Source organism: Bradyrhizobium campsiandrae, from assembly GCF_014529705.1.
GTDB classification, from domain to species: Bacteria; Pseudomonadota; Alphaproteobacteria; order Rhizobiales; family Xanthobacteraceae; genus Bradyrhizobium; species Bradyrhizobium campsiandrae.
The window spans coordinates 1-48,252 of the sequence record NZ_JAANIH010000067.1 but is presented as its reverse complement, the minus strand read 5'-3'; the positions used below and the strand labels follow the sequence as shown (position 1 = coordinate 48,252).

Here is a 48,252-nt window from a genome sequence, read left to right as displayed (position 1 = left end):
TCGCTGATGGCAAGGCCAAGCCCGGTGCCGCCATAGGTGCGGGCAACGCGGTCATCGGCCTGCTCGAATTCGCGGAAGATGCGCGACTGCGCCTCTGGCGCGATGCCAATGCCGGTGTCGCGGACCAGGAAGCTGATCTCGTTCGGCCAGATGCCGGGCTCGACGATCAGCGCGACGCCGCCGGATGCGGTGAACTTGATGGCGTTGCCGGCGAGATTGAGCAGCACCTGGCGCAGCCGCGCGGCATCGCCGGTGACCTCCAGCGGCAATCGCTCGTCGACATAAGCCGCGATCTCGAGCTTCTTGGCCTGCGCACGCGGCGCCAGCAGCTCGGTGACCTCCTCGATCAGGGTCGAGAGTGCAAAGGGACGCTGGTCGAGATCGAGCTTGCCGGCTTCGATCTTGGAATAGTCAAGCAGCTCCTCGATCAGCGCCATCAGCGCTTCGCCCGAGGTTTTCACGGCGCGTGCGTAGGTGGTCTGTTCCGGCGTCAGCGTGGTGTCCAGCAGGAGGCCGCCCATGCCGATGATGCCGTTCAGGGGGGTGCGGATCTCGTGCGAGGCCATCGCGAGAAAACGCGATTTGGCGCGGTTGGCGGCATCGGCCTGATCACGGGCCTCCGACAGCGCGCGTTCGGTTTCGGTGCGGTCGGTGACGTCGCGCCCGACGCTCTGCAATTCGGCGGGCTGGCCGGCATCGTGCCGCACCAGGCCCTCGCGCCAGGCGATCCAGCGCGCCCCGACGGGCGTTGCGATCTTCTGGTCGTGGATGCGCGTGCCGTTGCTCTCGCGCGCGCTGTCTCCCTGTTCCAGCACATCAAAGTCGAACCGCGTGCCGATCAGCGCGCGGCGCGCCTGACCGGCCAGGGCACAATAGGCGTCATTGGCGAAGGTGATGCGGCCCTGATGGTCGCGCAGCACGATGAGGTCGCCCTGCGATTCGAACAGGCTGCGGGCACGCTCCTCGGCTTCCTTCAGCTCCCAATTGCGATCGATCAGCGCCTCGTTGTGGGCGGCGAGCTTGCGCATCCGCTTGGCAACGAAGCGCAGCCGCATGCTGAGCGTCGCAAGGCCAAGACAGGCCAGCGCGAACAGGAAGCTCGCACCGATCGCAAAAGTGTTGGGATCATAGCCGGAATTTTCCGAGCGGCTGCCGGTGACGAAACCATAGGCCCCGCCGAACGTGGCCGAGAAGATCATGAATGAGCGGATCGCAAACGCTATCCTGGGGTGGCGGCGCCTGAAACGGCGCATGCGCGCCTTGATCCGGAACGTCCGATCCATTGCCACCGACCTCGATCCTCGTCCGAAACCTGCTCCCGCCGTGCGCGACGATGTCTTGCCGACCTTGCAAACAGCTTGAGGCCGTGGAGCGGCCTCGAAACAGGGTTGACGAGGTGTTAATGCTTCAGAGCATGATCCGGAAAAGTGTGCAGCGGTTTTCCCTCGCGACAAACGCGGAACGCGTTTGCGCGGAGATCATGCTCAAACAACAGTCTGAAGCGCGATCGCGCTTCAGAGCGAGGCGGCCTGAAGCGGACGCGGATGGTCGCCTCGGGCACCGACGATCAGCGCGGCGGCCTCGCGCTGCGAGAACGTCTTCGAGCGGACATAGACGCGGTAATCGGCCGGGCCATCGGCAGAGAGATAGATGACCGGCCCGCCATCGACCGGTTGCGTGGCGATCGTAACGAGGCGGGTCGCCGGATTGGCCTGGCAGGACTCGGTGTCGGAGCCGAGACCATCGTCCACGACAGCGAAGTCCGCAGCATCCGCATCGTCGGTGATCTGGACCCGCACGGTGGCCCGCGACGGATCGTCGGTGAAGGCAACGTGGACGCCGGCGGTCCAGAACAGGGAGGTGAGCTCGACGGAGGTATCGCCGAGGGCGATGCAGGGGTGCGAGACCGGTCCGATCTCGCTGCGGGCGAATACCGCAGCGGCCAACAGGGGAATCACCGAGGCCAGGATCTTGAAACGCAACATGACACGCTACTCGCCAAGGCCGCGCGGGAACTTGTGGGCCTTATGGTTTGCAGAGCGTAAAGGAAAGTCGTTACCGCCGGGTTGATACGCGGGCGATTGACCGGTCTGTCGCAATAGTTTCGTCTTGGACCGCTACCCCTAGCCGGTCGGCAGGGATCCCTCATTCTTGCTTCGCTTGCTGGGATTCGGGGCGCCGCAACTAGCATTTTGAACCGAGTATCCGATGGCGAGTACAGTAGGCGCAGCGGGCTTGCAGTCCGACGCGATGAAGGTTGGCGGCACGGTGATGCGTAGTTCGCAAGCTCACGCACAACGGAGCGCCGGTCCGTTGATCATCAATCTCGGTTGCGGTCCCAAGACGTCGGAGCTCTGCGTCAACGTCGATTGGTCGATCTACATCATCCTGCACCGCCATCGCTGGCTGCTTCCGCTGGTGACGCCGCTGATCCGGCGCGACCGGGCTGAGCGAGTCCGGGCCATGCGCGGAACCGCAATCTGCCACGATCTCCGGAAGGGAATTCCCTTCCCCGATAATTCGGGCGACGCCGTATATCACTCACATATCATGGAGCATATCGACCGCGACGGCGTGCTCGGCTTCCAGAAGGAAATCTTTCGCGTCCTCAAGCCTGGGGGGATACAGCGCCTCGCCGTTCCGGATCTCGAGCGATACGTCGCCGCATACAATGCAAGTCTGACAACGGATGACGGAACGCGTGAAGCGTCATTGCGCCACGATCGCGCGGTGTCCAGCATTTTCGAGCAAAGCGTTCGTCGTGCCTCCCAAGGCGTCAGGGGCAATAGGGGATTGCGGACCAGGTTGGAGAACTTCGTTCTCGGTGACGCGCGAGCCCGCGGAGAAACCCATCAATGGATGTGGGACCGACTCAATCTCCGCGCCGTGCTGATGGATGCCGGCTTCGTCGATATCAAGGTTTGCTCCTGGAACAGCAGCGATATCGAAGGCTGGGAGCGATCCGGACTCGAAGTGGCGTCCGATGGGAGTGAATACAAGGCAGAATCGCTCTACCTGGAATGCAGGAAACCGGCGCAAGTGTGAGCTTCCAAGGCCGGTAGCTCGTGTGCACGAATTCGAGGTGGAGCTTGCTCGCTCTCGAGCTTAGGCGAGAGAGGCCGATGGGCAGCCTGCTCACGCCATTTGCCGCATATCCTCCGCGAGGGCGCGGTAGGACAGCGCCTCGGCCAGATGCAGCCGGCCAATCTTGTCGGCATTGTCGAGATCGGCGAGGGTGCGTGCCACGCGCAGCACGCGGTGATAGCCGCGCGCCGACAGGCGCATGGTCTCGGCGGCGTCGCGCAGCAGCTTTTGTCCCTGGGCGTCGGGCCTTGCGATATCTTCGAGCACTGCGGCCGGCGCCTCGGCATTGGTGCGCACATGTGGCAGGCCCGCTTCCCTGTAGCGCGCAATCTGGATGTCGCGCGCAGCCGCCACGCGCGCGGCGACCTCAGTGGAGCCTTCCGCCGCCGGCGGCAGGATCAGATCGGCCGCGGTCACGGCCGGGACCTCGATGCGCAGATCGATGCGGTCCATCAAGGGCCCTGAGATGCGGGCCTGGTAATCGCCGGTGCAGCGATCGACGCGGCCGCGCTTGCAGGCATAGCCGGGCTCGAACGCATTGCCGCAGCGGCAGGGATTCATCGCCGCGACCAGCATGAAGCGCGCCGGATAGGTGACGCGATGATTGGCGCGCGACACCGAGACCTCACCGTTCTCCAAGGGCTGGCGCAGCGAATCCAGCACGCGCGGATCGAACTCGGGCAGTTCGTCGAGGAACAGCACGCCCTGATGCGCCAGCGAGATCTCGCCCGGCTTTGCCCGCGCGCCGCCGCCGGTGAGCGCGGCCATGCTGGCGGAATGATGCGGCGAGCGGAACGGCCGCCGCGAGGTCAACGCACCGCCCTCGATCTCGCCGGCGACGGAGGCGATCATCGAGACTTCGAGCAACTCGCCCGGTGACAGCGGCGGCAGGATCGAGGGCAGGCGCGCCGCCAGCATCGATTTGCCGGCGCCGGGCGCGCCGATCATCAACAGATGATGTCCGCCCGCGGCCGCGATCTCCAGCGCGCGCTTGGCGCTTTCCTGGCCCTTGATATCGCGCAGATCGAGCGGCGAGCTTGCGGCTTCGTGCACCTTCGGCACCGGCCGCGACAGCACCTGCGTGCCCTTGAAATGATTGGCGATCTGAATCAGCGAGCTCGCGGCAACGATCTGGATGTCCGGGCTCGCCCAGGCCGCCTCCGAGCCGCAGGCCGCCGGGCAGATCAATCCTTCCTCGCGCACATTGGCGCCGATCGCGGCGGGCAGAACGCCGGCCACCGGCGCGATCGAGCCGTCGAGGCCGAGCTCGCCGAGCACGGTGAAGCCGGTCAGCGCATCCGGCGGAATCGCGCCGATCGCGGCCATCAGCCCGAGCGCCATCGGCAAATCGTAATGGCTGCCTTCCTTCGGGACGTCGGCGGGCGCCAGATTGACGATGATCCGCCGCGCCGGCAGCGCCAGCCCCGAGGCGATCAGCGCCGAACGAACGCGCTCGCGCGCCTCCGAGACCGCCTTGTCCGGAAGACCGACGATGGCAAAGGCCGGCAAGCCCGGCGCAACCTGCACCTGCACGTCGACCGCACGGGCCTCGATCCCCTCAAAGGCGACTGTCGAAACCCGCTGAACCATGCTCGAACCAGATTTGCCCCTCTTACAATCGAGGGTAGCAGACGGGGATGGCCGTGACAAGAACAATACAGGAACGAAAATGACGGCGCCGCGGTGCCCTAACCAATCGTAAACAGGGTGCCGACACTACGCCTCGAATGCGACCGGTTGCGCTCAGCACATCCCAACACATGTCCGCTACTCCTAAGGCTGCGGGATGGGCCGTGATCTAACGGGTAAAGAATTCAAATGCTTGCAAATCGCCGCAGAAGCGAACGACGGGTGTGCAGCCGGCTGGCCAAGATTCATTTCGGCGCGGGCTCGCTGCCGCGGGACTGCACCATCACGGATATCTCGGACGGCGGCGTGAAGGTGGTGGCGGAGTTTCTGGAAGTGCCGCCGCAATTCACCATCATCTTCGCGCCGGACTATTCACGTCAGTGCCGCCTGCGCTGGCGCATCGGCTGCGAGTTCGGTGCGGAATTCACCGACTGAGCCGAACCCGGGCCGTTTCTTAACGGGACTTTAGCGTTAATCGGCAAAGCATCTCTGATCAGTCCGCCGGCGGTGATCAGAGTATGTCCAAGCGTTCGTCCCTTGCCTCCTCCCCGGCGAGATTCCTGCTACCCGCGCTCGCGGTGCTCGCCCTCGGCGGCTGCCAGACCACGAGCCTGGACGACGTGACCGGCGCGCTCGGCGGCAAGTCCGAACCTGTCGCCGCGGCCGACGGCAAGCCGGACATGGGCGCTCTTCGCGAGCGCTATCGCGCCAAGCCGAACGATCCCAATATCGTCCTCGAATATGGCAAGGCGCTGCGCGAGAGCGGCCAACGCGCCCAGGCGGTCGCCGTGTTCGAGCAGGCGGTGCTCGCCCATCCCAGCAACAAGGCGCTGCTCGCCGGCTACGGCCGCGCGCTCGCCGACAATGGAAATTTCCAGCAGGCTTTCGACGTGCTGGGCCGCGCGCACTCCCCCGAGGACCCCGACTGGCGCATCCTGTCGGCGCAGGGCGCGGCGCTCGACCAGCTCGGCCGCAACGAGGAAGCGCAGCAATATTACGCCGCGGCACTGAAGATCGTGCCCGACGAGCCGACCGTGCTGTCCAATCTCGGCCTGTCCTATGTGCTGCAAAACAATCTGTCGAAGGCCGAACAGGTGCTCGGCCGCGCCTATCAGCGCAATCAGAACAACGCGCGGGTCCGTGCCAATCTCGCCCTCGTGCTGGGATTGCAGGGCCGCGAAGCCGAGGCTGAAATCCTCGTCAAGGCCGATCTGCCGCCGGACCAGGCCGCGGCCAAGATCGCGGCGCTGCGGCAGCTGCTGGCAAAGAAGCAGCAGCAGAGGGCGGAGAAATAATTCTCCGCCGCTCCTGTGTTGTTCGCGAGCAAAGCGCGCTCGCGCTTACGACGCCTTGCGATGCGGCGCCGATCCGCGGCCCGACCTGCCCTTCAGCTTCTTCAACAGCGGCGCCAGCAGCGAGCGCTTCGGCTTTCGCACCTCGCCGCGGCCGGCGAGGCGGTTGGCCATGGTCTGGAACAGCTCGGTGGTGCGGTGGCTCTTGGAGACCTCTGCGATCATCTGGCCGTTATTGGCCGCGGTCGAGAACAGCTTCGAATCGAACGGAATCACCGCGAGCGGCTGACTTTCCATCGTCTTGGCGAATGACTTGACGTCGATCTCGGCTCGCTTGTGCATGCCGACCTGATTGATGCAGTAGAGCGGTGGCCGGTCGTTCGGCCGCGCCGCCTTGAGCACCGACAGCATGTTCTTGGTGTTGCGCAAGTTAGCGAGGTCGGGCTCGGCCACGATGACGATGTCGTCGGCATTGACCAGCGCGCGCTTGGTCCAGGCCGACCATTGATGCGGCACGTCGAGCACGATGCAGGGCGTCGTCATGCGCAGCGTGTCGAAGATCGCGTCGAAGGCTTCGGCGCCGAAATCATAGACGCGATCAAGCGTCGCCGGCGCAGCAAGCAGGCTGAGGTGCTCGGTGCACTTGGCGAGCAGGCGCTCCATCAGCGCGGTGTCCGGCCGGTCCTGCGACAGCACCGCGTTGGCGATGCCCTGCGCCGGATCCTGGTTGTAGTCGAGGCCGGCGGTGCCGAAGGCGAGGTCGAGGTCGATCACGACCGAATCGAGCGCGAGGTCGCGCGCGATCGTCCAGGCCACGTTGTGTGCGACGGTGGAGGCGCCGACGCCGCCCTTGGCGCCGACCACGGCGATGACGCGGCCGGTGATGATGGCTTCCGATGCCGAGAACAGGCTGCAGATCGAGCGCACCACGTCGATGGTCTCGACCGGGCCGACCACGTAGTCATTGACGCCGCGGCGCACCAGCTCGCGATAGGGCGCGGTGTCGTTGGGATTGCCGATCACCACCACGCGCGTGCCGGGATCGCAGACGCCGGCGAGATCGTCGAGCCCCTCGAGGATGTCGCGGGTGCCGTCGGATTCGATCACGATGACGTTCGGCGTCGGCATCGTGTCGTAGACTTCGATCGCGGCGGCGAGACCGCCCTCCTTCGCGGTGAGATGGGCCTTGGCGAGACGACGGTCCTGGCCTGCGGCGGTCACCGCGGCCAGCGTCTGCTCGGTCTCGCAAAAAGCCTGCACCGAGATGCGGGGAACCGGCGCAATGTGTTCGTCGGGGTGGCGCGGATCGTCCGCCGCTTCGTCGTCGATGCCGGTCATTTGCCTGTATCGCTGAGTTTGGCCTTGTCGGCCTCGGGATAGGTGGTCGTGGTCGCGGTGCCCTTGCGGTAGCGATCAAAGGCGATGTCGCGCCGCGCCGTGTAGGCCGGTGTCTCCGCGCGCGGCTGCTCGAGGTCCGCGGGGTTGTCGATCATCGCGGCAAGGTTGCGCTGGGTGGCGCAGCCGAGATTGAAATAGGGCTGATTCTCGTTGTAGCCGGGATCGAGGATCGACGGGCCCATGTCCTCGGGCCACAGCCCGCAGGGGCCGGCGACCGCAGTGATCTTGGAATAGCTGAGGCGGATGGTCGGCAGCAGGCCGGGATCTTCGGGGCGATAGCGATGCTGGACGATGGCGCGCGACGGCACGCCGCCGCTGCCGAGCACGGCCCGGATCTCGTGATAGGTCGCCGCAGCCGCGCGTGAATTGGTGGCGTCGATGGGAACGTCGACGACGACGGAGCCGGTGCCTTCGCGCGCCCACTCCTGGGCAATGCCCATCACGTCCGCATGCTGCGCGGGCGACAGCCCGCCCCGCGCCTTGCCGACGAAGATCACGATCGAGCGCTTGCCTTCCTGCACCGCGATCGGGTGGCGCAGGCGGTAGTCGGTCGGCACCGTCTGGGTGGTGACGACGTCACCCGTGGTGTTGCAGGCTCCCAGCGCGACGGAGAGCCCCGTCAGCGCGAGCGCGATGCGCAGATTGCGGCGTCGATCGGCGGATGTCTTGGTCATCGCCTGGTCCCCTCTTCCCCGTGTCTTGCCCCGGTCCCCAAACCGCCCGTGTCAGTCGATGATGAAGCCGAAATCCCCGCGATCGCCGTCGATCGGATCGACGCGGCGCGCGATGCCATAGAGGCGGTTCATGCGGCCGAGCAGCGCCGATTGCGCATCCGAAGACGGCGCGAAGCCGTCGTCGGGCCGCGACAATTCCTTCTGGGCGACGGCGCGCACCACATAGGGCGTCACGATCACCATCAGCTCGGTCTCGTTGTTGACGAAGTCCTGGCTGCGGAACAGCGCGCCGAGGATCGGCACCTGGTCGACGCCGGGCAGGCCGTTGATGGCCTGCTTGGTCTGCTGCTGGATCAGGCCGGCCATCGCCATCGAGCCGCCGGAGGGGATTTCCAGCGTGGTCTCGGCGCGGCGGGTCTGCACCGAGGGGATGGTGATCGAATTGGTCGTGCTCGCGGACAGCGCCTGCGAGACCGTGATGGCGTTCTGGCTCGACAGCTCCGACACCTCGGTCATCACGCGCAGGCTGATGCGGCCTTCGCTGAGCACGACCGGGGTGAAGTTCAGGGAGATGCCGAACTTCTTGTAGGTGATCTGGGTGGTACAGACATGCGTGGTCGGATCGCAGGCGTAGCCCCCGGGAATCGGGAATTCGCCACCGGCGACGAAGGTCGCGGACTCGCCCGAGATCGCCGTCAGGCTGGGCTCGGCCAGCGTCCGCATCACGCCGGCGGTTTCCATCGCGCGCATGGTGGCGCTGACGGTGGCAACGCCCTTGGCGAGGCCGGCAACGCCGAGTCCATTGTTGCTGACCAGCGGTCCGCCACTCGCCGTGAACGGGTTGGAATTGTTGAAATTCACCACCGCGGTGCCGGCGTTCAGGCTGGCGCTGAGATCGACGCCGAGCTGCTTGACGATGTCGCGGCGGACTTCGCCAACCACGACCTTCAGCATCACCTGGTCGCGGCCGCGCACGACGATGTTGTTGACGACCTTGTCCGAGCCGCCGACCAGCTTGGCGGCGACGTCGCCGGCTTGCTGGGCCTCGACCGGGCTCGATACCGAGCCCGTCAGCATCACGCTGTCGCCGACGCCTTCGATCTGCACGCCCGGCAGCGACTGGCGCAGTGCCGTGCGCATGCCGTTGAGATCGCGCTTGACTGCGATGTCGTAGGAGGCGACCTGCTGACCGTCGGCGGAGAAGAACACCACGTTGGTCTGGCCGACCTGGGCGCCGATGATATAGGCGCGCTGCGACGAGCGGATCACCGCGTTGGCGATCTTGGGATCGGCCACCAGCACGTCCTTGACCTCGCGCGGCAGGTCGATGACCACAGACTTGCCGATGCCGAGCGACAACGAGCGCGTCCGCGCCGGCGCGATGCTCGCGACCGGCGACACGCCGAGGTCCGGCGCCTGCATCGGCGCCTGGTCTCCGACCGGCGCATCGGCCGCGCGGACGAGATCGGGCGCTGCGACCAGCGCCAGCATCAGCATTGCACCTGCCCAGAACGAGCCGGCGCGCTTCCCCCGAATGCGCGGGCCTGTCCGATAGTCCCCGTCGTTCATGCTGTCCCCATCACTTCTGTGACGTCAGTTGTCTTGCCTGCACGCCGTAGCGGATCACGCTGACGCCGCCGGGGCGCCGCAGCGCCTGGTCCTCCGGCGAGCTGTCGGCCGCGTTGGCATCGGCGATGCTGCGCAAAGCGAGTGTGAGCGTGCCGCCCTGGCGCGCGGCCGAAAGCGCCGCGACCTGGTCGGGCCGCAGCTCGAGCGTGACGGTCTTGCCGAGCACCGCATTCTGACCGTCCTTCTCCTTCGGAGCCTGGTCGATCGCGAGCACGCGGATATTGGTCAGGATGACCTCCGACAGGATCAGGTCGTTGCCACCGGTCGGGCCATTGGTGTTGGCGCCGTCAGGATTCTTCAGGCGGCGCGTCAGCACGATGTCGACGCGGTCGTTGGGCAGGATGAAGCCGCCGGCGGCGGTCTCGGCTGAAATCTCGGTGGACACGGCCCGCATGCCGGTCGGCAGGATCGCGGCCATGAAGCCGGAGCCATCGGCCTTCACCAGCTTCTGCTCGCGAATCGGCTCGCCCTGCATCAACGGCACGCGCGCGATCGAGCCGGCGATCTGGGTTTGGGCATCGGGCCTGTTGTCGCGGCGAATAAAGGCGCTGCTGGCCGTCGCTTGCGGCCAGGTCTGCCATTGCAGGTCTTCGGCCTTCACGGCCTGGCCGAGCTGGATGTCGGATTTGGCGACGAGCACCTCGACCGTCGGCAGCTTCTCGGCCACCGGCAGCGGGGTTGCGGGCTTGTTGTCGTAGCTGCTCGCCAGATACGCCGCGACGCCGCCGGCGCCCAGCGCGATGACGAGAACGACAATGCGTGCGGTGTTCATACACTTCTACTCTTACGCGGGGCACTCGAACCGCACGTGGCGGGTTCCCCCGGCATCGATGAGTAGGGAGTAAAAGTATAAGGGGTGTTGCGAGGCCGAATGTGACGGCCGGTGACATCGCGAGTTTTGGGCGGATGGTGAACGCCGCGTTAGTCGGTCGGCGCCGGCCCCGTAGAAACACGAGGAGCGTCCTCATGCTTTCGGATGAGAACGCGGGGCGTCATGGTGAACGGGTGGTTAGTGAGGGGGAGGGGACAGGTTGATCTCCGTAGCCCGGATGGAGCGAAGCGCAATCCGGGGCTGCGGCGTACGTCGTGAGTGTCCCGGATTGCGCTGCGCTCCATCCGGGCTACGCGCGGCGCCTACTTCCCCCGCTTCTGCTCAATCACGTCCCAGATCTTCGCCGCCACGTCGGGCCCGCCGAGGCGTGCGATGGCGAGGATGCCGGTGGGCGAGGTCACGTTGATCTCTGTGAGATTGCCGTTGATGACGTCGATGCCGACGAACAACAAGCCGCGCCTGCGCAGCCCCAGGGCGGCAACCTTCCTTGACTCGACTAATAGTAGAGCCCCAAAATGGCTCGGTATTTGTGTCTTAATTGCCTACTTTTGAGCACTCGATGAGTAATGCTCCCGACGGCATTGTCGTCCCAAGCAGCGATCTATCCCGTCAGGCGGTTGCCTCTATTGGAGGCTACGCTTACCAGTTACTCGTATCTGTTGACGCTTGGCTCTCGCTGGAAGCGGACGGGGTTCTGATCTTGGAGGTAGCCGAGGACTACGCTGTCCTGGCCGGGAAGGCCCTTACGGCGACTCAAGTGAAACGTACTTCAAGCTCGGTTTCCCTTAGGACGCCAAGTGTAGTCGAGACGATAAATGCCTTTTGGCGGCTCCAGTCTGCGAATTCGGACTTGGCGGTCCAATCAATTTATCTAACGACATCTCGAATCGCAAAGGAGAAAAACGCTGGATTTCCAGAAGGGATACCAGGATTGCGACTTTGGAGCGACGCAATCTATGACAGAACCCGCTTGCGCATTCTCCGCGATTTTCTGCGAACGCTACCCTTGTCCGATGAGTTGGCCGATTGGCTGACAAGCGCATCCGACGACGAACTCTGCATCAATCTCTTGAGCCGAGTGCAATGGCAATGCGGAGCACCGTCTTTTCGCGAATTAGAAACGCGCACGAGGGAAAGGATGCGAAAACGGTGCGAAATATTTGGAATTCTACCGTCTGAAAGTGACCGGGCGACCGATGCAGCTCTGATCGAACTACTAAAGATCGCCGCTTATTCTGGCCGTCGTGAATTGCGGCGCAGCGATCTAGTTCAGATTATCGAGAGCTCGACCGCTTACATTGTTCCCGCAGCGACCATGCGGCGTTTTTTCTCACGACAAGGCGGACCGCTAACAGATAGTTTTCGTCCGCCATTGACGCTTAGAGAGAACGAAGGAGGAGAGCGGTTTTTTTTCTTTGCCGCAGAAAATCGAATTCCGCTAGCGGGGCGCGAAAGCGAATTAGCAACTTTAGAGCAATGGTTGAACGAGAGCGAGAAATTCTCTTGGACGCTGCTAACCGGTCCAGCGGGCTCAGGAAAGAGCCGCCTGGCCCTTGAGCTTTGCTTAAAGGCAAAGACAATTGGATGGCACGCCGGCTTTTTTTATAGTGCGTCGGAAATTGCCAAGCCGGAGCAGTTCAGGCAGTTCCAAGCATTCGAGCCAACTCTGCTAGTTTGGGACTATGTGATGGAGGCGCCTGTCGTCGCTCGCGCAGTCATCGATATTATTATCGAGCAGCACAGCATTAACGCTTTCAAACATCCCGTTAGGATCCTTCTCATAGAGCGCAGCAACTCATCGGGAGGCTGGTGGCAAAGATTTTTCTCGGGTCACGCCGATCATATTAGGAAGTTCACCCGTAAACTCGGTGAAAGCGACAGATACCTAGAGTTAAAGCCGCTTGGAACGGAGGCTCTTCGGCGCATTGTAGGACACGTTCTTAGCGGATCGGAAGGTGACGAGGAGGTTCTCGATGACCTGAAGCAGATCGATCCGCTTGGCCGTCCATTCTTTGCCGCTTTGGCAGCTGATGCCTTGAAAAATGGAAGAGCGGCTCCAGGGATGAGCATACAAGCTCTTCTCAACGATATCCTTGATCGCGAGCAGTTTCGATGGAGGGTATTAGCGCGGGACGATCTCGATATTCAACGTCACGAAAATGCGCTTGCACTTGCTACAATGATGGGTGGTCTTCCCGTTCCTCAGGCAACCAGTGGCCTTCCGCTTGAAGTTTTTCCATTTTCACAGGAAGCTTTTAATTTCGCGCTCATGGAAGAAATGACTCAGGGCAAGCCTCTTGCGAAAGAGATTCACCCCCTCGAGCCAGACCTCGTTGGTGAATGGTTCGTTCTTAAACGACTTGTTCGTGCTCATCCGTTTGACCAACGGCCTGATCAACTGGTGTTGGCGGCAGAGTCGCTAGCGATATTGTCGCCAACTGCCGCCGCTGCATTTGGTGTTTTTAGAACCCGTCTTGCCGAAGACTTTCCCGAAGCTTTTGTTCACACGCAATTGCTGCGCGCTCCCATCGAAGGAGCGCCTGTTCACACATTCGTTGAATGGGCCACCTCTCTAGCTAATAGCCTGGAGCACCTGAGGGGACAGCCGCGAACGGCTTACTATTGTCTCCAATCGATAAAAAACTTAGTGCCAACCCTATTCGCAAGCAGTGACTTTCAAGTAGCCGCGAGCGCTGCCTACTTTAACTATGCAGCTCTGCTGCTAGCTCGCAACCGATATGCCGAGGCCGAAGGAATCTTGCACGACGTCTTCGAATGGGCGTCGCAACGGACTGATCTGCCAGAACTCGCGGCAGTTGCCAGTCGACTTGGTGAGATTCTCGGAGAACATTTCTTAGCTCAAGGCGATATAGATGAGGCAACTCGTATCTTCCATTCCATTCTTACCTTCGCTCAAGAAATCAACCTAGGAAAGAACGAAAAGGATGACGTTATAGACAACGCTGCGTCGCTCGGCCTTTCAATTCGAGAGAGCTTAGCAAGCCGCGATGATCAGCGGAGGCTGCGTGATCTAAATGGACGACTTTGGGCGAAGCCAACTGCGAAGCGAACGATTGACATGGCTTCAAATACTGGGAGCGAACTGATGTTCCGGTCCACCGAGAGTTCAGCGCAAGAGATCTTCAATGAATTGAAGACGAAGTCACTTGCGCGGCCCGACGTCAAAGCGATTGGTTTTTGGGCTGCTAACGTAGCGTATAGCATAGTTAGAGATGCAAAAGACCCGCGGGCGTTCGTGGACGGCATTCGTGAGCTTGCGTATTGGGTTTCGCACCGAGTGGATTGGCCTGATATGTTGGACGTCGTCTACGACGCGATCGATCATGAGTGGATAACCGAGGACTTTAAATTAGGGCGAGCGCCAATCGAGGCTTTATTTCAACTATGGTCCGAAGGGGTCCTGTCCGCGGCGAAGGGGCATGAAATCGGACGTAACAATGAGATCCATTTCATCCGAAAGGAGATAGAAGACTCCTTGCTTGAACACGGACGGCTACCGTGGGCTCAAGACATGCGGCGGCGAATAGCATTGATTGAGCAGAGCTTCGCAAATAATCTATAGCGTAAGAACACTCTCAGGTTGCAAAAGATTGCTTGGCAACCAAATGCTCCACGCCATGCGTTGCTAGCTAGGCGTTGTTGACCTGCAGCCAGACCTAAGTGTTGTCTTGCTCTTTACTTCCCCCGCTTCTGCTCGATCACGTCCCAGATCTTCGCCGCAACGTCAGGCCCGCCGAGGCGCGCGATGGCGCGGATGCCGGTGGGCGAGGTGACGTTGATCTCGGTGAGGTTGCCGTTGATGACGTCGATGCCGACGAACAGCAGGCCACGCTCGCGCAGCGCCGGGCCGACGGTGGCGCAGATCTCGCGCTCGCGCGGCGTCAGCTCGGTCTCCTGCGCCGCGCCGCCGCGCACCATGTTGGAGCGGAGGTCGTCGGCCGCCGGCACGCGGTTCACGGCGCCTGCGAACTCGCCATTGACGAGAATGATGCGCTTGTCGCCGTGTTTCACCTCGGGGATGAACTGCTGGATCACCCAGGCTTCCTTGAAGGTCACCGAGAACATGTCGAACAGCGAGCCGAAATTCATGTCCTGCGGCATCACGCGGAACACCGCGGCGCCGCCATGGCCGTGCAACGGCTTCATGACGACGGCGCCGTATTTGTCGCGGAACGCGTTGATCTCGTCGAGGTCGCGCGAAATCAAGGTCGGCGGCATCAGCTGCGGAAAATTCATCACGAACAGCTTTTCGGGCGCGTTGCGCACCGAGGCCGGATCGTTGACGACCAGCGTCTTCGGATGGATGCGCTCGAGCAGATGCGTCGAGGTGATGTAGGCGAGATCGAACGGCGGGTCCTGCCGCAGCAGCACCACGTCGAAGCCGTTCAACGCCTCGCGCTTGGGCTCGCCGAGCGTGAAATGGTCGCCGGGCTCGTCGCGCACGGTCAGGAGCTGGACCGGCGCGACGATCTCCTCGCCGACCATCGAGAGCTTGTCGGGCGTGTAATAGGACAGGCCATGGCCGCGCTTCTGCGCCTCCAGGAGCAGCGCAAAGGTGGAATCGCCCTTGATGTTGATGCGGGCGATGGGGTCCATCTGGACGGCGACATTGAGTTTCATGGTCTGCCTTTCAGGTCGAGGCGTCGAATGCCGCCAACACATGACGTGGAAGCGAGCGCGGCGCAATCAGCATGGCATCGAATCGCAATTCGAATTCCGCATGCTCGGGATGCGCCACGAGCCAGCCCTGGGCGGCGTCGATGATGCGCTGCTGCTGGCGCGGCGTCACCGCATAGGCGGCGTCATCGAGGCTGGCGCGGGCCTTGACCTCGACAAAGGCGATCAGGTTGCGGCGCCGCGCCACGAGGTCGATCTCGCCATGCGGCGTGCGGTAGCGCTTGGCGAGGATGCGGTAGCCCTTCGCCATCAGATAGGCCGCGGCGCGGCTCTCGGCGGAGATGCCGGTACGGAACGCGGCGACGCGTTCCGGCGAGGCGATTTTCGGTTCGGCCGGGATCTTAGTCTTCGCCATCGCCGCCCCGCAGATCCTTCGCGAGCTCGAGCGCCCGGGCATAGACCTCGCGGCGCGGGCGCCCCGAGAGCGCAACCGCATGCGCGACGGCGTCCTTGACGCTGTGCGCCGACAGCTGCTCGCGCAGGAGATCGTCGAGCGCATCCGCTGTCAGCACGTCGGCATCCGCCGCCGGGGGGCCGATCACCAGCACGAATTCGCCGCGCGTCTCCAGCGTATCGGCCTCGCGTGCAAGCTCGGTCAACGGCGCGCGCGAAATCTCCTCGTGCAGCTTGGTCAGCTCGCGGCAGATCGCGGCCTCACGCGCGCCCATGAGCTCGGCTAGATCGGCAAGCGTGTCCTGCACGCGGTTGCCGGATTCGAACATCACCAGCGTCGCATCGATGCGGGCGAGCTCCGCCAGGCGCGATCGTCGCGCGGCGGACTTCGCCGGCAAGAAGCCCTCGAAGAAGAACCGGTCGGTCGGCAGCGCCGCGACCGACAGCGCCGCCAGCACCGAGGACGGGCCGGGCAGCGCGTAGACCGCATGGCCCGCGGCGCAGACCTCGCGCACCAGCTTGTATCCAGGGTCGGAGATCAGCGGCGTGCCGGCGTCCGACACCAGGGCGACCGAGCCGCCGGCGGCTAGCGCCTCCAATATCTTGGGCCGCGCGGCTTCGGCATTGTGCTCATGATAGGCCCTGAGTTGCGCCGAGATGTCGTAGCGCTCGGTCAGGCGCCGCGTGATGCGGGTGTCCTCGCAGGCGATGACGTCGACGCCCGCGAGCGTCTGCAGCGCGCGCAGGGTGATGTCGCCGAGATTGCCGATGGGGGTGGCGACCAGATAGAGGCCCGCCGCCGGCTTCGGCGCCGCGAGCCGATGGGCGTCGATGGAGAAGCCGCGGGGAGCGGCGTCTGTGCCTTCAGGCGTATTTATCGGGGCCGGCTTTGCGCGCATAATGATTCGAACTTAGGCATGATCTCCGGGGCTGGGAACCGGCCCTTCGAAAAAGATCGTGCCGGTGGAGGATATCGAACTGGGGCGAGGAAGGACTGGAATGTGATCCATACGGCATCACATTCCCTCGGGAATGAAGCATCCGGGCCATATTCGCGGCGGAAACGCTGCCTTGATGCGTGGTGACGGTCGGCGGGGAGCTGGCCAGGGCTTGAGGGTCGGTCGCGTTAAGCGCGTATTATCCTTTTGTTTTGGTTAACTATTTGCCGACAATATGCCTGAATCCGCGGCTTCTGTCGCGGCGAAGTGTTGGTGTGGCCGGTGGGCGATCGCCGGTCAGAAGAGAAGCTGCCATGGGCCCGCGTGATCCAGAGTCTCCCGTTCAGGGGCCCCGTTTGTCCGGGGCGACCCGGCGAAGCGCGCTTGGCCTCTTGCTCGGCACGCCGCTACTGTCGGCCTGCGCCGGCGTCCAGCAGAGCCTCAGCCAGTTCTCCAATCCGTTCTCGAGCTCCCCGCCGCCGGCCCAGCCGGCCGGGCCGCCGCAGCAGGCGACAACCGCGGGCACCGGCGGGGTCAAGGTCGGGATGATCCTGCCGCTCTCGGCCGCCGGCAATGCCGGGCTCGCGGCGCAATCCATGCGCAACGCCGCCGAGATGGCGCTAGCGGAGTTCCAGAACCCGAACATCCAGCTCCTGATCAAGGACGACAATGGCAGCCCGCAAGGCGCGCAGGCCGGCGCGCAGCAGGCGGTCGAGGAGGGCGCCGAGATCATTCTGGGGCCGCTGTTTGCGCAATCGGTGCCGGCAGTGGCGCAGGTCGCACGCGCACGCGGCATCTCGGTGATGGCGTTCTCGACCGATTCGAGTATCGCCGGCCGCGGCGTCTATCTCCTGAGCTTCCTCCCCGAATCCGACGTCAACCGCATCATCGAATATTCCGCCGGGATCGGAAAACGCTCCGTCGCCGTACTGGTGCCCGACAATGCCTATGGCAATGTCGTCGAAGCCACCGTGAAATCGGCGGTGCCGCGGCGCGGCGGCCGCATCGTCGCGTTCGAGAAATACGGCGCCGACCGCGCCACGCCGGCACGCAACGTGGCGCAGGCGCTCGGCGGCGCGGATGCGCTGTTCATTGCCGATGACGGCGACGCCGTCGTCGCGGTCGCGGATGCGATGACGGCGGCCGGCGCAAATCTGCGCAACATCCAGTTGCTCGGCACCGGCCTGTGGGACAATCCGCGCGTCTATGCCAGCCCCGCCTTGCAGGGCGGCCTCTATGCCGCGCCGGATCCGGCAGGTTTTCGCGCCTTCTCCGGCCGCTACCGCACCAAATACGGCGCCGAGCCGATCCGGACCGCGACCCTCGCCTATGATGCGGTCGCGCTCGTCGCCGCGCTGGCGCGCACGCAAGGCACCACGCGCTTCTCTCCCGACGTGCTTACCAACCCCTCGGGCTTCGCCGGCATCGACGGTCTGTTCCGCTTCCGTGCCGACGGCACCAATGAACGCGGGCTTGCGGTGATGAAGGTCACGACCGGCGGCGGTGTCGCGGTGGCCGGCTCGCCGAAGAGCTTTGGCGCGTAACAGGCACGGCTCACAGCCGCCTGAGCGCCACGCTCTCCACCGCATGGTCGGCGCCCTTCTTCAGGATCAGCGTCGCGCGCGGCCGGGTCGGCAGAATGTTGTCCTCGAGATTGGCGAGGTTGGTGCGCTCCCAGATCGCGGTCGCCGTAGCGGTGGCCTCCTCATCGGACAGCAGCGCATAGCGGTGGAAGTAGGACTTTGGATCGGTGAAGGCGGTGTCGCGCAGCGCCAGGAAGCGCTTGATGTACCAGCGCCGCAGCGCCGCCTCGTCCGCATCGATATAGACTGAGAAGTCGAAGAAGTCGGAGACCACGGGCACCGCCTTGCCGTCACGCGGCAGCTTGCCGGTCTGCAAGACATTGACGCCCTCGACGATCAAAATGTCGGGCTGGTCGACCTCGGCCCATTCGTTCGGGACGATGTCGTAGGTCAGATGCGAATAGACCGGCGAGCGCACATGGCGGCGGCCCGACTTGATGTCGGACAGGAAGCTGAGCAGCAGCGGCAGGTCGTAGCTCTCCGGAAAGCCCTTCTTCTGCAGGATGCCCTGCTGCTCGAGCAGGGCCTTCGGGTAGAGAAAACCGTCGGTGGTGATCAGCTCCACTTTCGGACGCGGCGACCAGCGCGCCAGCAAGGCCTGGAGCACGCGGGCTGTGGTGGACTTGCCGACCGCAACGGAGCCCGCGACCCCGATGATGTAGGGCACCTTGCGATCCCGGATGTTGAGGAACTGGCGCTCGGCGTAATACAGGCGCTGCATCGCATCGACATAGATCGACAAAAGACGCGACAGCGGCAGATAGATGTCCTCGACTTCCTTGAGGTCGAGGCGGTCGTGCAGCGAACGCAGTCGGTCGAACTCGCCGGGCTCCAGCGTCATCGGCGTGTCGTCACGCAACCGCGCCCATTCTTCGCGCGTATAAACGCGGTACGGATTATACTGCTGCTCGGGTGCGCGGATATCCATGTCGCCGCCTTCTCCGTTGCGATCTGAACGGCTTGACCTAGCCGCCTTTGCGCGAAGCCTTCTCTTCCAACCCTGACATATTGGTACGCTTGTCCAGCGCCGCTTCCACTTCCTCCAGCTTTACGCCACGCGCCTTGAGCAGCACAAGGAAGTGATAGAGCAGGTCGGCACTTTCGGCGATCAGATGCGCGCGATCGTTTTCGACTGCTGCGATTACGGTTTCGACTGCTTCCTCACCGAACTTCTTGGCGCAATGTTCGGCGCCCTTCTCGAGCAGCTTGCGGGTATAGGAGGCCTCGCCACCGGAGGCCGCGCGGGCATCGATGGTCTCGGCGAGATCGTGGATGGTGAAACGCGGCATCGGAATACTCAGAAACACACCGGACCGGAGGCCAATCGCTTTTGCCTCTCTAGCACTTTTAGCAACGGGAGTCGTCAGGCATCCATGCGCATGGGCAGGCCCCGCCGCGACATGTGCTCCTTGGCTTCACGTATGGTGAATTCGCCGAAATGGAAGATGGATGCGGCCAGCACGGCGGTGGCGTGCCCGTCACGGATACCGTCGACGAGATGGTCGAGATTGCCGACGCCGCCCGATGCGATCACGGGAACGGGAACACTGTCGGCAATCGCCCGCGTCAGCGGAATGTCGAAGCCCTGCCTGGTGCCGTCGCGGTCCATCGAGGTGAGCAGGATTTCACCAGCGCCGAGCGAGACCACTTCCTGGGCATATTCGATGGCGTCGATGCCCGTGGAGTTGCGCCCGCCATGGGTGAAGATCTCCCAGCGGTCGCCGCCCGGGCGCTTGACCCGCTTGGCGTCGATCGCGACCACCACGCATTGCTCGCCGAATTTTTCGGCAGCTTCCTTGACGAACTCGCGCCGCGATACCGCGGCGCTGTTGATCGAGACCTTGTCGGCGCCGGCGCGCAGCAGCGTCTTGATGTCGTTGACCTCGCGCACGCCGCCCCCGACCGTCACAGGCATGAAGCAGGCCTCGGCAGTACGCCTGACGACATCGAGCATGATGCCGCGGTTCTCGTGGGTAGCGGTGATGTCGAGAAAGGTCAGCTCGTCGGCGCCGGCGGCGTCATAGGCAATCGCGGCCTCGACGGGATCGCCGGCATCTCTGAGATCAACAAAGTTGACGCCCTTGACGACGCGGCCGTCCTTGACGTCGAGACAGGGGATCACCCGCACCTTGAACATGAGTCAGCTCCTAAAGCATGATCCGGAAAAGTGCGAAGCGGTTTTCCGAAAGATCATGCGTAAACCATTACGCACGCGCGTCGCGGATCAGGGTGAGGGCGGCGGCTGGATCGAGCCGGCCGTCATAGAGCGCACGCCCGGCGATGGCGCCGGCGAGCTTTTTCGCGCGCGGCGTCAGCATGGCCTTCACATCGTCGATCGAGGCGAGACCGCCGGAGGCGATCACGGGAATCGATATGGCGTCGGCGAGCGCAATGGTCGCATCGAGGTTCAGGCCCTTGAGCAGGCCGTCGCGCGCGATGTCGGTGAAGATGATGGCGGCAACGCCGGCATCCTCGAACCGCTTGGCGATCTCCAGCACCGTGACCTGCGAGGTCTCGGCCCAGCCTTCGACCGCGACCTTGCCGTCGCGGGCATCGAGACCGACCGCGACGCGGCCGGGGAATTTCTTCGCGGCCGCCTTCACCAATTCGGGGTCGCGCACCGCCGCGGTGCCGATGATGACGCGGGTGATGCCTTTTTCCAGCCAGGCTTCGACAGTCGCGAGATCGCGAATGCCGCCGCCGAGCTGCACCGGAATCTTGATCGTCTTCAGCATCGCCTCGACCGCTTGCGCATTGACCGGCTTGCCGGCAAAGGCGCCATCGAGATCGACGACGTGGAGATATTCAAAACCCTGCGCGACAAAGCTTGCGGCTTGCGCGGCCGGATCGAGATTGAACACGGTGGCGCGCGCCATGTCGCCTTGCTCGAGGCGCACGCACTGGCCGTTCTTGAGGTCGATGGCAGGAAAGAGGATCACGGTTTCCATCGCAAGAAGTTCGAGATCAGGGCCAGGCCAAAGCGCTGGCTCTTCTCGGGGTGAAACTGCGTGCCGATGGCGGTGTCCTTGCCGACGATGGCGGTGACGGGACCGCCGTAATCGGCGCGCGCGAGGACATCAGCCTCATTGACCGCGTTGAGGTGATAGGAGTGCACGAAATAGGCGTGCTGGCCCTTGGGCCCGAGCGGCAGCTTGTTCAGCACCGGATGCTCCTGCAGCAGCTCGAGCGTATTCCAGCCCATGTGCGGGACCTTCAGGCTCTCGTCGCGCGGCGTGATCTTCTCGACGTCGCCGCCGATCCAGTTCAGGCCCTCGGTGATGACGTGCTCCTTGCCGCGGCTCGCCATCAGCTGCATGCCGACGCAGATGCCGAAGAACGGCCGCGCCTTGACGCGCACCGCTTCGGTGATCGCCTCGACCATGCCGTTGACGGCATCGAGCCCGCGCCGGCAATCGGCGAAGGCGCCGACGCCAGGCAGCACCAGACGGTCGGCCTCATAGGCCTGATCGGGATCGCTGGTGACGAACACCTTCTGCGGATTTTCCAGGCTGCGCGCGGCGCGCTCGAAGGCCTTGGCGGCGGAATGCAGATTTCCGGAACCGTAATCGATGATGGCGACGCTCATCTTGACCCTCCCGGTTCTGGAAACAATCCAATGATGCCGCCGGCCGGAATCGGCGGCGGGTTCGAAAATGGTTGGCCCGGCGTGTTGCGGGTCGGCGGCGGGCCGCCGCGGTCGACGGCCCGTTGATCGTTGACGATGCCGCGCTGCTTTTCGCTCCAGCGCTCGAAGAAACGGCGCTCGGCGGTGTCGTGATCGTCGGCGACGACGATGTCGAGCTGGCGCCATCTGCCGCGTGACAGCGTCCAGCGGCGCAGGCTCGAGGCTTCGAACCCCATCAGCAAGGCGACGACGATGTTGGCAAGGAAGATCGAGCTGCGCCCGACCCCGAGGCTGGACAGCCCGGCATCGAACGCGGCGAGGACGACGAACCAGCCGATCGTCGCCAGCCAGAGCCTGTTCCAGGCCAGCCAGATCGGGCCGAAGATCATGGCCCAGAAATGGAAGCCGTCGCGCACGAACACGAATCTGTCGGTCGCGCGCAGATCGGCCCCGCCTGGGGTGGGAGCATGAACTGTGTAGACAGGCATTTTCGATGCCCCGTTCTCGAGAGATAAAGTCGACGCCGCCGGCGATGTGTCGCCGCCGAGACGACAAATGTCAGCCGCCGAGCGACCCCTTGGTGGACGGAATTTCGCCCGCAGCCTTCGGATCGATCGCAACCGCCGTCCGCAGCGCCCGTGCCAGACCCTTGAAGCAGGACTCGGCGATATGGTGGCTGTTATCGCCATATAGGGTCTCGACGTGGAGAGTCACGCCGGCGTTGATGGCGAAGGCCTGGAACCACTCGCGCACCAGCTCGGTGTCGAACTCGCCGATCTTGTGGCGCGGAAATTCGGCCTTGAACACCAGGAACGGGCGCCCCGAGATGTCGATGACCACGCGCGTCAGCGTCTCGTCCATCGGCATGTGGACGCCGGCATAGCGGGTGATGCCCGCCATGTTGCCAAGCGCCTGCTTGACCGCCTGGCCGAGTGCGATGCCGGTGTCTTCGGTGGTATGGTGATAATCAATGTGCAGATCGCCCACCGCCTTGACCGTGAGGTCGATGCGGGAATGGCGGGCGAGGAGATCGAGCATATGGTCGAAAAAGCCGATGCCGGTCGCGATATTGGCCACGCCGGAGCCATCGAGGTTCACGGAGACCTCGATGTCGGTTTCCTTGGTCTTGCGCTTGATCGTCGCGGTGCGCATTGAAGGCTTTCGCTTCTTTTTGAGCATGAATCTGACCCGGAAAACCGGGACCCACTTTTCCGGATCATGCTCGGGTCCGAAAACGCCAGTCTCTTAACAGCCAAATGACGCCTTCGCTACTGCGGGAACGGCTGGCGGGGGCTCTACTTCTGCCTATGGTGAGCGAATTCGGCCCGGAACGGCCCGTTGTGCCCTCAGCTCTGACCGCCTAAATCAGCCCGGACAACGAGGGTCATTCATGCAGGATTCCCAGAACAGCTCGCCGGTCTGGCACGGCACCACGATTCTCACGGTCCGCAAGGGCGGCAAGGTGGTGGTCGGCGGCGACGGCCAGGTCTCGATCGGCCAGACCGTGATCAAGTCCAACGCCAAAAAGGTCCGCAGGCTCGGCAAGGGCGACGTGATCGGCGGCTTCGCCGGCGCCACCGCCGACGCCTTCACGCTGTTCGAGCGGCTGGAGAGCAAGCTGGAGCAATATCCGGGGCAGCTGACCCGCGCCGCCGTCGAGCTCGCCAAGGACTGGCGCACCGACCGCTACCTCCGCCGGCTGGAGGCCATGATGATCGTGGCCGACAAGGATGTCTCCCTGGTGCTCACAGGCACCGGCGACGTGCTCGAGCCCGAGGCCGGCGTCATGGCGATCGGCTCCGGCGGCAATTACGCGCTGGCCGCTGCTCGTGCCCTTGTCGACACCGACAAGGACGCCGAGACCATCGTCCGCCGCTCCCTCGACATCGCCGCCGACATCTGCGTCTACACCAACCGCAACATCACCATCGAAGCGCTGACGGCCGGCTGAGGGATGAGTTCTGCCCACGGCGCCCGCCGGCCCCAAACCGCAATGGCGCTGCTTGCCTGGGTCGGCATTGCGCTGCTCTTGCTGGCGCTGCAGGCCTCGATCCTGTTTGCGATGGGACGGGTGCCGATCTGCACCTGCGGCTATGTCAAGCTGTGGCACGGCGTCGTGAACAGCTCGGAGAACTCCCAGCACATCGCCGACTGGTACAGCTTTTCGCACGTGCTGCACGGCTTCCTGTTCTACGGATTGACGTGGCTGTTGCTCTCGCGGCGGCTTATGTGGCCGGCGCGGCTGATCGTCGCGATGCTGATCGAGGGCGCCTGGGAGATCGTCGAGAATTCACCTGTGATCATCGAGCGCTACCGCGCCGGCACGATCTCGCTGGATTATTACGGCGACAGCATCGTCAATTCGGTCTCGGACACACTATTCATGGTGCTGGGGTTCCTCGCCGCGCGCGTGCTGCCAATTTCCGCAACCGTCGCGCTCGGGCTTGCCTTCGAGATCATGCTGGCGCTGCACATCCGGGACAATCTGACGCTCAACATCCTGATGCTCATCCATCCGATCGAGGCCGTGAAGCAGTGGCAATCCGGCCCGCCGATCCTTTGATGCCCCAAAAAGCGGCTTGTCGCCGCCGGCTTCCAATCCTAGCTAAGGTGCCATGACAGACTTCTCCCCCCGCGAAATCGTTTCCGAACTCGACCGTTTCATCGTCGGCCAGGGCGACGCCAAGCGCGCCGTCTCGATCGCACTGCGCAACCGCTGGCGCCGGCAGCAGCTCACCGGCTCCTTGCGCGAAGAGGTGCTGCCGAAGAACATCCTGATGATCGGCCCCACCGGCGTCGGCAAAACCGAGATCGCGCGGCGCCTGGCAAAACTGGCGAACGCGCCGTTCCTGAAGGTCGAGGCGACCAAATTCACCGAGGTCGGCTATGTCGGCCGCGACGTCGAGCAGATCGTGCGCGATCTCGTCGAGGTCGCCATCGCCCAGGTGCGCGAGCGCAAGCGCAAGGACGTGCAGGCGCGGGCCCAGCTCGCCGCCGAGGAGCGCGTGCTCGATGCGCTGGTCGGTGCCAATGCCTCTTCGGCGACGCGCGAATCCTTCCGCAAGAAGCTGCGCGCCGGCGAACTGAACGACAAGGAAATCGAGATCGAGACGCAGTCCTCCAGCGGCGGCATGCCGATGTTCGAGATCCCGGGCATGCCGGGCGCCCAGATGGGCGCGATCTCGATCGGCGACATCTTCGGCAAGCTCGGCGGCCGCAGCAAGACGCGGCGGCTGACGGTGGAAGGCTCGCACGAGATCCTCGTCAACGAGGAATCCGACAAGCTCTTGGACACCGACCAGCTGACGCTGGAGGCGATCAGCGCGGTCGAGAACAACGGCATCGTCTTCCTCGACGAGATCGACAAGATCTGCGCCCGCGAAGGCCGCGCCGGCGCCGACGTCTCGCGCGAGGGCGTGCAGCGCGACCTGTTGCCGCTGATCGAAGGCACCACGGTCTCGACCAAGCACGGCGCTGTGAAGACCGACCACATCCTGTTCATTGCCTCGGGCGCCTTCCACGTCGCAAAGCCGTCCGACCTGTTGCCGGAATTGCAGGGGCGGCTGCCGATCCGGGTCGAATTGCAGGCGCTGACCCGCGACGACATGCGCCGCATCCTGACCGAGCCCGAGGCCTCGCTGATCAAGCAATATGTCGCGCTGATGCAGACCGAGGGCGTCACGCTCGACATCACCGACAGCGCGATCGACGCACTCGCCGACGTCGCGGTCGCGGTCAACTCCACCGTCGAGAACATCGGCGCGCGGCGGCTGCAGACCGTGATGGAGCGGGTGCTGGACGAGATCTCCTTCACCGCCCCCGACCGCAGCGGCGAGACCGTTCAGGTCGACGCCGATTTCGTGCAGAAGCACGTCGGCGATCTTGCCAAGAACGCGGATCTGAGCCGGTTCATTTTGTAATTTTGGCTTGGTCCGCTATCTATGACACCGTCGTCCCGGCGAAGGCCGGGACCCATAGCCACAAATGGCTCTTGTCGGAAAAGATAGCGGCCCCAGCATTGCCTCAGTGCAAACATTCGTGGTTATGGATCCCGGCCTTCGCCGGGATGACGGCGGAGGTTTGTGCGCGCCGAGTGGCACATGCCCGCTAACATTCTGCAAAACCCCTGGCGGCTGCTGCTCGCGATCAACGCCGCGGTTATCGTCGGCGTCTTCATTCATAAGGTGAAGCTGCCGCCTTACGTCCCCTATATCCACCTCGTCGTCGACTACCATTTCGGCTTCATCAAGCGCGCGCTGGTCGGCGCGCTCGTTGCTGTGTTCACCGAGAAGGTGCCGGTCTGGCTGGTGTTCGCGATTGCCGGCGTGACCTGGCTGGTGACTTTGGGGCTTTACGCAAGACTGTTCCAGAAGACGTTCGGCTTCACGGCGCGGACGCTGCCGCTGTTCGTGTTCATCGCGGGCTCGCCGTTCTTTTTCAAAAACTTCATGCACACGCTCGGCCATTTCGACATCTATGGCTGCGCGCTTTCGATCGTCCTCCTGCTGATGCCGGCCGCCTCGTTGCTGTTCGTGGCGACGGCGGCGCTGTTTGCGATCATCCTCGTGCTGATCCACCACATTCATCTCTTGATGTATGTGCCGACGATCATCACCATCGTCGTCACCAGGCACTATCTCGTCTACGGCTGCAATCGCAGCAACGTCGCCTTCGGCGTCATCGCTTTGGTTGTGGTCTCCGCGCTGTTCTTCGCCGCGCAATTCCTGGGAACGATGCCGATTCCGGAAGCGGATTTCGTCGCCTATTTGAAGACACGGATGGCCGATCCCGCGCGCACCGATCTCTTGCAATTCGCCTACATCTGGTACCAGCCGCTTTCGAAGGAGATTGCGGACACCTGGGGCCGCCTGCCGCATAACAGCCTCGGCATTCCCGTCTTTGCCCTGCTGATCTGGCTGCACACGCCGCTGTGGCGTTTCTTCGCCAACCTGATCGATGCGCTCGCCAACGCGACGCATCGACGCCTCATGATCGCGGCATTGATCGGCGTCAGCCTGTTCTATCTCGTGATGTTCGCGATGGTGTTCGACTATTCGCGCTGGGTCTCGAACTGGGCGGTCTGCATGGTCCTGATCCTGCATGCGGTGAAAATGTTGCCGGCGAAGCGGGAGACCACGCTGATTCCGGAACAGGATCGGAAGACCAACATCTTCGGCCTCATCATCACCTTGATCCCGCGAGTCGGAATCGTCCGGCCGTTTTAGGAATTCTGAGTAGCCGCACAGGCAGTGCGCCCCCTCTCCCGCTTGCGGGAGAGGGTTGGGGAGAGGGCTTTTTCCGCAAAGGGATTCCCCAAGAGGAGAGAACCCTCACCCGCGCCTTCGGCGCGACCTCTCCCGCAAGCGGGAGAGGTGTAGAGCCACTAATACCTCGCCCGCCGGATCCGCACGTACAGCGCGCCCTCGCCGCCATGGCCGATAGCAGCTTCCTCGAAGCCGACGACGAAGGCGCGGAATTCCGGCAGGCTCAGCCATTCCGGCACCTGGCGGCGGAGCACGCCGCTTTCGCCGCCGCTGCGGCCCTTGCCGGTGATGACGAGAACGAAGGTCAGGCCGTCGTGGTGGGCACGCTGGAGGAAGCCGGTGAGGGCGCGGTGCGCGCGCATCTGGGTCATGCCGTGCAGGTCAAGCCGTGCGTCGATCTCGCTGCGGCCGCGCGACAGCTTTGTGCGCTCGCGCTTGCCAAGCGGGGCCAGCGGCGGCATCGCCGGCTTGGAGGGACGCGAGGCCGGGGCCGCAGCCAGGGGCCGCGGCGATAGCGTCGGCTTCGCAACTGTGGCCGCGACCGAAGGCTCGGCACGCGGCGCCGCATGCAGCTTCGGCGCGCGATGCTTCCGCAGCGGCTTGACCTGTTTCGCTACGAGGTCCCACAGCTCGCGGTCTTCTTCGCTCAAGCCACGACGGCGCGGCGAAGGACGCGGCGGATCCAGCACGGGCGGACGGGACGATCGCTTCATTGCTGGTGGGAACGGGTTTTCATGTGCCGGCGCGGTTCGCGAACAGGCTCTATCACAGGACGCGGCGCCGGCAACGGCACCGGGCCTGCGATGGCAACGGTCTCGTTCCTTGCATCCTTGGCAGGATCGGTCTGCGGAAACAGCTTTGCGATCTTCTCCGACGGCCGCGGATCCGGCACCGGCAGCCGCGCGGCGCGCGGTGCGGGATCAAGGCTCTTCGGCACCAGCATCACGAAATGCATGGGATGGCGCAGCCGGCCCGAGACGCGGCCGGCTTCAAGCCCCGCACCGAAATAGAGATCAGCGCGGGCAGGCCCGATGATGGCGGAGCCGGTGTCCTGCGCGATCATCAGGCGATGGAACGGCGTCTTGGCGCGATCGGACTCGATCGGCAGCTCGCCCTCGATGAAGAACGGCGTGCCGTAGACGTGAAGCGATTTGTCGACCGCGATCGAACGGCCGGCGGTGAGCGGGATGCCCTGGGCGCCGACCGCCTCGTCCTTGTCGGACAGATTGACCTCGTGGAAGAAGATGTAGGAGCGGTTCTGCCGCCGCAGCTCCTTGGCGCCGTCGGGGTTTTGCGCCATCCATTCCCTGATCTTCTGCATCGACATCTCTTCCTTCGGAATGATGCCGCGTTCGATCAGGACGCGCCCGACCGCCGTATAGGGATAGCCGTTGTAGGAATCGTAATTGAGCCTGACGGTCGAGCCGTCGTCGAACTTGATGCGCGCCGAGCCCTGGATCTGCGCGAACAGCAAATCGGTCGGGTCCTTCAGCCACGCGATCTCCAGCCCACGGCCGGCGATCTTGCCATCCTCGATCTCGCCACGGTCGTAATATGGCACCAGCTTGCGGCGGCCGATCTTGCGATAGACCGGCCCCTTGTTGGGCAGGCTGACGGAGGCCTGATTGAAGCCGCGCACGAACAGGTTCGACGGGCGGCGATAGACCGGAACGTTATAGACATCGGTCTGCGTCCGCGATCCCTCGAGCACAGGCTCGTAATAGCCGGTGACAAAACCGTCGGGCTCGCCGAGGCGCGAGATCCGCAGCGGCGAAAAATTCGCCTCGAAGAAGGCCCTTGCGCCGGCGTCGTCGGTCGGCTCCAGCGACTTGGCGGCGCGGCAGGGCTCGCTCAACGCGCCGCCCAGCGCTTTGGGCTCAGGCGCGCCGGTCTGCGCGTTGATCGAGCGGCAGCTGGCGCGGAAGGTCTTGTACGCGGCGAGATGATCGTCCTCGCTCCAGCCCTTCACGTCGGCCCATGCCAGCGGCAGATATTGCGCGCCGGGAATCTCGAACGGCAGCGGCAGCTGCGGATAGGGCAGCGCGCGCCGCGGCATCGCCGCGGTGTCGGGAAGGTGATGGTGGTGGCTGCGGTAGTGGCGCCGGGCGGCCTCGGCGCCAAGCGAAAACGAAGCCAGCACGACGAGGCCCGCGCAAAGTGCCGTCGCGCCGTGCTTCAGGAAACTCTTAATTCGCGCTTCCGGTGCCAACCAGCTTCCAGTTCGGATCGCGAGAGGTGGTGTCGCGGGCGAAAGTCCAGATGTCGGTGATGTCGGCGACCTTGTCGGCGTTGCCGTCGACGATGTTGCCGGCCTTGTCGCGGGTGACCGAGATCATCTGCGAGACGAAGCGCACGGTGAGCTGCGCCGTACGGTCGCGCAGCTCGGCGCCAACAAGCTCGGCCTTGTCGATCGAGACGAAGCGGGTCTCGGTCTTCTGCTCGTTCTTCTCGCGCTCCCTGATGGCGGCGTCGAAGCTCTCATAGACATCGGAGGACAAGAGGTCGCGCAGCGAGCGGCGATCGCCGTTGGCAAAGGCCAGCACGATCATTTCATAGGCGCCGCGGGCGCCTGACAGGAAGTGGCGCGGATCGAAGGTGGAATCCTTGTCGACGATGGCATCGAGACCCTGGGCCAACGCGGTGCCGGGCTCGGTCAGACCCTTCCAGCGGTCGGACGGCGGGGCCGGCTCGGCGGTCGGAGCCAGCGGCGGCTGGTCGATCACCTTGCCCGGCATGGTCACGACGTTCTTGTCCGGGGCACCCCCGAGCGCATTGCGAGCGGTGCGGTCGAACGGCGGCCGCTCGTTGCCGGTCCGCTGCCCCAGCACGCTACGCAGGCGCAGGAAGATAAAGACCGCCAGCGCAAGGAAGATGATGGTGTAGATGTCCACGTCGTGTCGCTTTCTGGTCTTCACCCAAATCTTGGGGCCAAGCCTCTTTGGGGTCGCTGCCGGGAAAATCAATCCGGCCAGTAGACCGTTCCATACCGGAACGGCAAGATGACATCACCATTTTTGGCCCGCGTGTCTCGTCTGCGGGATGTAGGCACGAAAATGAGCCCGGCCAATGGCGCCTTTTGGCACAGTGTCAAGTGTAGCGCGTTTTATGCTTAAGGGGAAACCCGATCCTGGGCGGAAATCGCGCATCTTCAAGCGTTTAACGTGCGATTTCGCCTCCGGGGCCGGTCAAACGTCACAGTTGCGGGGGAGGCCCGGACCGACCCTCCGGAGCCGTTCGTCCTTGTGGACCGAGGCGGCCCTATGTTAGCCAACCGCCGCGAAATTCAGCCCCAATCGGGTAAGGAGACACTTTTCATGACCAACGGTAACGGCACCCCTCCCGACGCGGCCCAGGCTCCCCAGCTCAACGTGCTGGCGCAATACACCAAGGATCTGTCGTTCGAAAATCCGAACGCGCCGAGCTCGCTGCAGCAGCAGAGCCAGCCGCCCCAGATCAACATCCAGATCAATGTCGGCGCCAACAATCTCAGCGAAACCGAGTTCGAGGTGACGCTGTCGGTCGAGGGCAAGGCCGAGACCGCGGGCAAGCTGATGTTCTCGTTCGAGCTCGCCTATGCCGGCGTGTTCCGCATCGCCAATGTGCCGAAGGAGAACCTGCATCCGCTGGTCATGATCGAATGCCCGCGCCTGTTGTTCCCGTTCGCCCGCGAGATCATCGCGACCGCCGTGCGCGACGGCGGCTTCCCGCCGCTGATGCTGGATCCGGTCGATTTCGTCGGCCTCTATCGCCAGAACATGGAGCGGCAGATGGCCGCTCAGCAGCCGGCCGGTCAGGCCTGAGCGGCAAGCTACTCGGCTGCCGAGGCGGCTGGAGCGGGCAGGTACTCGTTCCAGATCGCCTTGTCGCCCATCGTTGCGATGAAGGCGCGATGGGCCTCGCGCTCGGCGTCCGTCACCCGCGGCGCCAGCGGCACAAGGCGCTGCCGCCGCGGCGCATCGCCGGCGGCATTGACGCGAATCTCCTGGGCGTCCGACGCCAGCAGCAGCTGCGACTGCCGCGCCCCGACCAGGTCGACATAGACCTCTGCCAGCAATTCGGAATCGAGCAGCGCGCCGTGCTTGGTGCGGTGTGAATTGTCGATCGAATAGCGCGAGCAGAGGTCGTCGAGCCGGTTCGACACGCCGGGATGCTTGCGCCTCGCCAGCAGCAACGTATCGACCAGCCGCTCGCGTGGAATCGCGGGGCGCTTGATCCGGTCGAGCTCGGCATTGATGAAGCTGATGTCGAACGAGGCGTTGTGGATCACCAGCGGCGCATCGCCGATGAAGTCCAAGAACTCGTCGACGATCTCGTGGAACAGCGGCTTGGTCGAGAGAAATTCGGCCGACAGCCCGTGCACGGCAAAGGCCTCCGCCGGCATGTCCCGCTCGGGGTTGATGTAGACGTGATAGGTCTGGCCCGTCGGCATGCGATTGAATATCTCGACGCAGCCGATCTCGACCAGGCGATCGCCGCGGAGCGGATCGAGGCCGGTGGTTTCGGTGTCGAGAACGATTTCGCGCATGGTTTTGAGACGCCGCTTCGGAGCGGCGAATCAGGCTCGCCGCTGCGGCATCTTAACGACCTCGGCCAGGATGTGCGCGATTTGGGCGCGCACCGGCTCAAGTCCATGTGACGTATCCACCACGAAATCGGCCCGCTGGCGCTTTTCGGCGTCGGGCGTCTGCTTGGCGATGATGGCGTTGAGCTTGGCTTCGTCCATGGTTCCCCGCGCCAGCACGCGTTCGCGCTGAAGCTCCGGCGAGGTCGAGACCACGACCACCGCATCGACCCGCTTCTCGCCGCCGGTCTCGAACAGCAGCGGGATGTCAAGCACGACGACCGGCGCCTTGGCGGCTTCCGCCTCCGCAAAGAATTTCTGCCGGGAGGCGCCGAGCATCGGATGGACGATCTGCTCGAGCTGCTTGATCGCGGCGGCATCATGCACCACGCGCGCGGAGAGTTTCGGCCGATCGACCTTGCCGTTCACGGTGGTGCCGGGGAAGGCGGCCTCGATCGCCGGCACCGCCTCGCCTTCATAGAGCTGATGGACGGCGGCATCGGCGTCGTAGACAGGCACGCCGGCCTCCGCGAACAGCTTCGCAGTGGTGGATTTGCCCATCCCGATGGAGCCGGTCAGTCCGAGGATCCGCATCAGCGCAAAACCATCCCTGCAAAAACCCCTCTTAGTCACACCGCAATGAGCCGTTCACGCCGCAGGAACGCAAGCAGCGGCAGCAGCGGCAGGCCGAGAATGGTGAAATGATCGCCCTCGATGCGCTCGAACAGATGGATGCCGAGGCCCTCGAGCTGATAGGCGCCGACGCTGGTGGTGACGGCATCGCCGGCGGCGTCGAGATAGGCCGAAAGCTCGGCTTCGGACATCTGCCGCATCGTCATGCGGGCGATCGAGACATGCTCGAAGACGATTCTGCCGTCATGCGCCACGGCAACGGCGGAATTCAGTTCGTGGGTGCGGCCAGCGAGATCGCGCAGCTGCGCCAAGGCCTGTGCGCGGCCGGCGGGCTTGTTGAAGAGACGCTCACCCAATGCCAGCGTCTGGTCGGCGCCGATCACATAGCTTGCCGGACGATGGGCAGAAACCGCCTTCGCCTTCTCGCGCGCCAGCAACAGTCCGATCTCGCGCGGATTTGAAAGCTTCGACGCGGCCTGGATGCCGCGCTCGTCGATATCGGCCGTCATCGCCACGAATTCGAGCCCGGCGTTTGCCAGCAGCATCTTTCGCGCGCTGCTTTGCGAGGCCAGGATCAACGGAGATGTGACGCGCCACAGAGCCATTTCGAAGACTATTCCGACGGCCGGTTGCGCTGGCGGTCGCTGTAGAGCTTCATGATCGCGGCGGCGGTTTCCTCGATCGAGCGCCGGGTGACGTCGAGCAGCGGCCAATCGTGCTTGGCGCTGAGCTTGCGCGCGAACGCGACCTCCTCGGTGACCGACTGCTTGTCGGTATAGGTGTCGCTGCCGGATCCGGATTCCGCGCCCATCGAGAGCAGGCGGTTCTGGCGGATCTGGATCAGCCGTTCCGGCGTCGCATGCAGACTCACCACCAGCGGCCGCGTCAGCGTCTCCAACTGCGCCGGCACGGGAATGCCGGGAACCAGCGGCACGTTGGCGGTGCGGATGCCGCGATTGGCGAGATAGATCGACGTCGGCGTTTTCGAGGTGCGGGATACCCCGACCAGGACGACATCGGCCTCCTCGAGCCCTTCGACATGCTGACCATCATCGTGGATCATCGTGTAGTTCAGCGCGTCGATACGCTTGAAATATTCGGCGTTGAGCACGTGCTGGGCGCCGACGCGGCCGGTGGTCGCTGCGCCAAGATAGGCTTCGAACAATTGCATGACCGGGCCGATGATCGAGAGGCTCGGAACATTGATCGCCTTGCACTTGTCCTCGAGCCTGGAGACCAGGTCCTTCTCCAGCAGCGTGAACAGCACGATGCCGGGCGCCTCCTCGATCTCGTCGAGCACGCGGTCGAGCTGCTTCTGGCTGCGCACCAGCGGATAGACATGCTCGACCGGCGTGACGTTGGCGTATTGCGCGGCAACGGCGCGCGCGACCGTGATCAGGGTCTCGCCGGTGGAGTCGGAGACGAGGTGCAGATGGAAATAATTGTTCGAGGTCGGCACAAAAACTCTTTGTATGGGGACGGTGTGGTTTGTGGATTTCTGTGGAGCTTAACCCCTCGGAAAGGGATGCGCGACACCAGGGGCGGGATAAGTGCCGATTTTCTTCACACCGCTGCCCGTCAGGACAAGTCCGGCGGCCCGGCCAGCCCAATGCGGGATAGCGCGGACAACCCCTTTGATAAGCTGCGGATGAAAACGCGCAAGCCTTTGAGCACGGATGATTTATCCGGGCAGGCTGGAACCAGCAGGAAGATGTTGGGCGATGTGAACAAGCGCACGCGAAGCAGCGGACGTCATTGCATGAGTCCAATCCACCGTCATTCAGACTCAAACCTTTAAGAATCTAAGATTCTAGATTTGAGGAAGGCGCTACGGACAGATATGTGTGCAGGCGAGACCTTAACGAGTTCTTACTATCCCCAGACCGCCTGATGGCTGGGCGCAAAATCGGACGCCGGACATGTTTGAAGACGTCTATCTCTGGATCAAGGCGCTGCATGTGATCGCGGTCATCTCCTGGATGGCCGGAATGCTCTATTTGCCCCGGCTGTTCGTTTATCACTGCGAGGCCGAAATCGGCTCGAAACAGTCCGAAACCTTCAAGGTGATGGAACGCCGCCTGCTCAAGGCGATCATCAATCCGGCGATGGGCGCGACCTGGATCGCCGGGCTTTACCTTGCCTGGGCCGGCCATTGGTTCACCTTCGGCTGGCTGCACGTCAAACTGGCAATGGTGCTGGCGATGTCCGCGGTCCACGGTTTTTTTTCCCGCTGGGTCAGGGATTTCGCGGCCGACCAGCGCCCGCACAGCCAGAAATTCTTCCGTGGTATCAACGAGGTGCCGACCGTCCTGATGATCATCATCGTCATCATGGTGATCGTGAAGCCGTTCTAGGCAACAATCGTGAATGATCGCTCAGCGCTTCGGCTTGCGGAGTGACAAGCGATTTTCTATATTGGCGATATCCCACCCAACGCAGGCGGATGTGGTTGTGTCTGAGCTTTTCAGAGGCCGGACACCGCATCAGGTTTGAAGCCCCACGGGCACTTAACCTTGCCAGACCTGCGGACTTTACCTTCTCACGTCCGCATTTCAGAGCCTCCTCGCACCCCCCTCCCAAGGTTACCTCACAGGACCACCCCAATGCGGGAAATCAAACTCGAAGACCTCAAGTCCAAAACGCCGGCCGAGCTCGTCTCGTTCGCGGAGGAGAATGGGGTCGAGAACGCCAGCACCATGCGCAAGCAGGAGCTGCTGTTTGCCATCCTCAAGCAGCTCGCGCTGGCCGAGACCGACATTGTCGGCCAGGGCGTCGTCGAAGTGCTCTCCGACGGCTTCGGCTTCCTCCGCTCGCCCGATGCGAATTATCTGCCGGGCCCTGATGACATCTACGTCTCGCCCTCGCAGATCCGCCGTTTCGGCCTGCGCACCGGCGACACCATCGAAGGCCACATCCGCAGCCCGAAAGAGGGCGAGCGCTATTTCGCGCTGCTGAAGGTCAACACGCTCAATTTCGAGGATCCGGAAAAGGCCAAGCACAAGGTCAATTTCGACAACCTCACGCCGCTGTTTCCGAACCAGCGTTTCCGCATGGAAATCGACGATCCGACGCGGAAAGACCTGTCCGCGCGCGTCATCGACATCGTCGCGCCGATCGGCAAGGGCCAGCGCGCGCTGATCGTCGCGCCGCCGCGCACGGGCAAGACCGTGCTGATGCAGAACATCGCGCATTCGATCACGGCCAATCATCCCGATTGCTATCTGATCGTGCTGCTGATCGACGAGCGCCCGGAAGAAGTCACGGACATGCAGCGCTCGGTGAAGGGCGAGGTAGTGTCGTCGACCTTCGACGAGCCGGCGGTGCGTCACGTCCAGGTCGCCGAGATGGTGATCGAGAAGGCCAAGCGCCTGGTCGAGCACGGCCGTGACGTCGTCATCCTGCTCGATTCGATCACCCGCCTTGGCCGTGCCTACAACACGGTGGTGCCGTCATCAGGCAAGGTGCTGACCGGCGGCGTCGACGCCAACGCACTGCAGCGCCCGAAGCGCTTCTTCGGTGCCGCCCGTAACATCGAGGAGGGCGGCTCGCTGACTATCATCGCGACCGCGCTGGTCGATACCGGCAGCCGCATGGACGAAGTCATCTTCGAAGAGTTCAAGGGCACCGGTAACTCGGAGCTGATCCTGGACCGTAAGGTCTCGGACAAGCGCACCTTCCCGGCGATCGACATCTCGCGCTCCGGCACCCGCAAGGAGGAGCTCATCACCGATCCGCAGGTGCTCAAGAAGATGTACGTGCTCCGCCGCATCCTCAATCCGATGGGGACCATGGACGCGATCGATTTCCTGCTCGACAAGCTGCGCTCGACCAAGAGCAATTCGGAGTTCTTCGACTCCATGAACACTTGATTGCAGTGCAGCAAGGTTTTGAGGGCGCCTTCGGGCGCCCTTTTCCGTTGTGCGGCTTTGCTGCAGCAAAAGCGCAGCATGAGGGAATATGGAGGTACTGCTCGGTGTTCCTTTATCCTTCTGATAAACTTGTATAATTCCTTATCTTTCCCGAGCCGCCCGACTTGGAGGCCGGACTTTTGCGGCAAGCACCATGGCCTTGTTGCGTCGCAATAAGATTTTTGCTGCAGGCCAGACCGCAGCAAATACCGGACGAGAGCCGATCAGGAACGGGCCGTTTGCCTTTTCTCTGCCAGCCGGACAAATAGGCCATGCACCCGCGAGACCAGACCATCTTTGCGCTGTCGTCCGGCCGTCCGCCGAGCGCGATCGCCATTGTGCGCGTGTCGGGCCCGCAGGCCAGCCGGGTCCTGACGGCCCTGGCGGGCCGGTTGCCGGCACCGCGACAGGCGAGCCGCCGGCTGCTCCATGATCAGGCCGGCCAGCCGATCGACGACGCGGTCGTGCTGTGGTTTCCCGCGCCGGGCAGCGCGACCGGCGAGGACGTCGCCGAATTTCACGCCCATGGCGGACGCGCCGTGCTGGCGGCGCTGCTCGCCGTTATTTCCGATATTCCGAATACGCGCGCGGCCGAGCCGGGCGAGTTCACCCGCCGCGCCTTCGAGAACGGCAAGCTCGACCTCACCGAAGCCGAGGGCCTCGACGATCTCATCCACGCCGACACCGACCGTCAACGCCGGCAGGCGCTGCGCCAGCTGCAGGGCCTGCTCGGTAATCGCGCGCGAGACTGGCGCGAGCGCATCATCGAGGCCTCGGCGCTGATCGAAGCCGGCATCGATTTTTCAGATGAAGGCGATGTGCCTGCGGAATTGCAGGCGCCGGCAGTGAAGGCGATCAGGACGCTGCACGACGAGATCAGAGAAGTGCTTGCGGCACAGGGACATTCGGAACGCCTGCGCGAGGGGCTCGTGGTTGCGATCGCCGGCGAGCCGAATGTCGGCAAGTCGACGCTGATGAATCAGCTCGCCCGCCGCGAGGTCGCGATTGTCTCGCCGCATGCCGGCACCACGCGCGACGTCATCGAGGTGCAGCTCGACCTCGACGGCTATCCCGTCACCGTCATCGACACGGCCGGCATCCGTGAGACCGATGATCCGGTCGAGCAGGAGGGCGTGCGCCGGGCGCGGGCGCGCGCCGAAGACGCTGACCTCGTGTTGTGGCTGGTGGACGGAGAACGGCCCGCCGATCCGGACACGATGACGTCGGGCGGCTCGGTCTGGACCGTGCGTAACAAGATCGACCTCGGCGAGTCCGCAGCTCGTCCCAGCGGCGAGTTTAGAATCTCGGCGCGCCGGGGCGATGGCATTCCGGAGCTGGTCGATGCACTCGTGACATTCGCGGCTGAGTTCTTCGGAGGAAGCGAGGGCGGATTGGTGACAAGGACCCGCCAACGGGATTTGTTGAGCCGGGCGGCGGACAGCTTGCGCCGGAGTCTGGAGCTTGTAGAAGAGGGCGAGGAATTGGCCGCCGAAGAGCTGCGTGCGGCCGCCTATGCCCTGGGCCGGCTGCTTGGCCGGGTCGACGTCGAGGACGTCCTTGGAGCCATCTTCCAGAAATTCTGTATTGGAAAGTAGCGCTAGTTCTTCAATCTAGAACTAGAGCTTGTTCCGCTTCTTGTGTTTCACGTGAAACGCGGGTCCACGGCTTAGCTTTGTTTCACGTGAAACAAGATCCACGGCGCGCTCGCCGTGGATTGCAGCTGCCGCTCGGACCCACATCCTCTCCCGTCATCGCGAGGAGCCCTTGCGACGAAGCGATCCAGGCTATCGCTGTCGAGGCAGTCTGGATTGCTTCGCTTCGCCCGCAATGACGGAGCGTGGAACAAGCGCTCGCTCTCCCTGTTGACGCCGGCGCCAAGTTCGTCTGTTCCATGTGAAACAGTCGCATCTTCTACTGTGCATGGGTTGTTTTCGCGACGCGTCATCGTCCGCTGACGATCCCGTTTCACGTGAAACACCCTCCTCACTCAGTTTCCCCTTTTGGCTTTTCAGCCACTGAGCTAGAAGTCCGCGCATGCGAGCAGAGCGAGAGAGTTTCGACGTCATCGTCATCGGCGGCGGTCATGCCGGCTGTGAGGCCGCGGCTGCGTCTGCCCGGATGGGGGCAGTGACGGCTCTGGTGACGCACCGTTTCTCCACGGTCGGCGCGATGTCCTGCAATCCCGCCATCGGCGGTCTCGGCAAGGGTCATCTGGTGCGCGAAGTCGATGCCCTTGATGGTTTGATGGGGCGGGTCGGCGATGCCGGCGGCATCCAGTTTCGCGTTCTCAACCGCCGCAAGGGGCCCGCCGTCCGCGGTCCTCGGGCCCAGGCGGATCGGAAGCTCTATGCCGCCGCCATGCAGGCTGCGATCCAGCAGACCGAGAGGCTTTCCGTCATCGAAGGCGAAGCCGACGAACTGATCGTGGTCGATGGCCGGGTCACGGGACTGCGCCTGGCCGATGGGCGAGAGCTTCGAGCAGGGGCCGTGGTCGTCACCACCGGAACCTTCCTGCGTGGTCTGATCCATCTCGGCGAGAAGAATTGGCCCGCCGGACGGGTCGGCGAAGCGCCGGCGATGGGGCTTTCGGCGTCGTTCGAGCGCGCCGGCTTCACCCTGGGGCGCCTCAAGACCGGCACGCCGCCGCGTCTGGACGGCTCCACCATCGACTGGTCGGCGGTCGAGATGCAGCCGGGAGACGAGCCCCCGGAGCCGTTTTCGGTGATGACCGAGCGGATCACGACCCCCCAGATCCAATGCGGGATCACCCGCACCACATCAGCCACCCATGATGTGATCCGGGCCAACGTCCATCGCTCCCCGATGTACTCCGGCCAGATCAAGAGCTCCGGACCGCGCTATTGCCCGTCGATCGAGGACAAGATCGTCCGCTTCGGCGACCGCGATGGCCATCAGATTTTCCTGGAGCCGGAAGGCCTGGACGATACGACTGTCTATCCCAACGGCATCTCGACCTCGCTGCCCGAGGAGGTTCAGCTCGCGATCCTCGCCAGCATCCCGGGCCTCGCGCGGGTCAAGATGGTCCGGCCGGGCTATGCCATCGAATACGACCACATCGATCCCCGCGAGCTCGATCCGACCCTGCAGACCAAGCGTCTGCGCGGTCTCTTCCTGGCCGGACAGATCAATGGCACGACGGGATATGAGGAAGCCGCCGGGCAGGGCATCGTGGCGGGCCTCAATGCGGCCCTCTCTGCCAGCGGTGCGGCGCTAACGGTGTTCGACCGCGCCGACGGCTATCTCGGCGTCATGATCGACGACCTGGTCACCCGCGGCATCGCCGAGCCCTATCGGATGTTCACCTCCAGGGCCGAGTACCGGCTCACCCTGCGGGCGGACAATGCCGATCAGCGCCTGACCGAGAAGGGGATCGCGCTGGGCTGCGTCGGCAGCGCCCGGACGCAGCATCATCGCGCCAAGATGGACGCCCTGAATGCTGCCCGGACGCTCTCGAAGTCGCTCACGATTACGCCGAACGAGGCGATCAAGCATGGCCTGTCCCTGAACCGGGATGGTCAGCGCCGGTCGGCCTTCGAGCTGATGGCCTACCCCGAGATTGGCTGGGCCCAAGTCCGCGCGATCTGGCCGGAGCTGGCGGTCGTTGATCCCGTCATCGCCACCCATCTCGAGATCGACGCCAAATACGATGTCTATCTGGAGCGCCAGAGTGCCGACGTCGAAGCCTTCAGGCGCGATGAGGGGATGGTGCTGTCGGAGGTCGACTACAGCCAAGTCCCCGGTCTCTCCAATGAGGTCCGGGCCAAGCTGGAGAAGGCCCGCCCGTTCACCGTCGGCCAGGCCGGTCGGATTGACGGCATGACACCGGCGGCACTCGGCATCCTCGCGGCCTATCTGCGGCGCGAGTCCCGAAAGTCGTCCAAAGCAATCGCATAGGCGTTTCACGTGAAACAGCGCGGATCGGGCGGGGACAGACCGCTATCGCGACGACCTGGAGCGGACGAGGGCGCTCGTCATCGACCGGACCCGGCGCCAGCCAAACCAAAGTTCGATAAGGCCAGCGCCAACGATCAGGCACTCGACTCCCTCATCGCTGCCGACAAGCGTGCAGCGCTGAAGCTGGCGCCCATTTCACATGAAACGGAAATCCGCCTCGATCGCTACATCGCACTGCTCCGGGAGTGGCAGGCCAAGACCAATCTGGTCGCGCCCTCGACCCTGCCTCAGCTCTGGACTCGGCACATCGCCGACTCGCTTCAGCTGGTCGATCTCGCGCCCACGGCCAGGCGCTGGGCCGATCTCGGCAGTGGCGGTGGCTTTCCCGGCGTGGTCCTGGCTTGCGCCATGGCTGGGACGCCAGGGGCGAGCGTTCATCTCGTCGAGCGAATCGCCAAGAAGGCCGCGTTTTTGCGTGAAGCTGTTCGCGTCACAACATCTCCGGGAGTCGTACATCTCGCTGAGATCGGGGATAATGTGGATAGAATCACCGGCTCCGTCGATTGCGTCACCGCGCGTGCGCTGGCTCCGCTACATCAACTCATCGGCTTTGCGGAGCCGCTGATGCGCCAGGGCGCACAGGCGTTGTTTCCAAAGGGTCAAGATGTAGAGGCTGAATTGACCGAAGCCGCTAAATATTGGAATATTCAGCCGCAGCTCCACCGAAGCCGGACGGGTGACGGCTGGATCGTCGAGCTGACTTCGGTTGAACGCCGCGGGTGATGCGTTCAGGGGTTGAGTTGGGGAATTTCGATGACCGTAATTGACGAGCCGCAGCAAGAGCAGACTCAAGATGAAGCTGGAGCCGTGCCGCATGGCCACCCGCGCATCCTGGCGCTGGCGAATCAAAAGGGCGGCGTGGGAAAAACAACCACAGCAATCAACCTCGGCACGGCACTTGCCGCGATCGGCGAGCGTGTCCTGATCGTCGATCTCGATCCCCAGGGCAATGCCTCGACCGGCCTCGGCATCGATCGGCGTAACCGCTCCTGCTCGACCTATGACGTGCTGATCGGCGAATCCAGCCTGCGCGAGGCCGTGGTCTCGACGGCCGTGCCGCGGCTGCACATTGCTCCCTCGACGATGGATCTCTCCGGCCTCGAGCTCGAGCTCGGCACCACGCAAGGCCGCGCCTTCAAGCTGCGCGACGCGATCGGTGCGCTGAACAACAACGTCTCGCCCGAAGCCGACTACACCTATGTGCTGATCGACTGCCCGCCCTCGCTCAACCTGCTCACGGTGAATGCGATGGCCGCGTCGGACGCGATCCTGGTGCCGCTGCAATGCGAGTTCTTCGCGCTCGAAGGTCTGTCGCAATTGCTGCAGACGGTGGAGCAGGTGCGCTCGACGCTGAACCCGAACCTGTCGATCCACGGCATCGTGCTGACCATGTTTGACTCGCGCAACAACCTGTCGAACCAGGTCGTCGCCGACGTCCGCCAGTTCATGGGCGAGAAGGTCTACAAGACCATGATCCCGCGCAACGTGCGCATCTCGGAGGCGCCGTCCTACGGCAAGCCGGTGCTGGTCTATGATCTCAAATGCGTCGGCAGCGAAGCCTATTTGCGGCTCGCCACAGAGGTGATCCAGCGCGAGCGCGAGCTGCGCGTCACGCATTGATATGGACGTAGCGCCGTAGGGTGGGCAAAGGCGTCTTCGCCGTGCCCACCATCTTCCAAACAAACAATCGGTGGGCACGCTTCGCTTTGCCCACCCTACGACAATTCAGTTCTGGAGTGCTGCAGCGTGAATCCAAGGGAGCTGGCGATGGCCGACGAAGCGCGTTCGCGACTGGGCCGGGGTCTTGCAAGTCTGATCGGTGACGTCGGCGGCGAGGCCCAGCACGTCGACCGTCCGCGTGCGCAGCGCAAGGTGCCGATCGAATTCATCAAGGCCAATCCGCGCAATCCGCGCCGCACCTTTTCCGACACCGAGCTCAAGGAGCTCTCGGAGTCGATCAAGCAGCACGGCGTGATCCAGCCGATCGTGGTGCGCCCCGTGAAGGGCGCGCAGGATCGCTATGAGATCATCGCCGGCGAACGGCGCTGGCGCGCCTCGCAGATGGCGGGCCTGCACGAAGTGCCGATCGTGCCGGTCGACATCAGCGACAGCGATGCGCTCGAATTCGCGATCGTCGAGAACGTGCAGCGTGAAGATCTCAACCCGATGGAAGAGGCGCAGGGCTATCACGCGCTCGCCAATGAGTTCAAACGCAGCCAGGACGATATCGCAAAGGTCGTCGGCAAGAGCCGCAGCCACGTCGCCAACATGATGCGGCTGACCAAGCTGCCGGCCGAGGTGCAGGGCTTGATCGCGACCGGTGAGCTGACCGCCGGTCACGCCCGCGCGCTGATCGGCGTGCCCGATCCGCTTGCGGCCGCCAAGCGCATCGTCGCCGAGGGCCTCAACGTCCGCCAGACCGAGGCGCTCGCCCATGAAGAGGGCGTGCCGGAGCGCAAGCCGCAAAAGGCCCGCGCCACGGGCGGTAAGGAAAAGGACCCTGATACGATTGATCTCGAGAAACGCGTCAGCGATGCGCTCGGTCTCAAGGTCACCGTCAACCACCGCGATCCCGGCGGCTCCGTCCAGATCAACTACCGCAACCTCGACCAGCTCGACGAGGTCATGAAGCGGCTCGCGAAGGGGGCGCTGTAGGCTGCCGACGTTCTCCCCGTCACCCTGAGGTGGCCGCTTCTTCGGCGGCCCTCGAAGGGTGACGGCCCGGCTGCATCGGGGCCGTTCATCCTTCGAGGCTCGTTCTGCGAAAGGGCGCAGAACGAGCACCTCAGGATGACGGATTTGACGCTTCGCTTCGTCGTTGCGAGCGCAGCTCTCTCCACATCGTCATTGCGAGCGGAGCGAAGCAATCCAGAATCTTTCCGCGGCTCAATTCTGGATTGCTTCGTCGCAAGTGCTCCTCGCAATGACGTGGAGGCCTTAACCCCTCCGCCGTGCGTTCACGGCGATTGCCATCAGCGTGCGCTGGGCGATGGCGGCGGCGAGGGTGGATTGCTTGCGGCTGTCGAGCGCGGCGGTCGCGAGCTGCTCGATGACCGCGGTGAGCCGTGCCGCGCTGAAATTGCGCAGCGCGGTTTCGACCATGGGCTTTCGCGAGAAATGCAGGCGCGGATACCCGCTGTCGAGCACGGCGGAAGCCGGCGTGCCGTCGGCGATGGCGAGCGCCGATTTGTGCAGCCACGCGGCCTGGCGTTGCGCCGCCGAGATGATCACGCCGGGATAGGTGCCGGCGATCATGGCCTTGGCGAATTCGGTCTCGACGATGTCGGGCCGGCCGGCGAAGGCACCGTCGACGATCGGATCGAGTTTCAGCTCGGACGCGTCCGCGACGACGGACATCACGTCATCCAGGGTGATCTCGCCGCGGCCATGCGCATAGAGCGTGAGCTTGCGCAGCTCGTTGCGCGAGGCCTGGCGGTCGCCGCCGAGGAACGACATCAGCGCGGCGCGGGCATCCGGCGCGATGCGCAAATTGGCGATGCGGAGCTCGTCCTCCATCAGCTTCGCCAGATCGCGCTCGGTGTCGGGATAGCAGCTGATCGCCACGGCGGTCTTGGCCTTTTCGCAGACCTTGCGCAGCGGCGATTCCGGGCGCAGCTCGCCGGCCTCGATCACGATGCGGCAATCCTTCACGCTCATCTCGGCCAAGGTGTCGACGCCGGCAGCGAAGTTGCGCGAACCGGCGCGAATGCGAACGGCGCGGCGACCGCCGAACAGCGGCACCGTCATGGCTTCGTCGACCAGGCGTGACGGCTCGGCGGAGAGCTCGTCGCCGTCGAGCTTGACCAGCGAGAAGGGGTCGTTGGGGTCGTCGACCGCGGAGGCCATCAGCGCATCGGCGCGCTCGCGCACGAGGCCGGCATCGGGACCATAGAGCAGGATGATGGGACGGCCCGCATCGGGGCGGGCGAGGAAGGCGTCGATCTCTTTTCCGCGCAGCGCGACCATCGGGTCTAGACGGAAGCTTGTCAGGTGCCCGCGGTGAAGAACGCGGCGAGCCTTGTGTTGATGTTCTCGGCGATCTCATTGGCGGCACGATCCTCGGCGTCACGCAGCGCGCGGTTGCGGGCAAAGCGCTGGTAGGAGCCGGGCAGGTCGTAGGATACGCGCGAGAACGTGGTGCCGGTCATCACCGACTTGCCGGTCGCAACGTCGACCAGATTGTACTGGCAGTCGATGCCATAATTCTCGGTGTTCGGCAGGCCGGTGGCGGGATCGAGGATCAGCGACGATTTGCTGCTGGTGAAGCGGATCACCAGGCGGTGGGTTGGCGGCATGCCCGTCGCCGAGCCGTAGAGCTTGAATGCCAGGGCATTGCGGACCTCGACCCCGACCCGGGCCTCGCGCGAGGCGTTCGGCTTGTCGATCGGCGGCAGCTCGACACCCATCAGCTTCTCACGCAAGCCGGGGGTGCCGTCGGTATGCTCGGCATACATCGGCTGGAAGCAGCCGGCCGTCAGCGCCGCCAAGGCGGCAACCGCGAGCAGGCGGGCTGCGATACGGATCCTAGCCGACAACATTCACGATCCTCTTGGGGACGATGATCACCTTGCGGACGGGCTTGCCATCCAGGGCGAGTTTTACAGCATCGAGGGCCAAAGCGGCAGCCTCGATTTCCGGATTCTGGGCCGCTGTTGCAACCGTGACCTCGCCGCGCTTCTTGCCGTTGACCTGGACCACCAGGGTCACACTGTCTTCAACCAGCAAATCGCGTTCGATTTGCGGCCAACTGGCCTCGGAAACCAGCCCGGGCTGGCCCAGACCGTTTTGAAACAAGACTTGCCAGCACTCCTCGGCCAAATGCGGCATCATCGGCGAGAACAGCTGGACCAGGATCTGGCTGGCCTCCCGGACCGCCCAAGCCAAATCTGGAGCGAGGTCAGGGGCGGGCTGGCCCGGACGCTGCAACACCTCCGAGAACGAATTCGTGAATTCGCGGATATGGGCGAGGCAGACGTTAAAGTGCAGCCGCTCGACGCCTGATGTGACCTTGTCGAGCGCGCCGTGGGCGGCCTTGCGCAAGGCCGTCGCGTCGTCGCCGAACGAGGCCGGCCGGGCCGCGGGGGCATTCTTGCCGAGTTCCGCGGCGTCATTCACCAGCCGCCACAGCCGCTGCACGAAGCGCGAGGCGCCCTGGACGCGCTCGTCGCTCCAGATCACGTCGCGGTCGGGCGGGGAGTCCGAGAGCATGAACCAGCGGGCGACATCGGCGCCATAGGTCGCGATGATGTCGTCGGGATCGACCGTGTTCTTCTTCGACTTCGACATCTTCTCGATCGCGCCGATCGTGACGTCTTCGCCGGTGGAGAGCAGCGTCGCGCGGCGGCCATTGCCGCCGACCTCGATCTTCACCTCGGCCGGCTGCACCCAGGCGCCATCGGCCGTCTGGTAGGTCTCGTGCACCACCATTCCTTGCGTGAACATGCCGGCGAACGGCTCGTCCAGCGCGATGTGCCCGGTCGCCTTCATCGCGCGGGTGAAGAAGCGGCTGTAGAGCAGATGCAGGATCGCGTGCTCGACGCCGCCGATATATTGGTCGACCGGCAGCATCCGGTTGGCGACATCGGGCGTGGTCGGCGCTGTCTCATTCCAGGGATCGGTGAAGCGCGCGAAATACCAGGACGAATCCACGAAGGTGTCCATGGTGTCGGTTTCGCGGCTCGCCTTGCCGCCGCACTTGGGGCAAGTGACGTGCTTCCAGGTCGGGTGATGGTCGAGCGCGTTGCCCGGCTTGTCGAAGCTGACGTCTTCCGGCAGCACCACCGGCAGCTGGTCGTCGGGCACCGGCACCACGTCGCATGTCGGACAGTGGATGACCGGAATCGGGCAGCCCCAATAGCGCTGGCGCGAAATGCCCCAGTCGCGCAGGCGGAAATTGACCTGGCGTTCGGCGACCGGCGCGTTGCCGCGCAGCTCGCTCTCGAGGCGCTTTGCAACCTCTTCCTTCGCCTGCTCGATGGTCATGCCGTCGAGGAAGCGCGAATTGATCATGCGGCCGTCACCGTCATAGGCGGTGTCGGTGATGACGAACGTCTTGGGATCCTGGCCCTCGGGGCACACCACTGGCGTATTGCCGAGGCCGTATTTGTTGACGAAGTCGAGGTCGCGCTGGTCATGCGCGGGGCAGCCGAAGATGGCGCCCGTGCCGTATTCCATCAGCACGAAATTGGCGACATAGACCGGCAGCTTCCAGTTCGGATCGAACGGATGGACAGCCTTGATGCCGGTGTCAAAGCCCTGCTTCTCGGCGGTGTCGATGATCGACTGCGCGGTGCCGATCTTCTTGATGTCGGAGATGAACTCCGCAAGCCCAGGGTTCTTCGCGGCCGCTGCCTGCGCCAGAGGATGATCCGCCGAGATCGCCATGAATTTCGCGCCGAACAGCGTGTCCGGGCGCGTCGTGAAGATCCTCAGTTCGTTCTCGCCGGCGGGCGTCGTCGCCGGATCCAGCGCGAAGCGGATCAACAGGCCCTCGGAGCGGCCGATCCAGTTGCGCTGCATCAGTCGCACTTTGTCGGGCCAGCGGTCGAGGTGATCCAGGGCCGACAGCAGCTCCTGCGCGTACTTCGTAATCTTGAAGACCCACTGGCTCATTTCGCGTTGTTCGACAATGGCGCCCGAGCGCCAGCCGCGGCCGTCGATCACCTGCTCGTTGGCGAGCACGGTCATGTCGACCGGATCCCAGTTGAGCTTGCGCTTCTCGCGCTCGGCAAGACCGGCGGCGAGCATGTCCAAGAACATCTTCTGCTGATGCTTGTAATAGCTGGGGTCGCAGGTCGCGAATTCGCGGGACCAGTCCAGCGACAGCCCGATCGAGCGGAGCTGCTTCTTCATCGCCGCGATGTTGTCGTAGGTCCAAGCCTTGGGCGCGACCTTGCGCTCGATGGCGGCGTTCTCGGCCGGCAGGCCGAAGGCGTCCCAGCCCATCGGGTGCAGCACGTTGTAGCCCTTGGCGCGCATGAAGCGGGCCAGCACGTCGCCGAGCGTGTAATTGCGGACATGGCCGATATGGATGCGCCCGGACGGGTAGGGGAACATCTCGAGCACATAGTATTTCGGCCGCGAATCGTCGTTCTTCGAGACGAAGATCGCCTGTTCGTCCCAGATGCGTTGCCAGCGCGGTTCGGCGTCGCGGGCGTTATAGCGTTCGGAGGTCATGGAATCGTTGCGTTTTCGTGGTTTCGGCGGCCTGAAGAGGCCGGACTAGGCCATAGAAGTCCTCGGGGGGTCAATGGGTTGCCGCAACATAGGAACCCGTCGATCCGCTCCCCGCATAACTACTGAGGCCGTCGTTGGGATCGGATTAAGGGGTCGGTGCGAGGTTGGCCGCCAACAGCACCCGCGCCAGCCGATGGAATCCATTTTCGACGATCCCGATTACGACTATGCCGCGTCCATCGCCGGACGGGCGATGCGGAGCATGGAAGAACAGCGGATTCCGCCGACCCCGACCAATTTCGCGATCTGGTTCCAGTATTACGCGGGCGGCCAGGACGATCTGCGCAATGCCATCGATCTCCTGATCGACCACAGCCGCCCCTTCGACTCCAGGACCAATCAGGACCTGTTCGAGACCTATATCGCGCCCCAGGTCAGCGCCGTCATGGTCGACACCTCCGAGCGGCTCCATGGCCTCATGGCTGCGGCGAGGGAGTTTCTGGCCACCGCGATCGCCGACAACCGCTCCCAGATGCAGGCGATCAGCGAGGTGGCCGATCAGGGCCAGGCCGGCGTCGATCCGAAGGCGCTGGTGGCCCAGCTCATGAACGAGCTGGCGCGGGCGGCGACGCGGACGACACGGCTCGAGGCGGGCTTTGCGGAAAAGACCCGCGAGCTCGATGTCATCAGAGATTCGCTGTCCAAATCCGAAGAGCGGGCCCGGACCGACACGCTGACGGGCCTTGCCAACCGGCGGGCGCTGGACGAATTCCTGCGCAAGGCGCAGACCACGGCGGACTGGGGCGAGCCGCTTAGCGTGCTGCTGCTCGACATCGACCACTTCAAGACCTTCAACGACAATTTCGGCCACGGCGTCGGCGACCAGGTGCTGCGCCTGATGGCCAAGGTGTTGCGCGACAAGGTTCGCGCGCAGGATCTGCCGGCCCGCTACGGCGGCGA

44 protein-coding genes and 2 pseudogenes are annotated in these 48,252 nt (G+C 63.9%); 18 read left to right on the top strand and 28 right to left on the bottom strand.

Features of this window, described 5'->3' with window-relative positions; all coding sequences use genetic code 11:
* The coding region (locus G8O24_RS34515; RefSeq protein ID WP_188106987.1) for a histidine kinase dimerization/phospho-acceptor domain-containing protein at window positions 1–1,283 on the bottom strand (1,283 nt) is incomplete at its 3' end.
* A gap of 231 nt (window positions 1,284–1,514) precedes the next feature.
* On the bottom strand, window positions 1,515–1,985 hold the full coding sequence (locus tag G8O24_RS34510) for a hypothetical protein (protein WP_188106986.1): 471 nt from the start codon (window positions 1,983–1,985) through the stop codon (window positions 1,515–1,517).
* 328 nt (window positions 1,986–2,313) lie between these two features.
* Here G8O24_RS34510 and G8O24_RS34505 point away from each other — a divergent pair, with 328 nt between their 5' ends.
* A complete protein-coding gene (locus G8O24_RS34505) occupies window positions 2,314–3,045 on the top strand; it encodes a class I SAM-dependent methyltransferase (protein ID WP_188106985.1) in 732 nt (243 codons plus the stop codon).
* A 90-nt stretch (window positions 3,046–3,135) separates the two neighbouring features.
* Here the strand turns inward: G8O24_RS34505 and G8O24_RS34500 are convergent, their stop codons facing one another.
* Window positions 3,136–4,674 (bottom strand): YifB family Mg chelatase-like AAA ATPase, encoded by a 1,539-nt coding sequence (locus tag G8O24_RS34500; protein WP_188106984.1) that lies wholly within the window; start codon window positions 4,672–4,674, stop codon window positions 3,136–3,138.
* 228 nt (window positions 4,675–4,902) lie between these two features.
* On the opposite strand from G8O24_RS34500, the gene G8O24_RS34495 reads away from it, so the two are divergent.
* Together G8O24_RS34495 and G8O24_RS34490 are read left to right on the top strand one after the other, a co-directional pair.
* Entirely contained in the window at window positions 4,903–5,148 is a 246-nt protein-coding gene (locus tag G8O24_RS34495; protein WP_011083489.1) for a PilZ domain-containing protein, read from the top strand.
* Window positions 5,149–5,231: 83 nt separating this feature from the next.
* Window positions 5,232–6,008, top strand: a complete 777-nt coding sequence (locus tag G8O24_RS34490; protein WP_188106983.1) for a tetratricopeptide repeat protein — start codon at window positions 5,232–5,234, stop codon at window positions 6,006–6,008.
* 45 nt (window positions 6,009–6,053) lie between these two features.
* Here G8O24_RS34490 and G8O24_RS34485 read toward each other — a convergent pair whose 3' ends face one another.
* The 5 genes and pseudogenes from G8O24_RS34485 to G8O24_RS34465 all read right to left on the bottom strand — a co-directional run.
* On the bottom strand, window positions 6,054–7,343 hold the full coding sequence (locus G8O24_RS34485) for a CpaE/TadZ family protein (RefSeq protein WP_188106982.1): 1,290 nt from the start codon (window positions 7,341–7,343) through the stop codon (window positions 6,054–6,056).
* Window positions 7,340–8,077 (bottom strand): CpaD family pilus assembly protein, encoded by a 738-nt coding sequence (locus G8O24_RS34480; RefSeq protein WP_188106981.1) that lies wholly within the window; start codon window positions 8,075–8,077, stop codon window positions 7,340–7,342. Before G8O24_RS34480 ends, G8O24_RS34485 begins: the two co-directional genes overlap by 4 nt.
* 51 nt (window positions 8,078–8,128) lie before the next feature.
* Window positions 8,129–9,646 (bottom strand): type II and III secretion system protein family protein, encoded by a 1,518-nt coding sequence (locus tag G8O24_RS34475; protein WP_188106980.1) that lies wholly within the window; start codon window positions 9,644–9,646, stop codon window positions 8,129–8,131.
* 10 nt (window positions 9,647–9,656) lie between these two features.
* The gene (gene cpaB / locus G8O24_RS34470) at window positions 9,657–10,478 is read right to left on the bottom strand and encodes a Flp pilus assembly protein CpaB (RefSeq protein ID WP_188106979.1); all 822 of its coding nucleotides are present in this window, start codon (window positions 10,476–10,478) and stop codon (window positions 9,657–9,659) included.
* A gap of 362 nt (window positions 10,479–10,840) precedes the next feature.
* Window positions 10,841–11,017, bottom strand: a pseudogene (locus G8O24_RS34465) (ATP-grasp domain-containing protein); the annotation flags it as partial.
* Window positions 11,018–11,097: 80 nt separating this feature from the next.
* Here G8O24_RS34465 and G8O24_RS34460 point away from each other — a divergent pair.
* Window positions 11,098–14,121, top strand: coding sequence for a tetratricopeptide repeat protein (locus G8O24_RS34460; RefSeq protein WP_188106978.1), 3,024 nt, complete (start codon window positions 11,098–11,100; stop codon window positions 14,119–14,121).
* A gap of 113 nt (window positions 14,122–14,234) precedes the next feature.
* Here G8O24_RS34460 and gshB read toward each other — a convergent pair whose 3' ends face one another.
* The 3 genes from gshB to rsmI are packed head-to-tail and all read right to left on the bottom strand — an operon-like array spanning window position 14,235 to window position 16,528.
* Window positions 14,235–15,179, bottom strand: coding sequence for a glutathione synthase (gene gshB, locus G8O24_RS34455; RefSeq protein WP_188106977.1), 945 nt, complete (start codon window positions 15,177–15,179; stop codon window positions 14,235–14,237).
* 10 nt (window positions 15,180–15,189) lie between these two features.
* Window positions 15,190–15,591, bottom strand: coding sequence for a YraN family protein (locus G8O24_RS34450; protein ID WP_188106976.1), 402 nt, complete (start codon window positions 15,589–15,591; stop codon window positions 15,190–15,192).
* Window positions 15,578–16,528, bottom strand: coding sequence for a 16S rRNA (cytidine(1402)-2'-O)-methyltransferase (rsmI, locus tag G8O24_RS34445; protein ID WP_188106975.1), 951 nt, complete (start codon window positions 16,526–16,528; stop codon window positions 15,578–15,580). The genes G8O24_RS34450 and rsmI overlap by 14 nt, the downstream gene beginning before the upstream one ends.
* A 353-nt stretch (window positions 16,529–16,881) precedes the next feature.
* On the opposite strand from rsmI, the gene G8O24_RS34440 reads away from it, so the two are divergent.
* The gene (locus G8O24_RS34440; protein ID WP_188106974.1) at window positions 16,882–18,111 is read left to right on the top strand and encodes a penicillin-binding protein activator; all 1,230 of its coding nucleotides are present in this window, start codon (window positions 16,882–16,884) and stop codon (window positions 18,109–18,111) included.
* A gap of 10 nt (window positions 18,112–18,121) precedes the next feature.
* On the opposite strand, the gene coaA is transcribed toward G8O24_RS34440, so the two are convergent.
* The 7 genes from coaA to hisB all read right to left on the bottom strand — a co-directional run bounded on the left by coaA (window position 18,122) and on the right by hisB (window position 22,927).
* Window positions 18,122–19,078: a type I pantothenate kinase gene (gene coaA / locus G8O24_RS34435; protein ID WP_188106973.1), complete on the bottom strand. Its 957-nt coding sequence runs from the start codon at window positions 19,076–19,078 to the stop codon at window positions 18,122–18,124.
* A gap of 37 nt (window positions 19,079–19,115) precedes the next feature.
* Window positions 19,116–19,439 carry a phosphoribosyl-ATP diphosphatase gene (locus G8O24_RS34430; RefSeq protein WP_188106972.1) on the bottom strand — a complete coding sequence of 108 codons (324 nt, stop codon included), beginning with the start codon at window positions 19,437–19,439 and terminating at the stop codon, window positions 19,116–19,118.
* Window positions 19,440–19,513: 74 nt separating this feature from the next.
* The gene (hisF, locus tag G8O24_RS34425; protein ID WP_188106971.1) at window positions 19,514–20,287 is read right to left on the bottom strand and encodes an imidazole glycerol phosphate synthase subunit HisF; all 774 of its coding nucleotides are present in this window, start codon (window positions 20,285–20,287) and stop codon (window positions 19,514–19,516) included.
* Between the two features lie 67 nt (window positions 20,288–20,354).
* Window positions 20,355–21,098, bottom strand: coding sequence for a 1-(5-phosphoribosyl)-5-[(5-phosphoribosylamino)methylideneamino]imidazole-4-carboxamide isomerase (gene hisA, locus G8O24_RS34420; RefSeq protein ID WP_188106970.1), 744 nt, complete (start codon window positions 21,096–21,098; stop codon window positions 20,355–20,357).
* Window positions 21,086–21,736, bottom strand: coding sequence for an imidazole glycerol phosphate synthase subunit HisH (gene hisH / locus G8O24_RS34415; protein ID WP_188106969.1), 651 nt, complete (start codon window positions 21,734–21,736; stop codon window positions 21,086–21,088). Before hisH ends, hisA begins: the two co-directional genes overlap by 13 nt.
* Window positions 21,733–22,263 (bottom strand): DUF2628 domain-containing protein, encoded by a 531-nt coding sequence (locus tag G8O24_RS34410; RefSeq protein WP_188106968.1) that lies wholly within the window; start codon window positions 22,261–22,263, stop codon window positions 21,733–21,735. The genes hisH and G8O24_RS34410 overlap by 4 nt, the downstream gene beginning before the upstream one ends.
* Window positions 22,264–22,333: 70 nt before the next feature.
* Complete coding sequence (gene hisB, locus G8O24_RS34405) at window positions 22,334–22,927, bottom strand: imidazoleglycerol-phosphate dehydratase HisB (RefSeq protein ID WP_188106967.1); 594 nt, start codon at window positions 22,925–22,927, stop codon at window positions 22,334–22,336.
* A gap of 238 nt (window positions 22,928–23,165) precedes the next feature.
* Here hisB and hslV point away from each other — a divergent pair, with 238 nt between their 5' ends.
* The 4 genes from hslV (at window position 23,166) to G8O24_RS34385 (ending at window position 27,000) form a co-directional block, all read left to right on the top strand.
* Window positions 23,166–23,726, top strand: a complete 561-nt coding sequence (gene hslV, locus G8O24_RS34400; protein WP_188106966.1) for an ATP-dependent protease subunit HslV — start codon at window positions 23,166–23,168, stop codon at window positions 23,724–23,726.
* 3 nt (window positions 23,727–23,729) lie between these two features.
* On the top strand, window positions 23,730–24,338 hold the full coding sequence (locus G8O24_RS34395) for a DUF2585 domain-containing protein (RefSeq protein ID WP_188106965.1): 609 nt from the start codon (window positions 23,730–23,732) through the stop codon (window positions 24,336–24,338).
* Between the two features lie 52 nt (window positions 24,339–24,390).
* Window positions 24,391–25,695, top strand: a complete 1,305-nt coding sequence (hslU, locus tag G8O24_RS34390) for an ATP-dependent protease ATPase subunit HslU (protein ID WP_188106964.1) — start codon at window positions 24,391–24,393, stop codon at window positions 25,693–25,695.
* Window positions 25,696–25,875: 180 nt separating this feature from the next.
* On the top strand, window positions 25,876–27,000 hold the full coding sequence (locus G8O24_RS34385; RefSeq protein WP_188106963.1) for a hypothetical protein: 1,125 nt from the start codon (window positions 25,876–25,878) through the stop codon (window positions 26,998–27,000).
* Window positions 27,001–27,158: 158 nt separating this feature from the next.
* Here G8O24_RS34385 and G8O24_RS34380 read toward each other — a convergent pair whose 3' ends face one another.
* Genes G8O24_RS34380 through G8O24_RS34370 form a run of 3 tightly spaced genes read right to left on the bottom strand, consistent with a single transcriptional unit; the run spans window position 27,159 to window position 29,930 of the window.
* On the bottom strand, window positions 27,159–27,752 hold the full coding sequence (locus G8O24_RS34380; protein ID WP_188106962.1) for a Smr/MutS family protein: 594 nt from the start codon (window positions 27,750–27,752) through the stop codon (window positions 27,159–27,161).
* The gene (gene mltA / locus G8O24_RS34375) at window positions 27,749–29,248 is read right to left on the bottom strand and encodes a murein transglycosylase A (protein ID WP_188106961.1); all 1,500 of its coding nucleotides are present in this window, start codon (window positions 29,246–29,248) and stop codon (window positions 27,749–27,751) included. Before mltA ends, G8O24_RS34380 begins: the two co-directional genes overlap by 4 nt.
* Window positions 29,226–29,930 (bottom strand): Tim44/TimA family putative adaptor protein, encoded by a 705-nt coding sequence (locus G8O24_RS34370; RefSeq protein WP_188106989.1) that lies wholly within the window; start codon window positions 29,928–29,930, stop codon window positions 29,226–29,228. The genes mltA and G8O24_RS34370 overlap by 23 nt, the downstream gene beginning before the upstream one ends.
* A gap of 423 nt (window positions 29,931–30,353) precedes the next feature.
* On the opposite strand from G8O24_RS34370, the gene secB reads away from it, so the two are divergent.
* Window positions 30,354–30,839 (top strand): protein-export chaperone SecB, encoded by a 486-nt coding sequence (gene secB, locus G8O24_RS34365; protein ID WP_188106960.1) that lies wholly within the window; start codon window positions 30,354–30,356, stop codon window positions 30,837–30,839.
* A gap of 8 nt (window positions 30,840–30,847) precedes the next feature.
* On the opposite strand, the pseudogene dnaQ reads toward secB, so the two are convergent.
* From dnaQ to G8O24_RS34345, 4 genes and pseudogenes are all read right to left on the bottom strand, one after another.
* Window positions 30,848–31,567: pseudogene (gene dnaQ / locus G8O24_RS34360) on the bottom strand (DNA polymerase III subunit epsilon); the annotation flags it as partial.
* Between the two features lie 27 nt (window positions 31,568–31,594).
* Window positions 31,595–32,194, bottom strand: coding sequence for a dephospho-CoA kinase (coaE, locus tag G8O24_RS34355; protein WP_188106958.1), 600 nt, complete (start codon window positions 32,192–32,194; stop codon window positions 31,595–31,597).
* A gap of 35 nt (window positions 32,195–32,229) precedes the next feature.
* A complete protein-coding gene (locus G8O24_RS34350; RefSeq protein WP_188106957.1) occupies window positions 32,230–32,838 on the bottom strand; it encodes a Maf family nucleotide pyrophosphatase in 609 nt (202 codons plus the stop codon).
* Between the two features lie 8 nt (window positions 32,839–32,846).
* The gene (locus tag G8O24_RS34345; protein ID WP_188106956.1) at window positions 32,847–33,692 is read right to left on the bottom strand and encodes a pyruvate, water dikinase regulatory protein; all 846 of its coding nucleotides are present in this window, start codon (window positions 33,690–33,692) and stop codon (window positions 32,847–32,849) included.
* Window positions 33,693–34,152: 460 nt separating this feature from the next.
* Here G8O24_RS34345 and hemJ point away from each other — a divergent pair, with 460 nt between their 5' ends.
* The 7 genes from hemJ (at window position 34,153) to G8O24_RS34310 (ending at window position 42,771) form a co-directional block, all read left to right on the top strand.
* Window positions 34,153–34,587: a protoporphyrinogen oxidase HemJ gene (hemJ, locus tag G8O24_RS34340; RefSeq protein WP_188106955.1), complete on the top strand. Its 435-nt coding sequence runs from the start codon at window positions 34,153–34,155 to the stop codon at window positions 34,585–34,587.
* Window positions 34,588–34,836: 249 nt separating this feature from the next.
* Window positions 34,837–36,102 carry a transcription termination factor Rho gene (gene rho / locus G8O24_RS34335; protein ID WP_057751982.1) on the top strand — a complete coding sequence of 422 codons (1,266 nt, stop codon included), beginning with the start codon at window positions 34,837–34,839 and terminating at the stop codon, window positions 36,100–36,102.
* 311 nt (window positions 36,103–36,413) lie between these two features.
* Window positions 36,414–37,736: a tRNA uridine-5-carboxymethylaminomethyl(34) synthesis GTPase MnmE gene (gene mnmE, locus G8O24_RS34330; protein WP_188106954.1), complete on the top strand. Its 1,323-nt coding sequence runs from the start codon at window positions 36,414–36,416 to the stop codon at window positions 37,734–37,736.
* A 439-nt stretch (window positions 37,737–38,175) separates the two neighbouring features.
* Window positions 38,176–40,056, top strand: coding sequence for a tRNA uridine-5-carboxymethylaminomethyl(34) synthesis enzyme MnmG (gene mnmG / locus G8O24_RS34325; RefSeq protein WP_188106953.1), 1,881 nt, complete (start codon window positions 38,176–38,178; stop codon window positions 40,054–40,056).
* A gap of 9 nt (window positions 40,057–40,065) precedes the next feature.
* Window positions 40,066–40,839 carry a 16S rRNA (guanine(527)-N(7))-methyltransferase RsmG gene (rsmG, locus tag G8O24_RS34320; protein WP_376708074.1) on the top strand — a complete coding sequence of 258 codons (774 nt, stop codon included), beginning with the start codon at window positions 40,066–40,068 and terminating at the stop codon, window positions 40,837–40,839.
* Between the two features lie 30 nt (window positions 40,840–40,869).
* Window positions 40,870–41,736 (top strand): ParA family protein, encoded by an 867-nt coding sequence (locus G8O24_RS34315; protein ID WP_188106952.1) that lies wholly within the window; start codon window positions 40,870–40,872, stop codon window positions 41,734–41,736.
* A 147-nt stretch (window positions 41,737–41,883) separates the two neighbouring features.
* A complete protein-coding gene (locus tag G8O24_RS34310) occupies window positions 41,884–42,771 on the top strand; it encodes a ParB/RepB/Spo0J family partition protein (protein ID WP_188106951.1) in 888 nt (295 codons plus the stop codon).
* Window positions 42,772–43,053: 282 nt separating this feature from the next.
* Here the strand turns inward: G8O24_RS34310 and holA are convergent, their stop codons facing one another.
* Genes holA through leuS form a run of 3 tightly spaced genes read right to left on the bottom strand, consistent with a single transcriptional unit; the run spans window position 43,054 to window position 47,292 of the window.
* Window positions 43,054–44,082, bottom strand: a complete 1,029-nt coding sequence (gene holA / locus G8O24_RS34305; RefSeq protein WP_188106950.1) for a DNA polymerase III subunit delta — start codon at window positions 44,080–44,082, stop codon at window positions 43,054–43,056.
* Between the two features lie 20 nt (window positions 44,083–44,102).
* Window positions 44,103–44,654 carry an LPS assembly lipoprotein LptE gene (gene lptE / locus G8O24_RS34300; RefSeq protein ID WP_188106949.1) on the bottom strand — a complete coding sequence of 184 codons (552 nt, stop codon included), beginning with the start codon at window positions 44,652–44,654 and terminating at the stop codon, window positions 44,103–44,105.
* The gene (gene leuS, locus G8O24_RS34295; protein WP_188106948.1) at window positions 44,641–47,292 is read right to left on the bottom strand and encodes a leucine--tRNA ligase; all 2,652 of its coding nucleotides are present in this window, start codon (window positions 47,290–47,292) and stop codon (window positions 44,641–44,643) included. Before leuS ends, lptE begins: the two co-directional genes overlap by 14 nt.
* Window positions 47,293–47,485: 193 nt before the next feature.
* Between leuS and G8O24_RS34290 the strand changes: the two genes are divergently transcribed.
* Window positions 47,486–48,252 (top strand): GGDEF domain-containing protein (locus G8O24_RS34290; RefSeq protein ID WP_188106947.1); only part of this gene is annotated, 767 nt, incomplete at its 3' end.

Bases quoted from the DNA above. Each gene is read 5' to 3' on its own strand.
- coaA (WP_188106973.1), bottom strand. From the start codon at position 19,078: ATGGATATCCGCGCACCCGAGCAGCAGTATAATCCGTACCGCGTTTAT.
- G8O24_RS34440 (WP_188106974.1), top strand. From the start codon at position 16,882: ATGGGCCCGCGTGATCCAGAGTCTCCCGTTCAGGGGCCCCGTTTGTCC.
- lptE (WP_188106949.1), bottom strand. From the start codon at position 44,654: ATGTTGTCGGCTAGGATCCGTATCGCAGCCCGCCTGCTCGCGGTTGCC.
- G8O24_RS34350 (WP_188106957.1), bottom strand. From the start codon at position 32,838: ATGGCTCTGTGGCGCGTCACATCTCCGTTGATCCTGGCCTCGCAAAGC.
- hemJ (WP_188106955.1), top strand. From the start codon at position 34,153: ATGTTTGAAGACGTCTATCTCTGGATCAAGGCGCTGCATGTGATCGCG.
- secB (WP_188106960.1), top strand. From the start codon at position 30,354: ATGACCAACGGTAACGGCACCCCTCCCGACGCGGCCCAGGCTCCCCAG.
- G8O24_RS34430 (WP_188106972.1), bottom strand. From the start codon at position 19,439: ATGCCGCGTTTCACCATCCACGATCTCGCCGAGACCATCGATGCCCGC.
- hisA (WP_188106970.1), bottom strand. From the start codon at position 21,098: ATGGAAACCGTGATCCTCTTTCCTGCCATCGACCTCAAGAACGGCCAG.
- G8O24_RS34385 (WP_188106963.1), top strand. From the start codon at position 25,876: ATGCCCGCTAACATTCTGCAAAACCCCTGGCGGCTGCTGCTCGCGATC.
- G8O24_RS34460 (WP_188106978.1), top strand. From the start codon at position 11,098: ATGAGTAATGCTCCCGACGGCATTGTCGTCCCAAGCAGCGATCTATCC.
- leuS (WP_188106948.1), bottom strand. From the start codon at position 47,292: ATGACCTCCGAACGCTATAACGCCCGCGACGCCGAACCGCGCTGGCAA.
- G8O24_RS34475 (WP_188106980.1), bottom strand. From the start codon at position 9,646: ATGAACGACGGGGACTATCGGACAGGCCCGCGCATTCGGGGGAAGCGC.
- G8O24_RS34510 (WP_188106986.1), bottom strand. From the start codon at position 1,985: ATGTTGCGTTTCAAGATCCTGGCCTCGGTGATTCCCCTGTTGGCCGCT.
- rho (WP_057751982.1), top strand. From the start codon at position 34,837: ATGCGGGAAATCAAACTCGAAGACCTCAAGTCCAAAACGCCGGCCGAG.
- hslV (WP_188106966.1), top strand. From the start codon at position 23,166: ATGCAGGATTCCCAGAACAGCTCGCCGGTCTGGCACGGCACCACGATT.
- G8O24_RS34480 (WP_188106981.1), bottom strand. From the start codon at position 8,077: ATGACCAAGACATCCGCCGATCGACGCCGCAATCTGCGCATCGCGCTC.
- hisF (WP_188106971.1), bottom strand. From the start codon at position 20,287: ATGTTCAAGGTGCGGGTGATCCCCTGTCTCGACGTCAAGGACGGCCGC.
- hisH (WP_188106969.1), bottom strand. From the start codon at position 21,736: ATGAGCGTCGCCATCATCGATTACGGTTCCGGAAATCTGCATTCCGCC.
- hisB (WP_188106967.1), bottom strand. From the start codon at position 22,927: ATGCGCACCGCGACGATCAAGCGCAAGACCAAGGAAACCGACATCGAG.
- holA (WP_188106950.1), bottom strand. From the start codon at position 44,082: ATGGTCGCGCTGCGCGGAAAAGAGATCGACGCCTTCCTCGCCCGCCCC.
- G8O24_RS34310 (WP_188106951.1), top strand. From the start codon at position 41,884: ATGGCCGACGAAGCGCGTTCGCGACTGGGCCGGGGTCTTGCAAGTCTG.
- mnmE (WP_188106954.1), top strand. From the start codon at position 36,414: ATGCACCCGCGAGACCAGACCATCTTTGCGCTGTCGTCCGGCCGTCCG.
- gshB (WP_188106977.1), bottom strand. From the start codon at position 15,179: ATGAAACTCAATGTCGCCGTCCAGATGGACCCCATCGCCCGCATCAAC.
- G8O24_RS34485 (WP_188106982.1), bottom strand. From the start codon at position 7,343: ATGACCGGCATCGACGACGAAGCGGCGGACGATCCGCGCCACCCCGAC.
- G8O24_RS34500 (WP_188106984.1), bottom strand. From the start codon at position 4,674: ATGGTTCAGCGGGTTTCGACAGTCGCCTTTGAGGGGATCGAGGCCCGT.
- G8O24_RS34410 (WP_188106968.1), bottom strand. From the start codon at position 22,263: ATGCCTGTCTACACAGTTCATGCTCCCACCCCAGGCGGGGCCGATCTG.
- G8O24_RS34450 (WP_188106976.1), bottom strand. From the start codon at position 15,591: ATGGCGAAGACTAAGATCCCGGCCGAACCGAAAATCGCCTCGCCGGAA.
- G8O24_RS34495 (WP_011083489.1), top strand. From the start codon at position 4,903: ATGCTTGCAAATCGCCGCAGAAGCGAACGACGGGTGTGCAGCCGGCTG.
- mnmG (WP_188106953.1), top strand. From the start codon at position 38,176: ATGCGAGCAGAGCGAGAGAGTTTCGACGTCATCGTCATCGGCGGCGGT.
- rsmI (WP_188106975.1), bottom strand. From the start codon at position 16,528: ATGCGCGCAAAGCCGGCCCCGATAAATACGCCTGAAGGCACAGACGCC.
- G8O24_RS34395 (WP_188106965.1), top strand. From the start codon at position 23,730: ATGAGTTCTGCCCACGGCGCCCGCCGGCCCCAAACCGCAATGGCGCTG.
- coaE (WP_188106958.1), bottom strand. From the start codon at position 32,194: ATGCGGATCCTCGGACTGACCGGCTCCATCGGGATGGGCAAATCCACC.
- hslU (WP_188106964.1), top strand. From the start codon at position 24,391: ATGACAGACTTCTCCCCCCGCGAAATCGTTTCCGAACTCGACCGTTTC.
- G8O24_RS34380 (WP_188106962.1), bottom strand. From the start codon at position 27,752: ATGAAGCGATCGTCCCGTCCGCCCGTGCTGGATCCGCCGCGTCCTTCG.
- cpaB (WP_188106979.1), bottom strand. From the start codon at position 10,478: ATGAACACCGCACGCATTGTCGTTCTCGTCATCGCGCTGGGCGCCGGC.
- G8O24_RS34315 (WP_188106952.1), top strand. From the start codon at position 40,870: ATGACCGTAATTGACGAGCCGCAGCAAGAGCAGACTCAAGATGAAGCT.
- G8O24_RS34490 (WP_188106983.1), top strand. From the start codon at position 5,232: ATGTCCAAGCGTTCGTCCCTTGCCTCCTCCCCGGCGAGATTCCTGCTA.